Origin of the sequence: Flavobacterium coralii (genome assembly GCF_019891545.1) — a bacterium.
Taxonomy (GTDB): Bacteria; Bacteroidota; Bacteroidia; order Flavobacteriales; family Flavobacteriaceae; genus Flavobacterium; species Flavobacterium coralii.
In genome coordinates this window covers 57,672-115,342 of record NZ_JAHDIU010000009.1, presented here as the reverse complement: position 1 = coordinate 115,342, position 57,671 = coordinate 57,672, and the positions used below count along the sequence as shown (strand labels likewise).

Below are 57,671 nucleotides of genomic sequence, written 5' to 3'. Positions count from 1 at the left end.
TTGGTTTGCCCTGAGCAATAAGCAGCATACAAGTTGCCCATACCTTTGTATTGTAATTAAAAAAACAAACAGTATGGAAAATCAAAGTGCAAAAAAAGTATGGTTTGTAACTGGCGCAAGCAAAGGCTTTGGGCTTGAATTTATTAAGCAGGTACTGGCAAACGGAGACGCTATTGCAGCAACATCACGCAGTATTGACGGGCTTAAAAAAGCTGCCGGTACTGATAGTGAGAACTTTCTCCCGCTTGAAGTAGAACTGACTGATGAAACCAGCGTTGGTAATGCTATTGCCGAAACCATAGCGAAATTCGGCAGGATAGATTATGTGGTAAACAATGCCGGGTACGGACTTGCAGGCAGCCTTGAAGAACTAAGCGATGCTGAAGCAAGACATAATTTTGATGTAAATGTATTCGGCTCCCTTAATGTTATCAGGCAGGTAATGCCGCACCTGCGCAGGCAAGAATCAGGACATATTTTTAATATCTCATCTATTGCCGGCGTAACAGGCGGTTTTCCGGGTTTCGGAATTTACTGTGCCACCAAGTTTGCGGTAGTAGGCTTTACTGAAGCCCTTCAGGTAGAAGCTAAACCCTTCGGCATAAAGGTAAGCCTTGTATTACCGGGATACTTCAGGACCAACTTTTTGGAGTCTGATTCGCTTATCACTCCTGCAAAACAAATGGAAGAATATAAAGAAGTGCGCAATGTACTATCTATACACCAAAACCAGATTAAAGGCAACCAGCAGGGCGACCCGGTTAAAGGCGTTGCAGAGATACTAAAAGTTGCAGGTATTGAGAATGCACCTTTATATTTATTCCTTGGTAGTGACGCGCTGCAGATGGCACAAAACAAGATAAGTTTCCTTCACAATGAAACTGAAAACTGGAAACATGTAAGCACCGCTACAGATTTCTAAAAGATTTAGCTACTTATAAAAAGGTCCCGCAAATGTGGGACCTTTCATGTATTTTATTATTGGTAACTATATCTATATTACACCAACCCTTCAATATATTCATCAGTCGGCTTACAATCATTTCTAACCATATAAGTTACTATGTCTGCGTGCCTATTAATTAGATTTGTATGAGCACTTTCATCTTTATCTGCAATTACATACGCCTCTTGTGCAAGTTCTATTAGTTTTTCATTAAAGGTCATATCTCAAAATTTTATTATCAAATATAAGTTAAAAATCAACCCGATAGGAAATTAATCTTATCGGGTTTTTGCATATATTTTATCAGCATAGTACCTCCTGAATGTATTTATCGGGCGAACTGAAAACTTATAACATCTTAAATATAATAATATGAGAATTATGTTCTTAAAAACAGTAAATGCTATCAAATTATCATCAACATCTATTTTTATTATTTTTCTTCCATTACCTGCATATACTAAAAAGCCACTTCATTATGAGGTGTGGCTTTTTAGTTATTAATTTGTTTCAGTGTATTATTGTATTTTGTAACCTTATTATTTTTTCTTTCCTTGATAAAGTTTATTATTCTTATTCATTTGGTTAGAATGATTATTAAGGTTCTGTTGACGAGTTTTGTTAGTACCAGTCGTTCCTGTGTTACGGTTACTCATGTCTGATTTATGATCATTATCACTCATATCTTAATTATTTAGTTGTTATGATATAAAGATAAAAAAATTTAACTCATCGCATTATTGTTAGACCCTAAACTTTCTTTGCTCCCTCGCTAAAAGCGTATTCTTAAGCAGCATTGCAATTGTCATAGGCCCTACTCCACCGGGAACAGGCGTAATAAAAGATGCTTTTTTGCTTACATTATCAAAATCTACATCTCCTGTAATCCTGTAGCCCCTTTCGCTGGTTTCATCAGGTACACGGGTAATACCCACATCTATAACCACAGCATCATCCTTAATCATTTCAGCTTTAAGGTAATTAGGTACACCAAGTGCGGTAATAATAATATCGGCCTGTGTGGTAATCTGGTTAATGTTCTTGGTATGGCTGTGCGTTAACGTTACGGTACTGTTGCCCGGAAAGCCCTTGCGCCCCATCAGTATGCTCATAGGCCTGCCCACAATATGGCTGCGCCCTATTACTACTGTATGCTTACCGGCAGTCTGCACATTATAGCGCTCTAACAATTCTAATATACCAAATGGCGTAGCCGGGATAAACGTTGTCATATCCAGCGCCATTTTACCAAAATTCTCCGGGTGGAAGCCATCTACATCCTTACTCGGGTCTATAGCCATAATAACCTTTTGGGTGTCTATCTGGTCAGGTAAGGGTAGCTGTACTATAAAGCCATCTATATTATCATCCTGGTTTAGCTCCTCAATCTTTTTAAGCAGCTCCATTTCAGATGTAGTGCTTGGCATTTTAATAAGTGTAGATTCAAACCCTACACGCTCGCAGGCCTTTACTTTGCTGCCAACATAGGTAAGGCTTGCCCCGTCATTACCCACTATTACAGCGGCAAGGTGCGGTACCTTCTCGCCGTTTTGTTTCATTTTGTCAACCTGGGCAGCTATCTCGTTTTTGATATCCTCCGAGGTTTTTTTACCGTCTAATAATTGCATTTTGTGTTGTTGTGTATTTAGTTTTAGAATAGAATACTAATTAAAAAAGACGTGGTTACCCGCGCCTTTAGTGTATGTTTTTGCCGTTACGGCTTCATGCCTTTCATTCCGCCCATCATCCGCATCATGTTCCTGGCGCCCCCGCCCTGCATCATCTTCATCATTTTGCTCATTTGGTCAAACTGTTTCAGCAACTGGTTAACCTGCTGTATAGATGTGCCTGACCCTTTTGCTATACGGTTTTTGCGTTTCGCATCAAGCACGGCAGGCTTGCTGCGCTCTTCAGGGGTCATAGAATGTATTATCGCTTCTATATGCTTAAACGCATCATCTTCAATCTCTACATCTTTAAGGGCTTTGCCTGCACCGGGTATCATCCCGATAAGGTCTTTCATGTTACCCATCTTTTTTACCTGCTGTATCTGCGAAAGGAAATCGTCAAAGCCAAATTCGTTTTTGGCAATTTTCTTCTGTAGCTTGCGGGCCTCTTCTTCATCATACTGCTCCTGCGCCCTTTCAACAAGCGACACAACGTCTCCCATGCCCAATATACGGTCAGCCATACGGCTTGGGTGGAACACATCAATAGCTTCCATTTTTTCGCCTGTACCGATGAATTTTATCGGCTTATTAACTACCGATTTGATAGATATAGCGGCACCACCACGTGTATCTCCATCAAGCTTGGTAAGCACTACCCCGTCAAAGTTAAGCCTGTCGTTAAACGCTTTCGCAGTATTAACAGCATCCTGACCCGTCATAGAGTCCACTACAAACAGGGTTTCCTGCGGGTTTATGGCTTTATGAACGTTTGCAATTTCGTTCATCATTTCCTCATCCACAGCAAGGCGTCCGGCGGTATCTACAATTACCACATTAAAACCGTTTGCCTTTGCGTGGGCTATGGCATTTTGCGCTATCTGCACCGGGTTTTTATTCCCCTCTTCAGAGTACACCTCTACCCCTATCTGCCCCCCAACCACATGAAGCTGGTTGATTGCCGCCGGGCGGTAAACGTCGCACGCTACAAGTAATGGTTTTTTGTTCTTTTTAGTTTTAAGGAAGTTGGCAAGCTTACCTGAAAAAGTTGTTTTACCCGAACCCTGAAGTCCCGACATCAAGATGATGGAAGGATTACCCGAAAGGTTAACACCTGCCGTGTCGCCTCCCATTAGCTCTGTAAGTTCATCTTTTACCAGCTTTACCATTAGCTGCCCCGGTTGCAGGGTAGTAAGTACATCCTGACCGAGTGCTTTTTCTTTTACAGTATTTGTAAAATCTTTGGCAATTTTAAAGTTTACGTCGGCATCAAGCAATGCACGGCGCACTTCTTTAAGGGTATCGGCAACGTTTACTTCGGTAATCTTTCCGTGGCCTTTTAGTATATGTAAGGCTTTATCTAACTTATCGCTTAAATTTTCGAACATATCGAGGGTTTCTTTTATAGAAGTGCAAATTTACTAATTTGATTTTTAAGTTTACAGGCGTAGGGGCATAAAAAAACCGGCCTCGGGAAATAGGCCGGCTTTCTTTCGGAAAAAACCTGAATATTTAAAAAAAAACACAACTATTCTAATTTTCTGTACTGTGTCCCTGCCGAAAGCCAAACTAAAACTTTGCTTATGGAGAAACAGCTTACTCGGCAAGGGCTAAACAGTATCAGGAATATTTTACTAATTAAAAAGAAATTCCTGTCCCTTTACCTTATACCCTCCGGAAAAACCGGCCGCATTATGCCGGTTATCCTCGGGGCTCTATACATCAGCATTTCTTTTTCATAATATTGTAAATCCTGTAAAGCAGGTATTTTTAATACTTAATGTACTACTAAAACAATTTAATAAACCTTTACCCTACCGCTTAACAAAATTTTAACATATCAAATACTAATACAAAAAGGGAAGCAATAGCTGCTTCCCTCAAAATTTCTAAACTCAAAAATTAAATTAGTTCTTCTCAAAAGTAAGATAATCGGTCCCGCCATTACCACCACTAACGTCGATTAGTTTAATGGTGTTGTCATTAATTTCCAGTATATCCCAATCATCTGTCAGGTCTTCAAAAGAAGCCGTCGTAGAAAAAGCAATATTAAAATCAAGGTCGCTACTGCCGTTATCATCATCATCACTGCTATCACTGTCGGTAACGCTCCAGTTGCCCGTATAAGTATTGGTGCCGTTGGTTGCAGTTAAAACATTATTGTTTCCAAAGGTAAATGTGTAACCCTGAAAATGATTGGTTTCGTTATTACCGTCATCTTCATAAAATGTTACAGTCCATGTGCCGTTTTGTGCTGTGTCGGTCACTTCTGTTAAGCTTCCGTTGTTAACAGTACCGTTACTGTCGTCCGAACTGCATGAAACAAGTGATCCTAAAAAAATAAGTCCCGCCGCTAAAAAATTCGCTCTTCTCATAATGTTGTAATTGTAAATAGTTTTGTGTAAATGTAAAAGGCTATTAATATTCTGCTGTAAAAGTAGTAGGGTTTACAGATATAAGAATGTTAAACGAGTATAATGACACGATAGTTTAGAATTAACCTGATATCATTTAGAATTTATGATGTTAAAAAACAGCCTTACTACATCACACAGAAAAAAATCCCTAATTTAACAGCCATATTTATGCGCTATGAAAAATTTTTCTGTTAAAGGTATTTGCGAAGAAATTACGTTTTCGGCATTCTTTAAAGAACATGCCAAATCGCTGCGCAATTATCTTTACTACAAATTTGGTAACGAAGAGCAGGCGGAAGATGTAACACAGGAAGCTTTTATAAAGCTTTGGCAAAACTGTGCCGATGTTCCGCCCGAAAAAGCAAAATCTTTTTTATATACCGTTGCCAATAACGCCTCATTAAACCAGATTGCCCATCAAAAAGTAGTGCTGCAATATGCACAGAAAAACACACACGTACACACCGACGGGCATAATCCTGAATTTTTAATGGAAGAAGACCAGTTCCGCGTTAAGTTGCAAAATGCCATAGCAGGACTATCTGAAGCGCAACGTACTGCATTTCTTTTACACAGGATAGAGGGGAAGAAATACCAGGAAATTGCTGATATACTGGGAATAAGCGTTAAGGCAGTAGAAAAGCGAATTCACTGTGCGTTGGTAGAACTACGAAAACAAATTGACAATATAAGGTAGGGATTTTTACAGTTAAACTGTTATACTCTAAAACGGATGAAAATGAAAGAAGATGTAAAACTGGCGAAATGGCTTGAAGGGAGCATGGATGAGAATGAACTCAGAGAGTTCATGGCTTCGCCTGAGTTTGAAACTTACAGGAAAATTAAAGATTATTCTGCAGAGCTTGTGGCTCCGCAAACCGATATTGATGCACTATACACAAAAATACTGCAAAACAGGGAACCGAAGCCGGTAAGGAAACTTACGCCATGGTTTGCCCGCATAGCAGCCGTATTGTTTGTTGTGCTGGGTGTCGGTTACTTTTTCTATACAACACAAACAACTAACCACATTGCAGCAGCAGGAGAAAGGACAGAATTTTCTTTACCTGATAACAGTACTGTAGTGCTTAACGCTGCGTCTGAAGCGCAGTTTCGTACCTGGAACTGGGATAATAACCGTGAGGTTGAGCTGACAGGAGAAGCTTTTTTTAAAGTTGCAAAAGGCGAAAAGTTTGATGTGGTAACACCATTGGGCACTGTAACGGTTGTAGGTACACAGTTTAATGTTAAAGCCCGGGAAGGCCGCTTTTATGTAAGCTGTTTTGAAGGTAAAGTAAAAGTAAGCAGTAAAGGCCGGGAGATAATGCTAACTCCGGGACAAAGTGTTATATTTGAAGACGGTAAAAACATAGCCGAGCCTTCTGCTGACGGAACACAACCGGGATGGATAGTATATGATGTTGCATTTAAAAAGGAAAAGCTGGAGAACGTAATAGCCGAAATGGAGCGCCAGTATAACGTTGATATAACACTACCGGCAGGTACTTACAGCCTCTATAACGGTCACGTTAAGATGAATGATTTAAAAACCGCCCTGCAGCAAATAGAGTTATCCTACCAATTAAAATCTGTAAGGGAAGGTGATAAAATCATACTTACCCGTGAATGAAATTAAGCTTTAGGGAACTGCTTATACTACTGCCGATTTTTTTTTTCGCCTCCAGCACTTTTGGGCAGGGCGAAAAAAAGAGTATTCCCTTAAAGCGTATTCTTGATACCATAGCAGTACAGCACCACGTAAAATTCAGTTATGCCGAAAATGATGTTTTTGGGCATAGTATTTACCCGCCGCAGGCCGAAATACCACTACGGGCCAAACTTGTATATATCAGCAACCGCGCAGGGCTTAATTATAAAGAGCTGGGCGAATATATTGTTATCTATAAAGCTAAACAGCGGGAAATAAAGAACTTTTGTGCTTATGTTACCGACGAAACCGGGATGCCTATAGAAAATGCATCTGTACAGGTAAATGACGCAAAAAATATTGTTACCGGCGCTGATGGCTATTTTGAACTGAACACCACACTACCCGAAAAAATAATCATTGGGCATATAGGCTACGAGGCTGTAACAGTACCTATTGCCGATTTTACGGGAGATTGCCTTAATATTGTATTACGCTTTGATGTAATGCAACTTGATGAGGTTATCACCGAACGCTTTTTAACCACCGGTATCTCTAAAAAGAAAGACGGCAGCTTTACCATAGAGCCTAAAAAGTTTGGTATTTTACCTGGTGTTACAGAGCCTGATGTACTACTGGCCATGCAACAGCTACCCGGCATAATGAGCGTTGACGAAACGGTATCTAATATTAATGTGCGTGGCGGTACCCACGACCAGAACCTTTTTATGTGGAATGGCATACGCCTTTTCCAGACGGGGCATTTTTTCGGGCTTATCTCTGCCATCAATCCTAACATTGCTTATGATATTAAAATTGTTCGTAACGGTTCTTCTGCTTTTTATGGCGAGAGTGTATCGAGCGCAGTTGATATTTCATCACACTCAGCAGATGTAGAAGACGGGCAGACCACCATAGGCAGCAACATGATAAATGCCGACTTTTATACCAAAATTAAACTTAATGAAAAGTCGGGTATAGAATTATCTGCAAGGCGCTCGTTTACAGACCTGCTTGACTTTCCTACTTATGATAAATATTCGCAACGGATATTCCAGAACACGGTTGTTACCCAACTGCAAAACAGTACAGATATAAATTACAGGGGCGACAAAGAATTTTATTTTTATGATTTTACAGCGCAATACCACCGTAAAATTGCTGATAAGCACGAACTGTTTATACATTTAATAGGCATTAACAACAAGCTCGATTTTACGCAGGGAACTGTCACGGAAACAAATACAATAACTTCTATAAGTAATTTAGACCAGCAGACCTTTGGCGCTTCCGCAGACTTTAACAGCCAATGGTCAGAAACACACAGTACAAAATTCGGAATATATTCATCCTATTATAATGTAGATGGTACCAGCCAGTCTTTCGAAACAGGTACAGTTACCACGCAGGAAAACAAAATAAAAGACAGCGGCTTCCGGTTTTCGGACAGTAATCAGCTAACTTCATTATTTACCCTGCATACAGGATACCAGTTTAACCAGACAGAGATTGACAATATTGATATTTCTGATTCTCCCGCCATTGACCGAAGTGTGAACCAGGTATTGCGCACCCATGCTTTTATAGGTGAACTGGAGCATAACCCTGAAACAGAAAAAATATATGCACGTGCAGGGCTCCGCATTAATTATCTGGAACAGCTGAAAACTATTTACATTGAACCCAGGCTTCAGTTTAATTATATAATAGACCATGCGTGGCAGGCAGAGCTGCTTGCGGAGCGAAAAAGCCAGACTACCTCTCAGGTGGTAGAACTGCAAAACGATTTCTTGGGCATAGAAAAAAGGCGATGGGTGCTTGCCAATGACATTGATGTGCCGGTACAGCGCAGCAGCCAGGTATCTGTTGGCATCAGCTATAGAGATAAAGGCTGGCTGGTATCGATAGACAATTTTTATAAAAAGGTAAATGGTATAACCACCTATAGCCAGTCGTTCCAGAACCAGCTTGAGCAGATAGAGGCAAAAGGCAGCTACAGGGTTTTCGGCTCAGAATTTTTAATACAGCGCCAGTTTAAAAACTTCTACACCTGGCTAAGCTACAGCTGGAATGATAACCGCTACAGGTTTGATGGCGTGCAGCCCGAAAAATTCTCTAATAATTATGAAATAAGCCACGCTGTAAACACGGCGGCTATTTATGAATGGAACAATTTTAAAATAGCAATAGGTTCGCGGTGGTTTACAGGCCGCCCAACAACAGATCCGTTACTTAATGTGCCTGTATATGATAATGAGGGTAACCCATCCATATTTTATGAATATCCCAATACTGATAATCTGAGCGATTTTTTTCAGGTCAACTTCTCAGCGTCTTATTTATGGCACATCACACCAAAAGTACGTGCCCAGTTTGGGCTGTCTGTGCTGAATATTTTTAACCGTAGCAACATACTTAACCGCTATTACCGTATAAACGCCGCAGAAGATATTGAGCGTGTTAATACCTACGCCCTTGAGCGTACACCCAATGCCCTCATAAGGATCAGCTTTTAATAAATAACAAAGCCTGCTTTTTACAGCAGGCTTTACTTTTTTAGCCGGATTATAACTCAAACATTATTCTTTTACAATTTTACGGGTAGCTATCTTACCGTTGGCAAATGTAGCCTTAACCACATATATGCCTGATTCAAGCCCCGAAAGGTTTGCCTGCTTAGATGTACCTGTAAATACCTGTTGCCCTAAAGTATTTATTACTTCTAAGCTGCTAACTTCGGCATCTGCAACAACAGTAACAACGTCTGCAACAGGGTTAGGATAGATACTAAAGTCAGTATTATCAAAGCTTGCAGTTGATAGCGGCTGTGCAAAGCCCTGCAGGTAAACAGACATCGGGAAATAGCCTTGACCTCCTGCAAAAACTGCATCCGGAACATCTATTTTAAAGCTATGCTCACCTGCTGTAAGGTCTCCCAGTGATATGGTTCGGATTGGAATTTTATCTCCTGGGCACCAGTTGTTCCACGACCATGCGGCATTGGTATCAGGCCTCGGGTATGCAGGATTCGTAGAGCAGTCATAATAAATACAGCTTGGCTGGGTATTATAGTTAAAGAAAGGCACACACGATACTCCACCCGGCTTGTAAGTTAACACAAGCTGGTTATCGAAGTAAATAAAATGGTTACGCCTTACATATTCTTCACCACCTGAATTAGAACCGTGGTTTGATGTTATCAAGTAAAACTTTGCATTCGGTACATCCTGCTCCAGTGTAAAGTTGATGGTACGCACCGTTTCACCTAAAATATCAGTTCCGTCAAGTGTATAATTCTTAAGCTCATATTTATACGATAATGGCAAAAAGAAGTTATTCTCGGCAACAAGGTTCGGGTCAAATGTAGATGAGAACTCAAGTGTGCCCATATATACATCATTTCTTCCTTCACAGCCCGGTATTTCTTCTGCAGCCCCACCCTGGCCGGGACCACCCTGATAGCCATATACTTCAAGCTCTATCCAAATATCATATTGTGATGTTATATTCTCATCATGAAAAATATGGGTAAGGTTATCCACCTGATATACATAAGGAACCGAGTTAGGGTTTGTTACTGTCATATCCATAAACGGGGTAATAAAACGCCCTATCTCTATACGCTGTACTTCATTATATACATAAGTATCTGCTCCTTTTGGTGCCAAAACCATATTTACGTTACCTATCCTGTCGTAGTTATCGCAAAGCGGATTGAGGGTTACCGTCATGGTTAATTTATTTCCGAAAGATGCAAGTTGCTCTTCGGTAAGTTTTTTGCCATAAGAGGAGTTGCTGTTCCTTATAGCTCCCGGCGGAATCGGCTCGCTTACGGTAGCTTCATACATACCGTAGTAAACAGCCTGGTCAAAAACAGTAAGGTTGTATGGTTCCTGAGCCTGCACACCTACGGCAGCAAACATGGCAAGACCTAAAAACAAGTTGAGTAGTGTTTTCTTCATAAAGTTTAGTTTTAGGCAGGAAATTTAAGAAATTTTCCATAAAAAACTCAAGCATCCACTTGTATTAAGCGTTACTTTATCATGAAAACAACTTTTTTATATAAAAATGTTATGTTTAAAACTGAAAGTATATAAATGGCTGAGGACCTGCTGAGGCTGCGGCATAAACAAGCCAGTACACAAACCCCAGAATTACTGCCTTACCCGCAAGCGGTGTCCTGTAAAAAGCCTGCTTCATGGCATTGATAATGTTTTCGGGTAAAAAGTGCCACACATAACCAATAAACATCAAAATGAATACATTTTTATACCCCATTATGATGGTTTCCCACTGTGCAGGGTTAAAGGTTACTTTACCAATGTTCTGAATAACATCAAGCGCAATTGTAAAATCTTTGGCACGGAAAAATATCCAGCAAAACGCAACAAAGTGAAATGTTATGAGAACGGATATAAAGTGCCATAAACGGTTTCCGCTTTTTCCTTTCGGGGTTGGGAAGAATTCAGAAAATAATTTGTGTACTGCCAGGGCAATACCGTGCAAAGCACCCCAAACTATAAACCTTAGGCTTGCCCCATGCCATAACCCGCCCAATAGCATGGTGGTTAACAGGTTTACATTGGTAACCAGTGTTTTCTGCCTGTCTTTAGCCAATAGAAATGACAACATAAAAAGCCCGAATGCACTACCGGCTATTATTATAGGCCATATACTTGCATTTAAGTTAGCCACACCCCATGCTATAACGGCAATAAAAAAGACTGCCGGGAAAAAGAAGCCCCCAAAAGACCCTTTCCTGTTACCGCCAACGGAGATATAAAGGAAATCTTTTAACCAGGTTGATAATGAAATGTGCCACCTTCGCCAAAACTCGGTTATACTTGCAGATTTATAAGGTGTATGAAAGTTTGGCGGAAGCTCGAAGCCAAGCAGCAGTGCTATACCGATAGCCATATCACTATACCCAGAAAAGTCGCAGTATATCTGTATGGTGTAGCCATATGTAGCCGTCAGGTTTTCAAAAGCAGTGTAGCTGTTAGGCGAATCAAAAACCCTGTCAACAAAATTTACCGATATATAATCGGATATTACCGTTTTCTTGATAAGCCCCCCAATAATAAGGAAAAGCCCGTAGTTTACTTCTTCTTTAGTAATAGTAAGCTTTTCATATATTTTAGGGATAAAATCTTTCGCCCTTACTATTGGACCGGCAACGAGCTGGGGGAAAAACGATACAAAGAAAAGATAATCGGGAAAACTCTTAGCGGGTGTTATTTCCTTACGGTAAATTTCTATCGTGTAGCTTATGGATTGAAAGGTGTAAAATGAAATACCTACCGGGAGTATAACATCATAAAAGGCAAACTTTCCGCCAAAAAGGTCGTTATAGTTACCTATTAAAAAGTTGGTATATTTAAAATAAGCTAAAAAACTCAGGTTGACTATAACACTGAACCACAGGTATATTTTACGCTGCATTTCCCTTGTTTCCCGGTACAGGAAGTAGCTAAGGGTATAATCCAGAACAGATGTAAACAGCAACAGCAGGAAATACATACCGCTCGACTTATAGTAAAAGAAGAGCGAGAACGCAATTACATAAAATATGCGCAGATGAAATGTTTTGCGCAGCAGCAGGTAGATAGCATAAAAAACAACAAACAGACCCAAAAACAAACCTGTGTTAAACAGCAAAGGCCTGCCCGGGTCATACGTGAACCAGGTTACCACATCCTCCCATTTTACCTCCGGTAAAATATTATTCCACTGCATTTTAGTTGTTGGATTTAAAATTATCAAATGCTTTTAAAAAAGCTTCGGTAAAAAGTTCGCCCTGCTTTTGGTAACCCTGCACCGAATAATGCACCCTGTCTGAAGACATCATTCCCTTTGCTGCATTTTTATCTACACCATACAATCCTCCCATTTCTGAGAACATATCCCACGATGCATAATTTTTTTCCGTTTCCTGTGTTAGTATGCTTTTAGCATAAGCCGCCACAAAGGTATTAGGGTATCTTCGCTTAAATAATGATGGCGGGGGCGTCATAACCAGCAGGCAGGCTTCGGGATTAGCTGCACGCATATTCTCAATAAATAAATTGAGCTGTTCGGTGTAAGCCTGCGCCTCCATTTTATCAAAAGACTCATTTGTACCAAGCGCTACTACAATTAGGTCGGGTTGCAGCGCTTTTGTCTGCTCAAAAAACAAAGGGTATTTATTATAATCAGATGCTTTAGCGCCATTAACACCGATGCTGTGGTACAGGATACCCGGAGTATCTTTTTCAAGTACTAAACCATTCAGGGCATATTCTTTAAGCCCCTCTCCCGGCAGGAGGTAAATCTTAGAAACAGGCTCTTTACTGTAGTAATAATTGGAAATAGTATCAGTAGCCAGTGGCAAAGGAATAAATTCGCTGCGCTTTATCTCTCTTTTTTCCATCTGGCTGGTAGGTATCTTTAATGTTTTACCTGCCCTGATATTGTCAGAACGTAATCCGTTAAGCTTTTTTATTGCCGAAACGCTGGTACCATATTTATTAGCTATAATGGATAAAACCTCCCCGCTTTTAATTTTATGGGTAATCTTTTTAGGCTCGGAAGATTCCATCACAATGGTTTTAGAACTTGTGGCAATGTCTATACACGGTATATTGTGCGGAGTGATTAGCCTGATCGTATTAAAATAATAGCCGGTATCGCGCACTGTGGCTTCTACCACAAAGCTTTCTGTTGCCTTTAGTGCAATACCGCTTAGCCCAACCTCCATGCCCTGCTCTGCGGGGTAAATATTCCTGCGGCTGTCCCAGTTTATGTTACTGCTGTATTTTACATAAGGGCTGCCATTGGTTTTAGCCAGCCTGTGCGGGAACGAAAACCCCACACCACCGTTGCCAAAGCGTGCCTGTAGTTTTTTGCGAATGGTACCTGTAATGATATCGGCCTGGATGTGGCTGTCGCCAATGTGTACAATATTGATGTGCCCCGCCTTCTCTTCTTCCAGAAACCGGAGCTTCTCAAAAAACAGTTTGAGCGCCGAAGTATTGGTAATGATATTGTTATCTGCCATCTCTATACCCGAAGTATCAGTAACCACACTGTCTATAACCACCTCTGTAGTGTCAACCTGTGCAGCCATACTTGTTGCAGCAAGCATAAAAATAAGCAACAGGTATCTATTTAGCATGTACAGTATCTTTTTTAATCAGGGTTTTGTTCGTTTTCGGTTTTGGCTTCACACCTTTCAGTTTTTTGTACAGCTCATAACCTTCATTCAATTGCTGAAAAATAAGCCCTCCTATTTTTTCTGAGCCCCTGAAATTAAAATGTGTATAATCTTTATTGGCAAGTGCAGGTGCTTCTTCAACCCATTTAACCATAGCGCCTTCACCCCCCATAAGGCTGAACAGGTTTACATAAGCCGCGTCCGACTGTATGGCATAACGTTTTTGTGCCAGCGTTAGCGGCACAACCGCGCTGTCGGTTTTCATTTCTAAATCGTACTTGGTAGATTTATCTGCGGTAGAAACCACCAGTATGGCAACACCCGGAAAGCATTCTTTAAGATGCTCTACAACCCTTGCCATGCGTTTTTCATACCATTTGTAGTTATAAGAACCATAGTTAAGCACGTTGGTGCCATAGTGCAGTACAATAAGATCGTACCCCAACTTTTCGTTAAAAGCCTGCATTACCTTTTTATCAAAGGTTGTAATGGGTAAACCTGAATTGCCCCTGTTAGAAAAATTATCTACATGCACACCCCTGCCATCGTCAAAATTAAAACCGTAGAATGGTATGGAGTCGGCAGCGATAAACTCGGCCCTGAATGCTTTTAAATCATTCGGGGCTATGCTGATGGTATTTACTACATTGTTTGGCTCAAGCTGCTTTATAATAGTGTCGTTGCCCGTAATAACGGCTACCCTGCCCTGCTCATTCCCCGATTTACCATAAAACAGCACTGGCTTGTTTAGCTGCAACAGGTTGTGGTAACGGTTGGCTTTATACTTTACCCACACCGGATTTACCGTATCATGCTTTACAAAAAACACATGCCCATTTACGCCAAAAGGGCTTTTAGGATGCTTTATATTAAGATATGAAAGTGTTTTCCAGTTGGAACTGAATTCATGCTTAAGTGTGCTGCGCGATGGCGCCGACTCTGATGTAATATTTACAAAGCCAACCCCCTCACCGCCAAAACGGTCCTGTAACTGTGTACGGAAGTCCTTCACGATCATGTCGCCATCCGTCATGGAGTCACCAAAGTAAGCAATGCGGACTTTACCCTGCTGCTTTGTTTCGAGCTGCAACAGCTTTTCGTAGAAAGCTATCAGGTGCTGGTAGCCCTTATATTCTTCAAAAGTTTCGGGCGGAAACTGTATGCCTTTTTCTTTTTTAAATACAATCTTTTTATCCTGAAGGGTGTCCTCTACCGCTACAATTTCTGTAGTGTCTATATCCTGCACTGCCTCGAGCACCATGCTGTCTATAACAACATTTTTACCTGCCGGAGCCGACTCGGTAAAAATCCTGCGGGGTAAAAATTGCTTAAAAACCATTAATGCCGCTATGGATAGTACCACAATAGCAAATGATTGTATAAAATAAGGCTTGTTGGGTTTCACAAAACTTGCGGTTTATTACATTCTTTCCGGCACACCAATACCTAAAAGTCCAAATGCTGACTTAATGGTATCGCCCACTTTTTTGGAGAGCTGTATGCGGAATATCTTTTCGTTCATCACTTCACTTCCTAATACAGGTACGCTTTGGTAAAAAGAATTGTATTCTTTAACCAGGTCATACGTATAGTTGGCTATAAGCGCAGGGCTGTGGCTGTCGGCTGCGTTTTGTATAACATCCGGGTATTGTGCCAGCAGCTTCAGCAGCTCTTTCTCTTTTTCATGCAGGGTAATATCTTCAGGAGCAAGTACAACAGAAAAATCAAAATCTGCCTTCCTCACAAGCGATTGTATCCTTGCATAGGTATATTGTATAAAAGGCCCTGTGTTTCCTGCAAAATCTACCGACTCCTTAGGGTCGAACAGTATGCGTTTTTTAGGGTCAACTTTCAGTATGTAATACTTTAAAGCCCCAAGCCCGATTATCCTGTGCAGCCTTGCTTTTTCTTCGTCAGAATAGCCTTCCAGCTTGCCCAGCTCTTCAGATATTTCTTTAGCGGTAGCGGTCATTTCTGCCATAAGGTCGTCGGCATCTACCACAGTACCCTCACGGCTCTTCATCTTACCCGAAGGCAAATCTACCATTCCATAACTAAGATGGTACAGGCTGTCGGCCCACTCATACCCAAGTTTTTTCAGGATTAGGAAAAGCACTTTAAAGTGGTAATCCTGTTCATTACCCACAGTATATACCATACCCCCAACATCAGGAAAATCTTTAACCCTTTGTATGGCAGTACCAATATCCTGCGTCATATAAACTGCCGTACCGTCCGAGCGTAATACTATTTTACGGTCAAGGCCGTCTGCCGTAAGGTCTATCCATACAGAGCCGTCAGGATCTTTTTCAAATACGCCCTTCTCCAGCCCTTCCGCCACAACATCTTTACCTAAAAGGTACGTATTGCTTTCGTAGTAATTCTTATCAAAGTCAACACCTATGTTTGTATAGGTTTCGTTAAAGCCCTCATATACCCATCCGTTCATCTTTTCCCAAAGGGCTACAACCTCTGCATCGCCTGCCTCCCACTTGCGAAGCATTTCCTGGGCTTCAAGCAAAACAGGTGCTGCTTTCTTGGCTTCTTCCTCCGTTTTACTTTCGGCTTTAAGCGCTTCTATTTCTCTTTTATATGCTTTATCAAATTCCACATAATAATTACCCACCAGCTTGTCACCTTTAACCCCGGTACTTTCCGGTGTTTCGCCATGCCCGAATTTTTGGTACGCCAGCATGCTCTTACAGATGTGGATGCCCCTGTCGTTAATTATCTGGGTTTTGTAAACTTTTTTACCGGAAGCCTTTAGTATCTCGGCTACAGAATAGCCTAACAGCACATTACGCACGTGCCCCAAATGCAGCGGCTTGTTGGTGTTGGGTGAGGCATACTCCACCATTACAGCCTTACCGTCTTGCGCCGGTACTTCAAAACCAAAAGACTCGTCGTCTTTTATAGTATTGAACAGGTTAATGTAATAAGCATCGGATATAACAATATTAAGAAAACCCGAAACTACATTAAACCGCTCGGCTATACCCGAATGTTCGGTAAGATACTGCCCTATTTTATTGCCAAGTTCGGCAGGGTTGCCTTTTACCTGCTTTAAAAGCGGAAAAATGACCATGGTAATATCACCTTCAAACTCCCTTCGGGTTGCCTGTAACTCTACTTTTTCAATAGTGATACCAAACAACGCCTGCACGGCCTTTTCGATGTGCGAGGTTAAAATTTGTGATAATGCCATTTTACTTTGTTTTTTAAGCGTGCAAAGATAAACATAATTTACCAACACCCTGAAAGGCGAGTGTTTAAAAAATTTGTTAAGCCTGATGCAAAAAAATATTTTTATTTTTTTGTGTGATACCTGTAACAAATGGCTGTTGTTGTTGTCTTATGGGTATCAATCATCAATCAATTAACGAGCATGTATTTCAGACTACTGTTAATGTTCCTTTTCGGGAGCATTACTCTTTATGCCCAGAATGCGGGCAGTATTTCAGGAAAAATAAACGACAAAGCAACCGCACAGCCACTGCCCTATGTAAGTATTGTGGTTAAAGAAAATGGTACAACGGTAACAGGAGCCATAACTGCCGATAATGGTACATTCGAAATTAAGAACTTACCGCTTAAAGCCTACACGGTAGAAGTGCAGTTTATGGGTTACAAAACCCAGACACTTACTGCAAAGCTTACAGAAACTGACAGGAGCATTAGCCTTGGTACCATTGTTATAGAGGAAGAAGCCACAACACTTAACGAGGTAGAAATAGTAAAAGAGGTTTCTACCATTGAGCAAAAACTTGACCGTAAAGTGATAACTGTAGGGCGTGACCTTACCACCGCAGGCGGCACGGCATCAGAAATCATGAATAACATCCCGACGGTTAATGTTGACCAGGATGGCAATATCTCGTTGCGCGGTAACCAGAATGTTCGGATACTTGTAGATGGACGCCCAACCAATATAGACCCTGCTCAACTTTTAAAACAGATACCCAGCACCTCTATAAAAAAGATAGAGCTTATAACCAACCCCAGCGCCAAGTATAATCCAGAGGGTATGAGCGGTATCATCAATATTATACTGCACAAGAACACCAACAACGGGTTTAACGGTAACTTTAATGCAGGTATAACCTTTGGTGAAGAACCAAAATACAATAACTCGCTGGATATGAACTACCGTGTGGGCAAAGTTAACTTTTTTACTAACGTAGGCTCTAACTTCGGGAGATACTTTAATGATGGTAATGTTTTTAGAGGAGATGTTAACTCACGCCAGATTATTGACATCAGTAACGACAATGAAGGCTATCTGGGTAAATTCGGGATGGATTATTATATAGATGATAACAATACATTATCTGTTTATACCAACCAGAATTATGGCACCGGGCTTGGCATTGTAGGTGTAGATATTATGTATCCGATGAATTCCGATTTTAATGATATAAGCCAAATTACACGATACGACAGCGACAACCGTAACAATACCTACAACCTTGCTTACAAGCACAAATTTGCGAAGGAAGGACACACACTTGATTTTGAAGGTAATTATAACGATGCACGCGGTACTCAGGATGCTGTGTTCACTACTACAGAAGGAACTGAAACCAGCGAATATAACGACAACATAGTGGATGAAGGAGAAAACATAACCCTGAATCTGGACTATGTAAATCCGATAAACGAAAGATCGACACTCGAACTGGGTGCCGAGGCAAGGATAATAGGCAACGAAAACACCTACAACACTACTTACTCAGGCCCTAACCCAACACTGCAGGATTCACACTATACGTATGACATGAACATCTATTCGGCCTACGCAACCTTTGGGCAGAAGTTTGAGAAGATAAGCTACCAGCTTGGCGCACGCTTTGAAAGCTACAAAGCAGAAGCTAACTTTAACCGCGGAGAAATAACATTTACAGATGAGTATATTACGGTTTATCCTTCGGCATATTTAACCTATACGCTAAACCAGAACAATATGTTCCAGTTAAGTTACAGCCGCCGTGTGGACAGGCCGAGCCTTGAGCAGACAAAGCCCATAAGGGAATTTGCAACGCCTTTGCTTACGTCATACGGTAACCAGTTTCTCGAACCGCAGTTTACAAGTTCAGTCGAAATGAACTATACCAAAATGATCGGGCAGGGCTCTTCGGTAACGGCAGGTGTTTTTTACAGGTTCATAAACAACGAGATAAGCCGTGTGCTGTTTCCTGACGAAACAACAGAGAACACACAGGACCTTATTATGAGCTTTGATAATTTTGACCGCAATAAATCATACGGCTTTGATGTTTCCGCAAATTATAAGATTGCAAAATGGTGGGATATACAACCTGCGGTAGATTTTAGCAGTATATCACAAAAAGGCGCTGTGGCACAGCTTGTGCCCGGCACTACAGATGAATACCAGACTGTTATTAAAGAAGTAGATGTAGCGGCATTTAATGCAAGGCTTAACAGTAACTTCAGGGTAAATGACAGGTTAAGTTTCCTGCTGTTCGGGTTTTACCGCGGCGCAGTAGATGGTGTACAAAATGACAGTAAAGAAATGTACAAGATAGACTCAGGCGCGCGCTATACACTTCTGGACAACCAGATGTCTATAAGCGTCAGGTTTAATGATATGTTCAATACCATGCGATATGGTTTTGAGGGTACAGACCCTTTCCCTCAAACCGGCGAATTCCGCTGGGAGAGCCGCACCGTTTATTTTGGTATAAACTACCGTTTTGGCGGCGGCAAAAACAGGGCCATGCAACGCAGGCAGCGCGATGATAACACCAAGCAAAGCAGCGGCGGCATGTTTTAATCAAGAGTTTCCTTTCCATCAATCAAGGAACGTTTTTCATACATTTAGTTTAGTTAGTTGTGTACCCCTTCGGCATATGCTTAAGGGGTATTTTATTGGCATAAATTGGCTTTTATTGCTATATTTACAGTAAAGCATCATCAAACAAATAACATTCTTAATAATTTTTTAAAATAAAAATTTAAATTTAATATGCGTGCATACTAAATTTTTCTTATCTTTGAAAAACACAGCTACATGAAAGAGAAGACAATCGACTATATACTGAGGGCCACATGGCAGGCAGTAGCACGGATGTATAATGAGGAAGCCGGTAAATATGGCGCAACCATGTCTATAGGCTTTGCCCTTTTATCTATTGATAAAGAAAACGGCATATCATCTACCGCCCTGGGGCCACAGATGGGTATGGAGCCAACAAGCCTTACGCGCACCTTAAAATCGATGGAGGACAAAGGGCTTATAGTACGCAAGAAGAACCCTGTTGACGGCAGGGGCGTAATAATAAAGCTCACTAAGCTGGGGCTTGAAAAAAGGGAACTCTCTAAAAACACGGTTTTAAAATTTAATGAGGTAGTAAAACAACATGTATCTCAGGAAAAAATGGATCACTTTATAGAAGTGGCCGAACTTATAAACAACCTGATTTCTGAAAAGCAGGTGTTTAACAACGAAGAAACAACAGCTAATACCAAATAACAGGCTTTATAAGCCTAACCAAAAAACTATAAATGAAACATGAAACGCATAATTAAAAAGGTTGCCGTTTTAGGTTCGGGCATAATGGGTTCAGGCATTGCCTGCCATTTTGCCAACATCGGGGTCGAAGTACTTTTACTGGACATTGCCCCTAAAGAACTTACCGAAGCGGAGCAGAAAAAAGGCCTGTCGTTACAGGACAAAGCCGTAAAGAACCGCCTGGTAAACGAGCATTTGGCAAATGCGCTGAAATCGAAACCCTCTCCTATTTACCACCAAAAGTTTGCATCGCGAATTAAAACAGGCAATATGGATGATGATATGCCTAAAATTGCCGAAGCCGACTGGATTATAGAAGTTGTGGTAGAAAGGTTGGATATTAAACAGAAAGTGTTTGAGCAGGTAGAAAAACACCGCAGGCCGGGCACACTGATAACTTCCAACACCTCTGGCATTCCTATCCACTTTATGAGCGAAGGCCGCAGCGAGGACTTTAAAAAGCATTTTTGCGGCACACACTTCTTTAACCCGCCGCGCTACCTTAAACTTTTCGAAATAATCCCTGGTCCTGAAACTTCAGTAGAAGTGCTGGACTTCTTAAATAACTACGGCGAAAAATTCCTGGGTAAAACCTCGGTAGTAGCCAAAGACACCCCAGCATTTATTGGTAACCGTATTGGTATTTATGGCATCATGAGCCTTTTCCACCAGGTTAAGGAAATGGGGCTTACTATCGAAGAAGTTGATAAACTAACGGGGCCGGTTATTGGCAGGCCAAAGTCGGCAACCTTCCGCACGGTAGATGTTGTAGGGCTTGATACGCTGGTACACGTGGCCAACGGGTTGTATGAAAATGTGCCGGATGATGAGCAGCACGATTTGTTCAAGTTGCCGGAGTTCATCAGCAAAATGATGGAGAACAAATGGCTGGGCAGCAAAACCGGGCAGGGCTTCTATAAAAAAGTAGATAAAGATATCTTGGCGCTCGACCTTGATACGCTGGAATACCGCCCTCAGAAAAAAGCTTCTTTTGCCACTCTTGAGCAAACCAAAACCATAGACAGGCCGATTGACCGCTTTAAGGTTCTTGTGAAAGGCACTGACAAGGCAGGCGAGTTTTACCGTAAAAACTTTGCGGGGATGTTTGCTTATGTGTCGCACCGCATTCCTGAAATTACCGACGACCTTTATAAAATAGATGATGCCATGAAAGCCGGTTTCGGCTGGGAGAATGGCCCGTTTGAAATATGGGATGCCGTTGGTGTAGAAAAAGGTATCGAAATAATAAAAGCTGAAGGGCTTGAACCGGCTCAGTGGGTTAACGATATGTTGGCTTCGGGCAACAACAGTTTCTATACCGTGAAAGACGGTAATACGTACTACTACGACCTGCAGTCTAAATCGCAGAAAAAAGTACCGGGGCAGGATGCCTTTATTATCCTGAACAACATCCGCGAAAGCAAAAAGGTATGGAGCAACAGCGATGCTATAATACAGGATTTGGGCGATGGTATACTGAACCTTGAGTTCCGCTCTAAGATGAATACCATTGGCGGCGGTGTGCTTCAGGGCATCAACAAAGCCATAGACCTTGCCGAGAAAGAGTATGATGGGCTTGTAATAGGCAATCAGGCAGCCAACTTTAGTGTGGGTGCCAATATCGGGATGATATTCATGATGGCGGTAGAGCAGGAATATGATGAGCTGAATATGGCTATCAAAATGTTCCAGGACACAATGATGCGTGTGCGCTACTCGGCTATTCCGGTTGTAGTGGCACCACACGGCATGACACTGGGCGGTGGCTGCGAAATGAGCATGCACGCTGATAAAGTAGTAGCGGCGGCTGAAACTTATATAGGCCTTGTTGAATTTGGTGTGGGCGTAATACCGGGCGGCGGTGGCTCTAAAGAGATGGCACTGCGCGCTGCGGATAATTTCCATAAAAATGATGTGGAGCTTAACGTATTACAGGAATATTTCCTTGCCGTAGCAATGGCTAAGGTATCTACCTCGGCTTACGAAGCTTTTGACACCGGCATATTGCAAAAAGGGAAAGACGTTATTGTAGTGAATAAAGACAGGCAACTTGCAGAAGCTAAAAAGTATGCAAAACTACTGGCCGAGGCAGGTTACACACAGCCAATAAAACGCACCGATGTAAAAGTACTGGGCAAGCAGGCACTGGGTATGTTCCTTGTGGGGACCGATAGTATGGAAGCCGGTAATTACATCAGCGAACACGATAAGAAAATAGCCAACAAGCTGGCCTATGTAATGGCAGGCGGCGACCTGAGCGAATCGACTTTTGTGAGCGAACAGTACCTGCTTGACCTGGAACGTGAAGCGTTTTTATCACTTTGCGGCGAACGCAAAACGCTTGAACGTATTCAGCATATGTTGACCAAGGGGAAACCGTTGAGAAATTAAATAGCCCCCTAACCCCCAAAGGGGGAATTAATGATGTTCTTATACATACTCCTCTTGTGAGGTTAATCATAAAATCCTATTGACCCCTGATAGGAATTCCCCCTTTGGGGGACAGGGGGCAGATAATGAAAACAGCATACATAGTAAAAGCATACAGGACCGCAGTGGGCAAAGCGCCCAAAGGGGTTTTCCGGTTCAAGAGGCCGGATGAGCTGGCGGCAGAGACAATCCAGTATATGATGGATGAGCTGCCACAACTCGATAAAACAAGGATAGACGACGTTATTGTTGGCAATGCCATGCCCGAAGCCGAGCAGGGACTCAACTTTGCACGCCTTATTTCGCTTATGGGGCTTAAGGTGGAAGATGTTCCGGGTGTAACGGTAAACCGTTATTGTGCTTCGGGGCTTGAAACCATAGCTATAGCTACAGCCAAGATACAGAATGGTATGGCCGACTGTATTATAGCAGGTGGCGCCGAGAGTATGAGCTACATACCAATGGGGGGCTACAAACCGGTGCCAGACTACCAGGCTGCCAAAAACGGGCATGAAGATTATTACTGGGGTATGGGGCTTACAGCAGAAGCAGTTGCTAAAAAATATAATGTGAGCCGTGAAGACCAGGACATGTTTGGATATGAGTCGCACCAAAAAGCTCTTAAAGCCCAGGCCGAAGGTAAATTCGACAAACAGATAGTACCTATTACCGTTGAGGAAACTTATGTTGATGGTAACGGCAAAAAAGCCACCAGAAGCTACACGGTAACCAAAGATGAAGGCCCGAGGGCTGACACATCTGTCGAAGCACTCGGCAGGCTTAAACCTGTCTTTGCCGCCGATGGTTCGGTAACGGCAGGTACCTCATCGCAAATGAGTGACGGTGCAGCTTTTGTAATGGTTATGAGCGAAGAAATGGTTAAAGAGCTTAACCTTGAACCGATTGCAAGGCTGGTAAGCTATGCTGCGGCTGGTGTAGAACCACGTATTATGGGTATAGGCCCTGTTAAAGCCATACCTAAAGCTTTGAGACTTGCCGACAAAAAAATTGAAGACATTGAGCTGATAGAACTTAACGAAGCCTTTGCATCGCAGTCGCTTGCAGTAGTGCGCGAGTTGGGCATAAATACTGACATACTGAATGTTAACGGCGGTGCTATTGCTTTAGGCCATCCACTGGGCTGTACAGGGGCTAAGCTTTCGGTTCAGCTATTTGACGAAATGAAACGCCGCGGCAACAAATATGGTATGGTAACCATGTGTGTGGGTACCGGGCAGGGTGCTGCGGGGATATATGAAATATTCTAAATTATGAATTTTAAATTTTGAATTATGAAGGAAAATGTCATTGCGATAAAGACATTTGATTTTGCCTTGCAGGTCATTAACCTTTATAAACAATTGAAAAATGAAAATGAATTCATTATTTCAAAACAATTATTGCGTTGCGGCACAAGTATAGGGGCAAACGTCGAAGAGGGTATCGCCGCACAATCAAGACGAGATTTCATATCTAAAATGGCTATTGCATCTAAAGAAGCAAGAGAGACTAAATATTGGCTGAGGCTTTTGGATAAGTCTGACATTACAAATATCTCTGTAGCCCAACAGCTTTCAGATATAGATCATATCATAAATATTATAACTAAAATAATTAAGACTTCACAGGAAAGTGTGACAGCTAATCGCATTTAAAATTTATAATTCAACATTTAAAATAAAATATTATGAGCGATATAACCAGAGGCGGCCAGTTCCTTGTTAAGGAAACAAAAGCCGAAGATATTTTTACTCCCGAGGATTTCTCGGAAGAGCAGTTAATGATGCGCGACTCTGTTAAGGAGTTTGTAGACCGCGAACTGTGGCCTAACAAAGAACGTTTTGAAAAGAAAGATTACGCCTTTACTGAAGAAACTATGCGAAAGGCAGGAGAGCTTGGCTTTCTTGGTGTAGCCGTTCCGGAAGAGTATGGAGGGCTAGGCATGGGCTTTGTAAGCACTATGCTGGTATGCGATTACATCAGCGGGGCTACAGGTTCTTTCTCTACAGCTTTTGGTGCGCATACGGGTATTGGTACCATGCCAATAACCCTTTACGGTACTGAAGAGCAAAAACAAAAGTACGTACCAAAACTTGCTTCAGGCGAATGGTTTGGTGCCTATTGCCTTACAGAGCCGGGTGCCGGTAGTGATGCCAATTCAGGTAAAACAAAGGCAGTACTTTCTGAAGATGGTACACATTACAAAATTACCGGGCAAAAAATGTGGATATCAAACGCCGGGTTCTGCAACCTGTTCATTGTATTTGCCCGTATAGAAGATGATAAAAATATTACAGGCTTTATTGTAGAAAATGATCCTTCTAACGGTATTTCGCTTGGCGAAGAAGAACATAAGCTGGGCATAAGGGCCTCCTCTACCCGCCAGGTTTTCTTTAACGAGACCAAAGTGCCTGTAGAGAATATGTTAAGCGAGCGCGGTAATGGCTTTAAAATAGCAATGAACGCCCTTAACGTGGGCCGTATTAAACTGGCTGCTGCCTGCCTTGACGCACAACGCCGCACTATTACTAATTCGGTTAAATATGCTAACGAAAGGGTACAGTTTAAAACCCCTATTTCCAATTTTGGGGCTATACGTTCTAAACTTGCCGAGATGGCAGCAAGCTGCTATGCAGGTGAAAGTGCCAGCTACCGTGCAGCTAAAAATATAGAAGACCGAATTGCGGCACGTGTTGCAAACGGCGAGAGCCACCAAGATGCCGAACTTAAAGGTGTTGAGGAATTTGCCATTGAATGCTCTATACTTAAAGTAGCGGTATCTGAAGACATACAAAATTGTTCTGACGAAGGTATCCAGATTTTTGGCGGTATGGGCTTTAGCGAAGACACCCCTATGGAAAGTGCCTGGAGAGATGCCCGTATAGCCCGTATCTACGAAGGCACGAACGAGATAAACCGTATGCTATCGGTAGGGATGCTTATCAAAAAAGCCATGAAAGGCCATGTAGACCTGCTTGGCCCTGCCATGAAAGTAGCGGAAGAACTTATGGGAATACCATCATTTGATACTCCTGACTATTCTGAGCTTTTCGCAGAAGAGAAGGAAATGATAGTCAAGCTGAAGAAAGCCTTTTTAATGGTTGCCGGCAGCGCGGTGCAAAAGTATGGGCCTGACCTTGAAGAGCATCAACAACTACTTATGGCTGCCGCAGATATGCTTATCGAAATCTATATGGCGGAATCTGCAATACTACGTACTGAAAAGCTTGCCAAATCTAAAGGTGAGGATAATGCAAAAGAGCAGATAGCTATGGCAAAACTTTACCTGTATCATGCTGTTGACCTTGTGAATACCAAAGGTAAGGAAGGTATAGCTTCTTTTGCCGAAGGCGACGAGCAGCGCATGATGCTTATGGGATTAAAGCGCTTTACAAAATATACCAACCTGCCAAATGTGGTAGCGCTAAGAGAAACCATTGCTGCAAAAATAGTTGCAGAAAACAGTTATCCTTTCTAAATAAACTGATAATTCCAATATATAAAAAAGCCGCCTCAGTATATACTAAGGCGGCTACTTTTTTATGTTTACCGTTTATGTTAGAGCCTCCTGCCCCTGAAAAAGTTGAGTAATATCATTACTACTGCTACTAAAAGCAACAGGTGTATAAGGGCACTGCCCACATGATAAGCAAAACTACCTAAAGCCCAGGCTACAATAAGAATAACGGCAATTATATATAAAAGATTTCTCATAGCAATTTTATTATACCACTATTACATGTTGTTATTATCCATCTGCTCTTTAAGCTGCTTAGCCCTGTCAAGGTGTTGCCTTAAAGTTGGCAGCATGTTAGCAGCCCACATCCTAACTTCTTCGCTGTTAGCATTCTCAGATGCGTCTTCCATTTTGTCGATAGTCTTTTCGTGTCCATCAACCATCATGTCAATATACTTTTTGTCGAAGTCCATTCCTGTTTCGTCATTCAGGTCATCATAAGCTTCCTGTCCTTTTTCTGTGAGTGCCATTGGCAGCGATACATTCATTTTCTGTGCAAGCTCCTTAGTTTTATCTGAAGCTTTCTGGTGCTCGGTAACCATCATCTGGCCATATGCTTTTACATCTGCGTTAGTAGCTTTCTGCTGGGCAAGTTTTCCAAGCTCTATCTCTTTCATATCTACTTCGGCAGCCATAACAAGGTATTCTGAGTCATCTTCTTTGGCCTCATTATCATCAAATTTCTCTTCGTTCTGCTCTTCAGCTACTTCAGCAGGGTCATTTTTGTCATCTTTACAAGAAACTGTACCTAACGATAGCGACAGCACAGCAGCTCCCATAAAAACTTTACTAAAAAAAGGTGTCTTCTTCATAATTAAGGTTGTTTAGATTTATGTTTTGTTACTTATTCAAACGAAATTAAGCTATATATAAAGGCTGCCATGTTAGCATAATCACAATTATTGTTATGGAAATACTAATATTTAGACAGCTATATCTCGTTAAAATATAGTTTTAAATACCTAATTATAGCATTAATAAACCGAATGTTGTTTATTTGCAGGAATTAATGTTGATTCGCTTAAATGGAGCTAAAAGGCAGAAAGTATTATTATGTATTAGCTACTATCGGTTTACTCTGGGTAGCCTTTTTATATATTGCCTTAGATGTTAATGCCCAAACCTATATTTTCCCTGACTCTGATAATTATCGTGAGGCAGCCGGCTTTTTATACCATGACTTAAAATCGCACCCGTACCGCCCGTTAATAATGTCGGCAATAACAGGTATTCCGTACCTGTTCGGGTTTGGAGACAGTGCCATATATAAGTTTAGCTTCTTCATAAATGTAATTTCATGGTTGGGTACATCCTTACTTTTGTTTAGCCTTATAAAGAAAATATTGCCCGGGCGAAAGGCTTTTTATTTTGTATTAGCCTTCTTTACACTCGTAGGATGTATATCGGTAATTTTTCATTTACTTACCGAAGCATTGTTCACATTCTGTATGCTACTTACTTTTTATCTTGTTAATAAATGGTATAGTACCAAAACATTCCGTTATCTTGCTTTCGCAATTGCTGTTTTACTGGCATCGGTACTGATTAAACCCGGGGCAAAGTATTTAAGTATCATAGCAATTCTATTTTTTATAAAGCCACTCTTTAAAAATGCTTTAAAACCTGCGGCACTTTTAATCTATTTATGCGGTTTGCTTATATACATTCAGTGTGCTATGGTAAAAAGAGACTATGGCGACTTTACCATAAGTTATATAGATAATGTTACACTGTACAGTTACATTGGTACAAGGGCATTCCTTTACAAGGAGGGAAAAACTTTTACGAAATATGAGAATCCAAGAATGCCACACTTGCTCACTCTTACACACCATGAAGTAAAAAAAGTTGCGCAGGCTGATTTAAAAGATCAATTAAAGAATAATAAAGTCAATCTGATTAAAGCTTATTTTGTCAATCTGTGGAACAATATAACTACCAATAGCTCCTCATTAAATGTAATGAGCAATGTGCATAATAAAGGCTATTACCAGTTTTTAAGGCGGGGGATGCTTTTAGCCAGCAGAATTCAGAATTTATTGTTTTCAGTTTCCGGTTTTATACTGGCAATGCTATATCTTTTTAAGTACAAAAACTCACCTTTTTATAGTGTAGTAAGTTTTTACGTACTGTACACACTACTCATTTCAGGTGTTTCCTGTTTTGAGGGAGACCGTTTTACAATCATTTTCTTTCCTGCCGTACTGCTGTTAATGGCGAAGTTTTACAGTGAAAGAACCAAAACCTATCAAAAGTTTTCTGAGCATGTTTAAGCTTTCTGTAATCATTCCGGTTTATAATGAAGCCAATACCATTCACCTGCTACTGGATAAGGTAAAAAAAGTATCGCTTATTCATGATATTGCCAAAGAGATTATTATAGTAGATGACTGTTCTTCTGACAGTACTTATACTGTTATCCAACAATATATAAATGATAATACAGAGCATAATATAATACTTGAGCAACACTCTGTTAATAAAGGCAAAGGTGCGGCACTTCACACGGGTATAAAAAGGGCTAAAGGCGATTATATTATTATACAGGATGCCGACCTTGAATATGACCCCGAAGAATATAACATACTTTTAAAGCCCGTAACAGATGGTTATGCTGATGTGGTTTATGGCTCACGGTTTATTGGCGGCAACCCGCACCGCATTTTGTTCTTCTGGCACACTCTAGGCAATAAGTTCCTTACCTTTTTGTCGAATATATTCACCAACCTTAACCTTACGGATATGGAAACCTGCTACAAGCTTTTTAATGCCGGCATGCTTAAGTCGCTGCATTTAAAAGAAAAGCGTTTTGGTTTTGAACCGGAGGTTACTGCTAAAATTTCCCGGATTAAGAAGATCCGAATTTATGAGGTTGGCATATCTTACTATGGGCGTACCTATGATGAAGGTAAAAAAATCAATTATAAAGATGGCTTCAGGGCTATATGGTGTATTCTTAAATACGGAATGCTCAAGCTGTAAGCTGCTGCATGTAATAAATTGATAACTGTAGTTTGCCTGGCCTGTTGGCAAAAAGTTTATAATTTTGCAGTAAATAAAACAAGCCATGATTAACCCCTCGGCCAGCGGATGGATAGATAAATATTTTGCCCGGCTTAAGGTGCAGTTCCCAAAAGATACTGCGCCTCACGATTTCTATAAAACCGTAAGGGATAGTGGCTTTATTTATGGATATGTAGCCGTTACAGATTTTCTTGAAGAAAAAGAAACTAAAGGCTGGACAGCCGAAGAAGCAATAAAGGCGGCATTATTAAACAGCCTGTACGGCATGTACTGCATTACAGAGGGTACAGATGCAAAAGCTTTTACAGATAAAGCCATTGCATTTTATGAGCACATGGCACCCGAAGGATACTCATTCTTAAAAAAAGTATTGCCTGCATCTCCTAAATCGCATCAACTGGAAGACGTACTTGATGAGCGCATCAAAACGAATGACAATATCATCAGCCGTAATTTTTCGCACATACTTACCAACGCGCTGCTGTTCATGGATGTATTGGCATTCCGCCAATATCTTATCAACGGGCATATACCAGAAAATTACCTGAAAAAACTGGAGGAAACTGTAGTGGGCCTTGCTTTGGCAGCACTGAATGTAAAGTCTAAAAAAACAACGTATGACGATTTGCTGATAAAGCTGTTTGAAGCCTCTGTTCGTTATACCAAAGTCACAAAAGTGGCTGCAAATGACGTAGAGGCGTTGCAGCTATCTTATTTTGAATCGGAGCCGGAAAGGCTTTACCTATTAGATATAGCAGGCATGGCAATATGGAGTGACGGCGCGGCGGAACAGGCTGAAATCGAATTTTTATATACGCTGGCAGCACGCCTTAACCTTAATGAGCAGGCAGCCGCAGAAAGCATTGCAGGTTTTGATGTATTTATAAAATTGTACCGCAGCCATATCCCCTATTTTAAGTATTCTAACCCTGTAAAGCATTTTTACGACCATGCTTCGCAAAACGTTATGCTGCTGATTAACCGCAACAGGAAACGGCTTATTAAAGAGCTAAGCAACAACGGAGAGCTTATGCTGCTGCTAACCCACTCTGCACACCGCAGCCTTAATGCAGGAGAAAAAAAGAAAGTAAAAAAGCAATTACTGGAAATCTGTAAAACCGTGCCTTCATTAACCATATTCCTGCTGCCGGGGGGCAGCCTGCTGCTTCCACTGCTTATTAAATTCATACCGCAGTTACTACCCTCTGTCTTTAACGAAAACCTTGACGAAGAGGCATAAAAAAGGCTGTAAAAACAATAGTTCCTACAGCCTAATATATATTTTAATCCTGTAAACTAAAACTTCAGCCTGTCAACCTTATCAAGGTCATGGTTATCGCAAAGGTTAACCTGAAGGTCTTTAACAATACCTGTGTCAAGCCCATACACCCAGCCGTGCAGGCAAAGTTCCTGCCCGTTACGCCATGCTCCCTGCACTATAGATGTCTTGGCAAGGTCATATACCTGCTCTTTTACATTTATCTCTACAAAAGTATTAAACCTGTCATGCTCGTTTACTATAGAATCTAAATATATCCTGTGGTGCCTGTAAACATCTTTAATATGCCTTATCCAGTTATCAATAATACCGATTGACTGGTTACCCATGGCAGCCTTAACACCGCCACAGCCATAATGCCCGCACACAATAACATGGTTTACCTTAAGCACGTTCACGGCATAATCAAGCACGCTCAGCATGTTCATGTCAGAGTGTACAACCATGTTGGCAATATTGCGGTGCACGAAAACCTCACCCGGCTGTGCCCCTATTATCTCGTTTGCAGGTACTCGGCTGTCTGAACAGCCAATCCATAACAAAGGTGGCGACTGCCCCTGGGCCAGTTTTTGGAAATAATCGGGGTCTTCAGAAAGTTTGTTTTCCGACCATATTTTGTTGTTATCAATAATCTTCTTGTAAAAGTCTGTGCTCATTATCGTGTTGTATTAGTATATGTCCTGTTTTTTATCTCTTGCTTTACCGCTGTTGTTATGTGCAACAAAAACATTATTATTATCTGTATTCTGTAACTCATAAGCCGTTTTAAAGCCTATAAGCGTTACTTCAATATTTTCTTCTTTTGCCTTTACCGTGGCAAACTCCTCTATAAGGTCGAGTACATCATACGCAATGTAAACCGTTTCAGATGCATCAATTACTACCTTCGAGTTTTCTGGTATTTCATTAAGGGTTGCCTTTATAGCTGCCTTGTTAAGGAAAGATACCTCCTGTGCCAGGTCTATATGGATAACATCTCCTTCTTTATACTGTTCTTTCCTGAAGTTATATGCCCTTTTAAGGTTACCCTTAAGTACAAATATAACGCTGATTATCATTCCGAGGGCTACACCGCGCAATAAATCTGTAGCCACAACGGCTATAAGTGTTGCGATAAATGGCACGAACTGGTATATGCCTTTTTTCCAGAAATGGATAAGCTTTGCAGGCCGCGCCAGCTTATAGCCAATTACAAGCAGTACTGCGGCAAGGGTAGCAAATGGTATTTTGTTTAGCAGCGTGGGTATAGTCAGCACACATAACAGCAACAGCGTACCGTGAATGATTGTGGACATTTTAGTACGGGCACCTGCACTTGCATTAGCAGAAGACCTTACCACGACAGATGTTATAGGTAACCCGCCAATAAGCCCACTAAGCATGTTGCCTATACCCTGTGCTTTAAGTTCACGGTTGGTATCGGTGTAGCGTTTCAACTCATCCATCCGGTCTGATGCCTCTATGCAAAGTAATGTTTCTACAGAGGCTACTACCATTATGGTAACTGCTGTAACCCACACCTGCGGATTAACGATAGCAGAAAAATCAGGAGTTAATAATACGCTTTTTATATCCTGAAAAGATTCTGGTACCGGCAATGTAACGAGGTGTGAACGCTCCAGCGCCAAAGGGTTGCCAGTTCTAATAAAGTATTCATTGATGAGTATTCCCGCCAGTACAGCAACTAATGCACCCGGCAGCACTTTTAGCTTTTTAAGCGCCTTAACATTTTCCCACATTATGAGGATAATAAGTGAAACTGCTGCAATGATGACTGCACCAACTTCGAAACGGCTTATAATTTGAGGAATATCAGAAAATGGGTTGCCGCCGTCAAGCCTGAAAAGTGACTCTGAACCTTCAAATCCGCCTGCATCATAGCCAACAGCGTGTTCCAACTGGTTAAGTATGATAATTACGCCGATACCGGCAAGCATACCCTCTATAACATTTGAGGGAAAATAATTAGATAAGCTGCCCGCTTTTAAAAAGCCTAAAATTACCTGCAGCACACCCGATAGCAGCACCGCAAGCAAAAATGCCTGAAACGAGCCAAGTGTGGCCACAGCAGTAAGTACTATGGATATGAGCCCGGCAGCAGGCCCTGAAACACTTATATTTGAATTACTTAATGAGCCTATTACAAGGCCGCCAATTACACCTGCAAGGATACCCGAAAGCGGTGGCGCACCCGAAGCAAGCGCTATACCCAGGCACAAAGGCAGGGCAACTAAAAAAACCACAAGCCCTGATGGAAAATCGGACTTTAGGTTTGCAAAAACATTTTCTTTTTTTGACATAACCGGAAATTAAAATACTGTACATAAGCCGCTAAAGCAGCATTTGATTCAATCTTAACTTATGCCGGTTCGGGAGGGGGTATAAAAATATCTCCGCAAACACCTGTGTGCCTGCGGAGACTATATAAATTTATTTTTAATGTTTTATTTACTTTAGGCAATAAAGCAACAACATTAGTATGTGATAATGTGTTTACAGCCTGGAGCACACTTTCATTTTCTTCCTCGCTTATATTATAAGCGTAAGAAACATCCGAATCTTCCTCAAGAATGCTAATAACCGTAGGCATTGTAAGGAAGAACAGGAACAATAATAGTGTTACTTTAACTGCTATCTTCATGCATACGAAGATAGCAATTTTTATAAGAGCAGGTAAACAGATGTTAAAGAGTTTTTGCTTAAATTTCCTCTTCGCACCATGCCTTCATCATCCACATGGTTTTTTCCTGTTCTTTTATAAAATCGCTCATCATAGAGTTGGTACCCTCGTCATTAATTTTATCCGATTCCTCAAGTATTACCCTTTCAATTTTAAGCAGGTCAGAAAGTGATGCTATAACGAGCTGAACGGCATCTACATCCTTACTGATATCTTTACCCACTTCAAGCCTGTTATTAGCTATATAATCTTCAAAAGTGTGCAGCGGTGTCCCACCAAGCGTAAGTACCCTTTCTGCAACCATATCAATTTTTAACTGTGCATCATTATATAACTCTTCAAATTTTATGTGCAGGTCAAAAAACCTTTTACCGCGTATGTTCCAGTGAATGCCGCGAAGGTTTTGGTAATATACCTGGAAGTTAGATAGCAGTATATTTAATTCGGCTGCTATTACGCCGGCTTCTTTAACAGGAAGGCCAAGAATATTTGTTGCCTCCGATTGTTTTTTTGTCTTCATATAACTAAGATTTTTTGGTGTGTTTGTAAGTTTTTATACCATAAATTTAAACAAATTTACCCATTAATAATATAGACTATATCAATAGTTTTTATAATTTTATCATAAAAATTTATATCATGACCATAACACAACTCCAATATGTACTTGCGGTAGCAGAACATAAAAACTTTACGCTTGCAGCAGAAAAATGTTTTGTTACACAGCCAACGCTGAGTATGCAGATACAAAAGCTGGAGGAAGAACTGGATATACAGATTTTTGACCGGGGCAAAAAGCCGATACAGCTTACTACTGTAGGCGAACAGATAGTTAGCCAGGCAAAGAATATTGTAAATGAATCGGGACGTATTAAAGATATTGTTGACCAGCAGAAAGGTTATATAGGGGGTGATTTTAAAGTAGGTATAATACCTACTATAATGCCAACCCTGCTGCCTATGTTCATGAATAATTTTATAAAGAAGTACCCAAAGGTTAACCTTATAATTGAAGAACGTACCACCGAAGAAATCATCAGGATGATTAAGAACGGGCAACTGGATGCAGCAATTGCAGCAACCCCGTTGCATGAAGAAACTATTAAAGAAATTGTGCTTTATTATGAGCCTTTTGTAGCTTATGTACCGGAGAACATACCGGCATACAATAAAAAAGAGTTTGAAGTGGAAGACCTTGACCTGAACCTGCACAATGTACTGCTGTTGCAGGATGGGCATTGTTTCCGCCATAATATATTAAACCTTTGTAAAGCAAAAGGGCTTGGCAATGATAATCATTTCCAGATTGAAAGCGGCAGTTTTGAAACCCTTGTTAAGCTTGCTGACGAAGGGTTGGGGATGACACTGCTGCCCTACCTGCATACGCTTGATATGGGAGATAAGGCAAATAAAAAACTACGCCACTTTAAAGAGCCGAGGCCATCGCGGGAGGTGAGCCTTATCTATTCTAAAAAAGAACTAAAGCTGCACATTATAGAGGCACTACGAAGTACTATTGCCGGAGTGGTAAGGGGTGCGATAACCTTCCAGAATGTAGAAATTACAAGCCCGCTGCAAAAAAAGTAATGCAGCCTACTTTATAAAGCACAAAGAGGAGCCAGTGGCTCCTCTTTTGTTTATTGTTCTACGTTAGTAAGGCACGCTTGCAGTTCAGGCTTTCCGTTAGTAAAAGTTTTCAGCCATTCCAGCAATTGATCGATCTCATAAGGCAAAAGGCTTTTTAACGCTTTTTCTACTTCTTTACAAAACAGCTTCGGGTCAAAACTCACGTTTACCAAAACCTGTTTTGTGTAACTAAACATACTTCTGGGCATAATTCTTTTACAAATTATTAATTAATGTTAGTAGGTGATAAGAACGTATGTAAATGTAATAAATATTTTGATACAAATATCAGTAATATGATAATTTTTACTGTGTTAAATTTTTAATATAATAATTTTTTAACTCAAAGTTAAGGTTTTGTTGCTATAAGCATTTCTCTTTTGCCGGGTGGTCCGGGCAGTTTCCCGGTTACAAAACCGGCTTCCTGCATAGCTTTTTTTATAACCGTACGGCAGGCATAAGTTACCAGTATACCTCCCGGTTTCAATGCGTTATACATCTTGCTGAATATTGCTGTACTCCACAACTCAGGCTGTGCATGATAGCCAAAAGCATCAAAATAAACTATGTCATACAGTGCTTCATCATGTATATCTTCAAAACGCATCTGCCACTTTAAAAGTGTAAAGGTTTTGTTAATTTTAACTTCTTCACCCCAGGCTGCGCTATGCATAGTGTTAAAAACTGCTGTGTGCTCTTCAGCTTTTAATTGTGCAACATAGTTAAGTTTTGCCGCTTCATCGGCAGCAACAGGATATGCCTCTATGCCTGTATAATAAATTTCCTGATTATTAGTAACCGACTCAAGATAGGTTATAAAAGCGTTTAGCCCGGTGCCAAAGCCCATTTCTAATACAGAAACAGGCCGGCCACTTAAATGTGCCAGCCCGTTTTTTATGAATACGTGATACGCTTCCTGTATGGCCCCGAACTTAGAATGATAGGTTTCTTTTAGTTCCGGAAGGTAAATGGTCACAGAACCATCAGAAGTAGTTATGATTTCTCTCTCCACTATTTTATATACAATTTTTTTATGCGCGGTATAGGCCCTCCGCATTTCTGCTCATGGCATTGCACACAGGCTGAAACAGCATCGTTAAAATGTTTCTTTGCGTTATCCGGGTCTTTATAAATAAGCTCCTGTGCTTTAATGAAATTGGCTGCCTGCTCTTTGAAGAACGCATCATTCTCGCTTTCATCTGTCATGGCAGAAGCATGTATATTAAGGAAATGCTTCGGAAAATTGCCAAGGGTATCGCCGCTTACAATACGTTGTTTCAGCATCATGTTCTCTGCATACATCTGCTCCATTAGTGCTGCCATTTCCGACATTTCATACATTTTAAGCTCTTCCTTGCCCTGCGCTGTAGTGTCGGCTGCTACAGCGGTGGTTTCACCTTCCTTCTCTGCCGCTGCTTCTTTTTTACATGCTGTAATAAGCAACAGGCAAAGCAACACTGCTGATATACTTTTCATTATTGGGTTATCAGTACGCCGTTAGCTTCAAAACCATAGGTAAGCTTAGGCTGGGTTATTTTATCAATTTCAGCCTGGCTTTTGCCTTCGTCCTTTGCATAATGCTTAAGTTCTGCTACTGATATTTCACTCACAAACGCCTTACCGTTAACTACTGCTTCCCTGCTGCCTGCATTAAGCGGCACAAAAAAGCCGTAATCTTTAAACCGTACAAAAGATTCTTTGCCTGTCGGCATATCAAGCGTCATCCAGCAGCCTTTCTTCTGACAAACATTTTTAATGGTCGATTTAAATTTTACATTAATAGTATCGCCCGGCTTTAATGAACTGTATTTTTTAAGCATCTGCTCTTTGGTAAGGGCATTGTCAGCTATCATCTTGTCTCCGAAAGCAGCATATTTAACAGATGGTTTTGCAGCAGTATTTTCTTTAGTTACCGTTTCAGCGCTACCGGCAGCTTCAGCTTCGGCATCTGCGCCTGTTTCAGCTCCTTCAAGCGTATCAACATCTACCGTTACAGTGTCTGTCGGAGTTTCTATTATTGTGCCTTCACTCTCTACAGTGGTTTCTTTATCGTCTTTGCAGGCTGTAAAAACCGCAAGGGCAGCAGCCAGTACTATTACTTTCTTCATTTTTTAAAAGAATTAAAATTTTATCTCACAAATTTATAAATTTCTGCAAATACACGACCTGAAAATCAGGTTCTGTAACATTAAAAACAAATATAAACAAAACACCTTTAACTAAATTTACCTGCTATCCCCTACCCAACATGGTTTTTTTCTTAAATTTGCGCATAACACAACTTAATTATTTACCACCAAATTTAACTTGATGAGCAATTCAGCTACAAACGATATCATTATTAACAAGGCCGAAACGACTAAAATAGGCAATGTTGATTTCGAAAACCTCACCTTTGGCAATACGTTTACAGACCATATGCTGATATGCGATTATAAACAGGGGGTGTGGGAAAAACCGGTTATAAAACCTTACGAACCATTTTTGATAGACCCGTCTGCTAAAGTGTTCCATTACGGGCAGGCAATTTTTGAAGGCATGAAAGCCTACAAAGATGCACAGGGCGATGTATGGCTTTTCAGGCCCGATGAAAACTACAGGCGTTTTAATAAATCGGCTGCAAGGCTGGCCATGCCCGAAGTGCCTGAAGAAGTTTTTATGGAAGGCATGAAAAAACTGATAGACATAGACCGCGAGTGGGTAAAGCACGGTGAGGGTAGTTCATTATACATCCGCCCGTTTATGATAGCAACTGGGCCCGGCGTAATTGCAGCACCTGCACAGTTTTACCGTTTCATGATCATACTTTCACCTGCTAAGGCCTACTACTCAGGCGAGGTTAAGGTTATCATTGCAGAACATTACAGCCGCGCTGCAAACGGCGGCATTGGCGCTGCAAAGGCAGCAGGTAACTATTCAGCACAGTTTTACCCTACCAAACTTGCTAATGAAATGGGCTTTCAGCAGATTATCTGGACAGATGACGCCACGCATACCAAGTTGGAAGAAGCCGGCACCATGAACGTATTTTTCAGGATAAACGATACTTTATATACTGCTCCAACAAGCGAAAGAATACTTGATGGGGTAACGCGAAAAAGCCTTATTGATATTGCCAAGCGTGAAAACATAGATGTAGAAGTACGATCTGTACTTGTTGACGAACTTGTAGCTGCCGCCGAAGATGGCTCTTTAAAAGAGATATTTGGTGCGGGCACAGCTGCAGTAGTTAACCCTATAGTAGGCTTTAGCTATAAAGATAAGTATTATGAATTACCAAAGCAGGAAAACCCTGTTGCGCTACGCTTAAAGAAAATGCTTACCGATTTGCAATACAAACGTGCTGAAGACACCTTTGGGTGGACAATGAAGATAAACTAAACAAAAAACAGAGGGGCTGTCTCAAAAGTGCTTTTACCAGCACTTTGTCATTCCGACGATAGGAGGAATCTTAACTAAAATCAAATCATTCAAGATTCTTCACTTCGCTATCGCTTCGTTCAGAATGACACTTTTGAGACAGCTCCTTTTGTTTTAATCTTCCTGTAATATTGATGCAAAATCGGGTTTAAAGTAGCCGGGGCCTTTCATGACCTTACCATCCTCGCGGTATATTGGTTTGCCGTCGGCGCCAAGCTTGCTCATATTACTGCGCTGTATCTCATTAAAAACATCTTCTATTTTGTGCTGCAAGCCATGTTCAAGTATAGTGCCGCACAATATATACAGCATGTCGCCCAGTGCATCGGCAATCTCGGTAACATCATTATTTTGCACAGCCTCAAGATATTCTTCGTTTTCTTCTTTCATCAGGTTATACCTAAGCATGTTTACGCTATCGCCCAGGCTTCCTCTTGGCTTATCGCTTACTCCCAGTCCGAATGCAGTATGAAATTCTTTTACGGCTTCTAATTGTTTCTTCATAATCTGTATTACTATTTAATGCATTAAAAATACTTTTTATAAGTACTATGTTGTAATTTTGCGTAAAAAGATTTCAACATGTTTACAGAGGGCCAGTTAATATTTGCCGTATTTTTTGTAGTAGCATTTGTAGCGGCAATGATATATGTTTACCGCAAAGATTTAAAATTGCACAAAAAACACTATAAAGGCAGCTACAAAGTACTTATTGGCTTTATGGCATTTATAGCAATTTTGTTTTTTATAAAATTCTACCTTAAAGGATAAGCGGTAATAAAATGCTGACAAAATATGAAATGTAAATCCCCTTTGATGGGGATTTTTTTTTACCTTAACCATCAGAAATTTGCCTATTAACCAAAAAAACCTATTCTATGATTAACATTGTCTATTATGGAGCCGGCACCTACACTGATGGTACAGGTTCTGCAAGGTACAGCGTTGTATTGCCCAGGCTCGACAACGGAAGCTATGAATTTCCAGGCATTTACAACTTTTCAAAAAACGGCGTTGACAGGGTTCTGATACACATGCAGATTAAGGATGTTGCTCCGGATACAGACCTGTCTGAAGATCTAAGCAACCTGATACTGCATGATATCAGCTTTAACCTGAAAAGCCTCCATAATGATTCACCAAGCGGCAATATAAGCCTTACTGGTGATGTGGAGATTATACTTTGCCATGATGACGAATTTAACCTGCAAAGGGAGATAGAGAGACATTATGATACCGAAATGCTGACTGATAAGGTACGTGATAAAACGGTGCCGAAAAGAGTGGGTTACGGAACATTAAAGGTAAAATTCTAAAAGAGTTTACAGAGCAATGCTGTCCAAATAAAAGAGGCAGCATTGCTTACTCAACATAATCAATATTTAATCAGAACATAGTATGGCAGGACGTTTTTATATCTATCTGTTTTTACTGCTTTTATCCTGTCAGTACAGTAGTGCTCAGTACAGCAGGCAACTGCTGCTTGCAGAAGAGTATTTTGATAAAAATATGCACTACACGACATTAGACATGCTCGAGAAAATGGATGTGAATAAGCTTTCTAAAGCAGATAAGGCTTTTCGAAGTTACCTTTTAGCATGTGGATATACGTATGTGGGCCATGAGGATAAAGCATTTGAGTATTATCTAAAATCAAAAGCACAATACAAAGAAGCTGACAGCATGGATAAGGCCATGGACATTAATATTGATATTGCCTATTTAATAAGCGCACAGGACTATAATAAGAATAATTACTTAAAATACATCGAAGAATACCAACAATATGTAACTAAACAGAAAGATACTATTAAGATTGCAAAAGGTTACTGCAATATGGCGGTATGGATGCTTGATAATAATGAAAATGAGCGTAGCCGTGACTATTATTTAAAAGCATTAAAATTTGCAGAAGAAAGAAACAATATCGATTTACTGGCACGCATATACCACAATGTGGCTGTTGTGTATAATGAAAGGCTTCAAAAGCCTGATTCCGCACTATACTACCTCAAAAAAGATCGTGAAATAGTAAATAGTTCAGGCACTGTTGATGATTTATGTTCCAATTACATAAATGTCGCCTCATCATATCATCATAAACAGGATTATGATAAAGCTATAGAATACCTGCATCTCGCCGAGTCGCTGCCTATTCAAAAATATACATTAAGAACAAAGCAATATATTTATGAATTCTTAGCCGGAAACTATCAAATGAAAGGCGACATAAAAAATGCTTACAAGTATTTAGTATTAAACAAACAATTTGCCGATAGTTTAAAATCTGAAGAGCAAAACATTGCCATAAACGATATACAAACCAAATATAAAACAAAAGAAAAAGAGCTTGAAAACCAGTTACTTCGGAGTGATAACGCAACGAACAGAATACTAATTTACACCTTTACCGGCTTGTTGGCCGCAAGCCTTGTTATAGGATTCCTGGTTTTTAAAAATGCAAAGCGTAAAGAAAAGATATTAAAGCAGGAAAAACTTATTGAGCAGCAAAAGCTTGAAAAAGCCCTGAAAGAATATGAGCTTCAAAGTATAGACCTGATGCTTGAGGGGCAGGAAAAAGAGCGCCAACGCATAGCAAATGACCTGCATGACAACCTGGGCAGTATGCTTGCCGCCCTGAAGCTGAATTTTGAAAATCTTAAAATACGCAAAAATGAGCTTAGGGAAGAAGAGAACAGGCTATACCAGAAGACAGACGAGCTTATAGAAGAAGCCTACCAGAAAGTCAGGCGTATGGCACACGCAAAAAATGCAGGGGTATTTGCCAGTGAGGGTATTATACCGGCGCTGAAAAAACTAGCCGAAAAAATATCAGTTCCGGGCAAACTTTCTATAGAAGTAAATGCTTTCGGGTTTGACGAACGCCTTGAGAATAAAATGGAAATAGCTATTTTCAGGATGGTGCAGGAACTTTCAACTAATATAATAAAGCACTCAGGTGCTACAGAGGCATCTGTGCAACTGACAAACCATGACGATAATATCAATATAATTATTGAAGATAATGGTGTGGGTATGGATACCAATATTATAGGGAAAGCTGATGGAATGGGGCTTGACAGCATAAAGAAAAAAACAGAACAACTGGGTGGTACTTTTACCATAGATTCTAAGAAAGGAAAAGGGACAACCATAATAATAGACCTGCCGATATGATACGTTTAGTAATAGCCGAAGACCATCAGTCGCTGATAGATGGCATTAAAGTATTTTTGGAATATGAAGATGATATTACCGTTGTGGGCGAAGCCAACGATGGTGAACGGCTGCTGGAGCTTGTAAGCCTTAAAAAACCAGATGTGGTTCTTACAGACATCCGTATGCCGAAAATGGACGGCATAACAGCAACACGCAGCATAAAAAAAGACTTTCCGAACTGTAAAATTATAGCCTTCAGCATGTTTGAGCAGGATGAGGCTATATCGCAAATGCAGGAAGCAGGGGCATCCGGTTATATCATGAAAAATGCTTCACTCAAAACTGTACTTGCAGCAATAAGGGGCGTTATGTCGGGAGAAATATTCTTTGACGATTCAATAAAATTACACCCCGAAAAACCCAAAGGGCAGGACATACCGTTAAGCAAGCGCGAAATGGAAATTGTAAAACTTGTGGGGGAAGGCAAAACCTCTCAGGAAATTGCCGATATGCTCTTTATTGAAAAAAGCACTGTAGATACCCATCGCAAAAACATACTTAAAAAACTCAACCTTCAGGGTAAAAGTGAGCTTTTACGCTATAGCATGGAACGTAAATATGATTTTAATGGGTAGTACTACCTGTAAAATTACCCATTATTAGGTATTTTCCTGTGTCTGCATTTACCCCATCTTTGCTACATCATAAAAACACGGACAAGCTACTCAAGACAACCTTAACACTTAGTTTCTTCTTTCAATTTAGCACAATTTCCTTTAGTTTTTGAGTAGTTGGTTTAGCATGAAAATACCCTTAACAGGGTATTTTTTTATGTACATTTACAACATAAATTTTAATGGCACACCTTTTGTAAGATTGCTTGTTAAAAATGTTAACAAAATCATTAATCAATAAAACAAATAGTTTATGAAAACCGGAACTTTACTTTCAGCTTTGGCGCTTGCCGCAGGTTTAACAATATCAGGCTGTTCATCTCCACAGGTGCAGCGCGTAAATGAAAACACGGTTACAGACCTTAGCGGACGCTGGAACGAAACAGATTCAAGGCTTACTGCTGAAGAAATTACCGCGGAGCTGATGGAGCATGCATGGTACAGCACTTATGCCTCTGAAAATGCAGGTAAAAAGCCTGTTATTATTGTTGGCATGATTGTAAACAAATCGCACGAGCATATTGCTACCGAAACGTTTTCTAAAGACATTGAGAAGGCTATAATTAATTCAGGCAGGATGAAACTGGTACAGGCCGGTAACATGCGTGAAGAAGTGAGGGCTGAAAGGGCCGACCAGCAAAACTTTGCATCACAGTCAACCATGAAAAAATTCGGTTTAGAAAATGGTGCCGACTTTATGCTTCAGGGCACTATAAACTCTATTGTTGACCAGGCCGGAAAAGAAAAAACAGTTTACTACCAGATAGATCTTGAGCTTACCAATATTCAGACAAACGATAAAGTGTGGATAGGCGACAAAAAAATCAAAAAGTATATCGGTAAAAAGCTGTAATAGTATAACAGCACCTGTTTTTATATGAAATTAAGTATAAGCAAAGGCAAATATGCCGTTGGCCTGTTGCTGTTATTGATAGCTTTTTCTTCCTGCAGTACTTATAACTCCAAAACATCTGATATAGAAGCAAACCTCTTTAACGGGGCATATGATAAGGCTATATCAGGTATAGAGAAAAACAGCTTTCTTAATAAAAAACGCAACCGCCTGCTCTACCTTCTCGAAAAAGGAAAGGTAGAGCACATGCGCGGTAATTATGCAGAAAGTAACAAGCTCTTGGAAGAAGCCTATATAATGATAGAAGACCGCATTAAAACAAAAGCGGGACAGGCTGTTGCAGCCAAGTTTACCAACCCAATGGCAGAGCCGTATAAAGGTGAGGACTTTGAAAAGGTTACGCTTTTTTACTACAAGGCACTTAACTATTTTGCAATGGGCATGCCTAATGAAGCGCTTGTAGAGGCTAAGAGGATAAACTTAAAGCTGTATGAGCTTAATGAGAATTATAAAGAAAATAAAAACAGGTATAGCGAAGATGCTTTTTCGCAGATACTACAGGGTATTTTGTATGAATCTACAGGTGATATAAACAATGCCTTTATTGCCTATCGCAATGCAGCAGAGATTTACGGACGTAATAACGGCGAATATTTTGGTGTTACAACGCCTGTACAATTGCAAAAAGACCTCCTGCGCACAGCAAAGCTTATGGGCTTTACCCAGGAGTATAATGACTACCGCAATAAGTTTAAACTGCCTGCAGATGATAGCGCAGCTAAAACAAGCCCGGCGGACTACCAGGCTGTAAACAAAGGTGAAGCTGTAATTTTCTGGGAAAACGGCATTGGCCCTGCAAAAGACCAGATTGTAATAACGGCATCAGGGGCGGCAGGCATATTCTACGGCTCGTATATGGATGGCGACCATCTGGAAGAGATAATAATACCCATTCCTGTAGGGTCTGATATCGGCACTATAAATGCCATTGCCATACCACGATACAGGGAAAGAGGGAGTTATTATACCGGTGCAGAGATAGATGTAAATGGCAAACCCCAGCCTTTTTACCTGGCACAGGATTTCTACCCTATCGCTAAGCAGTGCCTAAAAGACCGCATGCTGCGCGAAACCATAGACCTCGTGCTTCGTTTTGCGGCAAAGAAAGCGGCCGGAGCCGGGCTTGCTGCTATCGGCAGCCAGCTTATGGGTGATACGGGTGGTGACCTTGTGCAGATTGGTGCCGACATAGCCGGTGCTGCAACCGAAAAAGCCGACACACGCAACTGGCAGACTTTACCTGCAACCATTTCATATACACGGGTACCGCTGCATGAGGGCGAAAACAAGTTTGTTATCCGTAAGCAGGGGCCTGAAGGTATAGATACCGATACCCTTGTTATACCTTTTAAGCGTGGGCTGCAAATAGTAAACTATTATGATGTGGGCCGTACACAGGTTATTCCCAATCAAACTGAAAATACTGCATCGGCAGCACAAACTAAAGGTGCAGGTGGTATTCCGCTCATAAAAAAAGAAATACTGGAAAAATATGATACCTGGCATGATGCAGGCAATGGTGTCTCCTATAAAGTTAACTTCAGGGTGAACCGCACTTTAGGGCAGGAGCTATATGAAAAAAAGATAACCCTGAAGCAAACAGGCACAGCTACTAAAACTATTACTTATACAGTTACCGAGACGCCTTTTGATAATAGCTACACAGAAGTAAAACAAGCCGATTATAAAAATGCTACTGAGGATGGCAAGCCATCTAAAGAATACATTAAAATAACCCAGCAACTAAAGCCTGGCGAGGAGGCTTCTTATCTTGTTCACCAGACTACACCTGATTTTTATGTAACTATATTTAAAGCAGAATAACCATGAAAAAGATATTTGCACTTACCGCTGCCCTACTGTTATGCCTTGCTGCAAATGCACAAACCGAAGGTGGCTGGGACAACTGGGAGAAGACAAGTTGCTACAGCAAGATATCATTCCGCATGAAGTATGTTGGCAAACATGGCAGCCAGCACCACTGGCAGGTTCAGCTGCGTAATGATTATGCGGGGTTGGTTTCGTTCAATTATAATATTACAGATAAAATACAGGAACACACTATAACAACGCACCGCAAAACGTTATACGGCAGCAAATTAAGTGATGTAATAGATGTGTATACCAAAGAGGAAGATATTTACCTGATTGTTGATAAACTGAGCCTCTCTCCCTACCCTGAGGATTTTGTAGATTGTGATGACAGTAAAGGCTAAAGAAAACGCCTGTTAACAGCGTTAGTTTCTTACAGGAAATATTTATATTTTTACAGGAAAATATAAATTTTCGTTTTTATGAAAATTGTTAAGTATATTTTCCTGCTCCTGCTGCTTGCTGCTGTAGCCCTTATTGTATTTGTGGCAACACAGGCAGGCAGTTATGATATAAAGGAGGAAAAAGTAATAAACATACCACGCGCATCGCTTTTTAATTATATAAACGATTATTCTAACTGGAATAATATAAATATACTAACCGATACAGACACCACTACGGTTTATACATTTTCTGATACCACATCCGGCCCCGGAGCTTATGCCTACTGGAAAACAGGTGAAAATGAAGGTGAGATAAAGACTTTAAAAATTAAAGATCTTGACTCTATAGTACAGAGTTCGGCAACAGGAACCAATACAAGTAAAATTTATTGGACATTTAAAGATACCCTTAACAGCACAAAAGTAAGCGTAAGACTAAAGGGTAATTTGTCTTTTACAGAGAAAGCCTATGCATTGCTAAACGGCGGCACAGAAGAACAGATTGAGTCGGCACTGCAAAACGGGCTGCAAAAGCTTAAAACCTTCCTTACGAATGAGATTAACAATTATTCTGTTGCCATTAAAGGAAAGGCTGTAAAAAAAGATGCTTATTATATTGGCTACCCTACCACAAGCAGTATAAACGGTATTAACCAACGCGTGGCAACGGTAATACCAAGGCTGCTGAGCTTTGTAAAAGCCAATAACATGGGTAAAAACGGTGTGCCGTTTGTTGTATATGATAAATATGACAGGCTTAATAACAGCGCTGCCTATACTATTTGCATACCGCTTAAAGAAGAGATATTTACAGCGCCGGGCAGTGAATTTGTTGGTGGCGAGCTAAAATCGTTTACAGCGCTTAAAACAACACTTAACGGAGATTACTCCCACCTTAAGGAAGCATGGAATAAAGCCTACAGCCACATTGCAGAAAAGCAAATGGAACTTAATACTACAGGTCAATATGTAGAAGTATATTCTGTAAACATGCAGCAAACAAGGCAGCCATCTAAATGGATAACCGATATTTATTTCCCCATAGGTAAACCTGTTGATACGCTTGCAATACCACCAATAGTGACTGAACCTTTGGTATCACCACCTCCACGACCCGCTACAATTCCTGTAAGAATTACAGGTAAATCAAATCAAGATACCTCAACTATTAATAATAGATTAGAGTCAAATCCTACTACTATAGATGATTAGGTAGCATTGACAACATATTTCCTATTATATATATAACAATGAACCCGCTTGAATTTCGCGGGTTCATTGTTACTTAAATAGTTTACTAATAAACGATAGTCCAAGAGAAAAAGTAAGTTCCCATTTTTTTATTGTGCTTCCATCAGTTTTTCTTTCGAATGCACCTGCAAATTTAAATCGCATACTTTTACATAGTTATCCAATTCATGGTGAAATATGTAAATAGTTAACACTCACTTTAACTATAATCCTTTCATAAGGCATTCAAATTTAGAATATTATCTGTTTTATTAGCATTAAAAGTTATTAACAAACCAACTGATATATTAACATTTTATTTTTTAATAAGGTATTTTACTACCGTTTCGGCAGCGTGTAGCCCAAATAATGCAGGCATCCAGCTATTGGTGCCATAAAACGACTTTTTAAAGTTGCTTCCGTCGGTCATTTTTAGGCTGGTTTCATCAGCACGTTCCGAAGAGAAAACTACTTTAACTCCACCCGAAATACCTTCTTTGCGCAATCTTTTGCGTATGGTTTTGGCAAGTGGGCAATATTCAGTTTTACCAATATCAGAAACCTTAACTTTAGCCGCTTCAAATTTACCGCCCGCGCCCATGTTGCTGATAATCTTTACCTTCTGCCTTTTTGCAGACATGATTAAATTCAGCTTAGGGGTTATGCTATCTATGCAGTCCATTACATAGTCATAATCTTTCGTAACCAGCTCATAGGCACGCTCAGGTGATAAAAATTCTTTTATCCTGATAAGTTCCAGCTTAGGGTTTATATCCATGAGCCTGTCGCCCACAATATCAACTTTTGGCTTACCTATTGTAGAATGTAATGCGGGCAATTGCCTGTTAATGTTGGTAATATCTACTACATCGCCATCAACTATTGTCATTTTACCTACACCTGCCCTTGCAACAAACTCGGCTGCAAAAGAGCCAACCCCGCCCATACCTACAACCAGTACATGCGAATTCTTTAACTTGTCAAGTCCTTCTTTCTTAAATAAAAGCTCGGCGCGCTCCGTCCATTCAGCCATTACTAAAAACCTTTTTAAAATTATTCTGTGTTATCTCAATTATCGTTTGTACACTTACACCTTTAGCCACCGCTGCCTTATTATATACATCGGCTATACCCTCTTCAATCGTATCTGTTTCAAGAAAAAAACAATCATCAGGCACATACTTCAAAACCTCTGAAAGTCCCTCATTTCGTAACAGGTATTTCCCGAAAGACAGGTAAAAACCTTTATCAAGCAATTGTTTGGCAACCTCCCTGTTTTTAGAAAACCCATGCACAATAATTGGTACACCGGGTTTAATGGCATCTGTAATTGCTATCAGTTCGGCATAAGCTGCAACAAGGTGCAAAATTACGGGTTTATTATATTTTTTTGCTAAAAGCAGTTGTTTTTCAAAAACAGACTGCTGCAATTGCAATGGAATATCAATACGCTTATCAAGCCCGCACTCGCCTAATGCGAGGCAGTTGGGCATTGCCAGCCGCTGTTCTATAATAGCTAAATGTTGTTGTATCTTATCTTCCTGAATGTACCACGGATGAATACCCGTTGAAAAGTAAGGCACGTCTGCCTCTTCATACGGGTAACGGTTCACTACTTCTAAAACATTTTTATCGGCAGTATAATTATGGGTATGCAGGTTATAATACATCAGTTTGCAAATAAGTTGCAAGATACCCATTTATCACAAAAGAGTAAAACGTTGCTAATCTGCTTTTGAGTGCCTGAAATCGGTCAGTATAAAAACAATAAGTATTATGGCCGCAAAAATGAGATAAAAGTTCCTTGAAAAAACACCATCTGTACTGCCCAGATAAAAAGAAGCAAAAACAAGCGCAAAAGCTACTACAAGCTCTATGTATCCATGCACACGGAAAGGCAGCCATTTTATTAACCCAAATTCAAAGTTGGTAATAATGGTGAGCAGAAAATGGACGCAGGCAAGCACATAGGTAAACATAGCCGTCATTTCGGGCAGGTTAAACAGCTCCGGTGCCGCAAGCAGAAAAATAACAGTAATGTAGTCGAGCACTGCGTGAAGTTTTGGGTTAATAATTTTCATAATGTGGTGATTTGTTAACCAACAAGTTATGAAAAAAATATACCTTCAAAATTACATAATTGCAGTATTATATTACAAGATTAGGATATTACCCCGCTGCCAATAAGTTCATCGTTAATATGCCATGCGGCAAACTGGCCTTCTGTAATGGCACTTTGCGGCTGCTCAAAAGATATATACATACCATTATCAAACTTATGCAGTGTAGCTTTTTGAAGCGGCTGCCTGTAGCGTATGCGTACCATTACATCCATGGTTTCGCCATCTTTAAGTGCAAGGTCTTCCCGTACCCAGTGTATTTCGCTTTCCTGGATAAACAACGCTTTGCGAAACAAGCCCGGATGGCTGTGCCCCTGCCCTGTATATATAGCATTGCTCTCTACATCTGTAGCGATGATAAACAGCGGTTCTTTTGTACCGCCTACGTTTAAGCCTTTACGCTGCCCAATAGTATAATAATGTGCCCCCTGGTGGCGCCCCACTACTTTACCCATATCGGGAGTATAAGCTATATTTTTAGCCTCGAAAGCTAATTGTTCTTTTACAGAGGTAAATGCAGGTTTTTCGGTTTTATATGCATCCGAATCAGCATTCACTTCATAGATAGTACCCTCTTTTGGCTGAAGCTGTTGCTGAAGAAATTCAGGCAGGCGTACTTTACCGATAAAACAAAGCCCCTGCGAGTCTTTTTTCTCGGCGGTAACCAGTTCCATTTTAGCGGCGATTTCGCGCACCTGGGGCTTGGTAAGCTCCCCTATAGGGAAAAGCGCTTTACCCAGTTGTTCCTGCGATAGCTGGCACAAAAAGTAGGACTGGTCTTTATTAGCATCTACACCCGCAAGCAGGCGGTGCACTTCTTTTCCGTCTTGTATTATAGTGTCTTTACGGCAATAATGCCCTGTTGCCACATAGTCTGCACCCAGGCTAAGGGCAATTTTCATGAAAACGTCGAACTTTATTTCGCGATTGCAAAGCACGTCAGGGTTTGGTGTCCTGCCTTTTTCGTACTCGTTGAACATATAATCAACAATACGTTCTTTATATTGTTCGCTAAGATCTACTGTCTGGAAAGGTATGCCCAGCTTTTCAGCAACAAGAAGTGCATCATTACTGTCTTCAAGCCACGGGCATTCATCTGATATGGTTACCGAATCATCATGCCAGTTTTTCATGAACAGCCCTATAACCTCATAACCCTGCTCCATAAGCAGGTATGCTGCCACACTGCTGTCAACTCCTCCCGATAAACCAACTACTACACGTTTCATCTTCTAAAAAATCTGCTGTAAAACAGTGCAAAGGTACGGCAAATTTTACATTTTACTCTCTTTGGCGTACCAGCTCAACTTTTTTATTGGTAACATCTTCTTCTTTTACAAGCTTTCCACGCTCATAAAATTTCCATACACCTGTTTTAATATTATTGGAGTACTGCCCTTTGCTTTCCAATTCACCAGAACCATTATAAAAAGATGCCGGCCCGTGCATCTCTCCATCTTTATAAACCGATTCTTCCAGCAAAATGCCTTTTTCGGTATATTTTTTATAGTAGCCGTTTCGCAAGCCGTTCTTGTACTGGGCTTCTTCCGCAAGGGAACCTGAAGGGAAAAATACCTTCCTTACCCCTGTTAGCTTGCCTTTACTGTACAACTCTACCGACATGATAGTATTTTTACCCGGATAGTAAAACTTCCATTCCCCCTCTCGCAAACGGTTAACCTCTTTGCCTTCGCTTAGCTTCTTGCCCTTTTCATCGAAAAATACAGTATAGGATTCTCCGTTGCCCGCACTAAAATCGCGCGTTGCCGCTACAGGAGCCGACTTTACATTTTCATAGAATTTAAAAACACCGGTTTCCCTGCCATGCTCAAAAGTACCCTCATAACGCAGGTTGCCAGAGTCGTCATAAGTACCTTTCCACAAGCCGTGGCGCTTGCCCTGCGCATCAAATTTATTGACAGCCTGCTGCTGTGCCGAGCATAATCCGGTTAACAAAATAAAGAGTATTGCTAAATATGACTTCATAGAAAAGTTTTTTATATAACCTTGATAGTATAGTATTTAGTATGCAAAGCCCGTGCCTTATTAAAAAAGCACCTCTTAAAGAGGTGCCTTGTTTTTATTTTTTGTTTTGCCTTGCTTTTTGCTGCTCCTGCGCCTGCTCCATCATTTCCTGCATGCGTTTCTGGAATTTGCTCTGCTTTTTAGGCTTAGCTTTATTTTCCTGGATTATGGCGTGTACTTTTTCTTCCTTAACAATGTAGTTTTTAATCACTAACATGATACCTATTGTAATAAGGTTAGAGATAAAATAGTACAAACTCAATCCTGATGCATAGTTATTAAAGAAGATAAGCATCATTACAGGTGAAATATATATCATTATCTTCATGATCTTGCTCATATCCGGCATGCCTTCCTGTGGTGGCTGCGCCATGCTCTGGTCGCCTGTTGTCATTTTCATGTAAAAGAATATAGCTACAGATGCCAGTATAGGGAAAAGGCTCACGTGGTTACCGTAAAACGGAATGTAGAACGGCAGGTGTGCAATAGAGTCATAAGACGAAAGGTCGTCTGCCCAAAGGAAACTCTTCTGCCTTAAATCAAAGTAAGACGGGAAGAACTGGAAGAGTGCATAGAATACCGGAATCTGCATTAGTGCCGGTAAGCAGCCCGCCATAGGGCTAACACCCGCTTTGCTGTACAGCTTCATGGTTTCCTGCTGCTTCTTCATCGGGTCTTTCTTATACTTCTCGTTCAGCTCTGCTATTTCCGGGCGTATAACCTTCATTTTAGCCTGAGACAGATATGACTTATACGTAATTGGCGACATTAAAAGCCTTACCAGTATGGTAAATATTATAATAGCAATACCATAAGGTATAAAGCTGCTCAGTAAACCATAGGCAGGAATAAAGATAAACCTGTTTATCCACCCGAAGATACCCCAGCCAAGTGGCATGATCTCATCAAGGTTCCTGTCATAGTTATTTAATATCTTGTAATCGCACGGGCCGTAGTACCAGTTCATGTTGTAGCTAAGCTCTCCTCCTTTAAACTCAAGCGGCATGTTAGCTTTAAAGTTTTTGGTGAAAAGAGTATCTACTTTTTCATCCTTTACAAGGTTTTCAGAAACCATTTCAGCCGTTTTAAACGGGGTATCCGTTAAAAGTACCGATGTAAAGAAGTGCTGCTTAAAGGCAATATAGGTAACCTCATCGGCCTTTTCAGCTTCATTGCTTCCCTGCCCAAGGTAATCATCCTTGCCTTCTTCATACTCATAAATAAGCTCCGTGTAACGGTTCTCGTAAGTAACACTCTTTTCGTTACGGAAAGATTTAAGCTGCCACTCCAGCCCCATTGGTTTTACCGTATTTACAATATTGGAAAGCCCCTGTGTGCGTATGCTGAAATCAAGCATATAATCTTTAGGCTTCAATACATAACGGTATTCTAAAAACTGCTGCGGCCCGGCTTTAAGGCGCATGGCAAGTACCGTATTTTCACCTTCCTTGCTTAGCTGCGGCTCAAAATAAAGATCGCGGGTATTAAGTATGCGGTTATCTTTAGTCTGGAACTGCAGGTTAAAGTCAACGTTGTTGTTATTGATAAGCTCTACCCTTTGGTTTGAGCCTTTATGAAACTGCTCAAAGTTTTTAAGGGTAGCCGCTGTAATATAACCGCCTTTATTTGAAACCTTCAGGTCAAGAAGTTCATTCTCTATTTCTGTAACACCACCTTTTGCAGACGGCAAAGACACGCTGTAAGCGAAAGCACCAAGGGCACTTTTCATTTCGGCTGTTGTTACTGAGTCTGCTACTGCCGAATCTTTTACTGCCGTAGCGGTATTATTTTCAGGAACGGTTTTGTCCGTAATTTTATCTATCTGCTCTTTTTTCTCTTCTTCCCTTGCCTTTGCATCCTGTTCTGCCGTTTGGTTGTAAATCATCCATATCAGCAAAAGCATAATTAACCCAAAGCCTATAAGGGTTTTAATGTCTAACTTTTTTTCTTCCATCTATTTAATAAAAATGTTTTCTTCTTTTTGCTGGTGCAACTGTTATCGTTTGGCTGCAACGGCTGCCTTAACAAAATGCACAAATAGCGGGTGCGGGTTGGCTACCGTACTCTTATATTCCGGGTGGTATTGTACCCCGATGAAGAACGGATGGCTTTCCAACTCTATAACTTCTACAAGGCCCGTATCAGGGTTAACACCCGATGCCTTAAGCCCTGCACTTTCTAAAGCTTCACGATACTTACCGTTAAACTCATAACGGTGGCGGTGCCTTTCCTCTATCTGGGCAGCACCATATATTTTCCGGGCAAGAGAACCTTCCTCAAGTGTGCATTTCCATGAACCCAGACGCATGGTACCGCCTTTCTGGGTTATGGTTTTCTGCTCCTCCATTATATTAATTACGGGATTAGCCGTACTGGCGTTCATCTCGGTAGAATTGGCATCTTTAAGCCCTAATATATTACGCGAATATTCTATAACCGCCATTTGCATACCTAAGCATATCCCCATGAACGGGAGATTGTTTTCCCTTGCGTAACGCACGGTTTCAATTTTACCTTCTATGCCGCGCTCTCCAAACCCGGGTGCTACCAAAAGCCCGTCGAGCCCTTTTAGCTTATCGGCTACATTATCTTTATCTATATATTCCGAGTGTATGCTTACAACATTTATTTTCGTTTCATTTGCAGAGCCTGCATGTATAAAAGCTTCTAATATAGACTTATAAGAATCCTGCAATTCTACGTACTTACCCACAAGGCCAATATTTACGGTATGTTTCGGATTTTTAAGCCTGTACAAAAAGTCATTCCACTGCTTAAGGTCGGGTGAGTTTTTCTCCGAAAGGTCAAGTTTTTTAAGGGCTACCCTGTCTAAACCTTCCTCAAGCATTAAATTAGGTACATCATATATGGTAGAAGCATCTATAGACTGTATAACGGCCTCTGACTTAACATTACAAAACAAAGCAAGCTTCTGCCTGAGTTCAGTAGAAAGCTCATGCTCGGTACGGCAAACCAGTATATCTGCTTTTATACCACTCTCCATAAGTGTTTTTACCGAGTGCTGTGTAGGTTTTGTTTTAAGCTCTCCTGCCGCCGCAAGATATGGCACAAGTGTAAGGTGGATAACGATTCCGTTATTTTCGCCCAGCTCATAAATTAACTGCCTTACCGATTCTATATAAGGTAGTGACTCTATATCACCAACCGTACCGCCAATTTCGGTAATTACAATATCGTAATCGCCCGAACGGCCAAGCTGCTGCATGCGCTCTTTAATCTCGTTGGTAATGTGTGGTACTACCTGTACCGTTTTACCCAAAAACTCTCCCCTTCTCTCTTTTTCTATTACCGAAAGGTACACACGGCCCGTAGTAACGTTATTGGCCTGAGAGGTAGGTACATTTAAAAAACGCTCATAATGCCCCAGGTCAAGGTCTGTTTCGGCACCGTCATCGGTTACATAACATTCGCCATGCTCATACGGGTTAAGCGTACCCGGATCTACATTAATGTAGGGGTCAAACTTTTGTATGGTTGTCCTGTAACCTCTTGCCTGCAATAGTTTTGCCAGCGAAGCAGCTATAATTCCCTTACCCAGGGAAGAAGTCACACCTCCTGTAACAAAAATATACTTTGTCTGATTCATTGTAAATGCGTGTTGTTGTGTTGTTGTTGTAGCCGTAAAAAAACGAGGCAAAAATAATCAATTTAATTTGATAATCGGCTAAATTGATATTTGAAATACAACACGCTTAAAGACTGCCCCGCTTTACAGTAAGCAGGAGGCAGATATTGAAGTTAAGGCTTAGGGAAGCCAGCTTTTATATTGCGCACAATATTTTCCAGCCCGTTCAGCTTCAGTTCATATACAAGCTGTAACTGACGGCCCAGCAACCCTTTGGGAAAACCTTTATTATAGTACCAAACTACATAATATTCGGGCAGGTCTATAAGATAGCACCCTTCATATTTACCAAAGGGCATTTTAGCATGCGCCAGTTTTATAAGGAATTCCCTTTGCTCCTGTTCAGTAATGTTATCCAATACTGCTCCAGTTAAAAGTAACTTTTTTCTCTATATCAGGATTAAGGCTCAATAGCACCGGGCACGACATAGCTGTCCTTTCCAATATGGTGCGAGCTTTTTCATCAGCATCGCTTTGCATGGTTATCTCTACCTTAATTTCTGAGATCTTCCTGGGGCTTGCCTGCATGATCTTGGTAACCTCTGCCACCGAGCCTTCCATTTTAAGACCCATATCACGGGCTTTAATACCCATAACAGTAAACATACAGCTTGCCAGTGCATTGGCAACCGTATCTGTTGGCGAAAAAGCTTCACCCTTGCCGTTATTATCCAACGGCGCATCCGATATAATTTCGCTGCCGGATTGTATGTGTACAGATGATGTACGTAAATCTCCCAGGTAGGTTACTTTTGATGTCATGTCGCTTAAGGTTTTTCGGTTGGTTTGCTTTGTTGAGCTGTAACATCTACAGGTACCGCAGGCGCTTCAGTAACAGTGTACTCATCGCCATACTGCATTATATAAACGGCAGTGTTGCTGTAGCCGCCATTTTCTTTACGGTAAGAGAACTTATTTTCAACCTGCTCAGATGCTGTAGTATCCATTACTTCTGCAAAAGGCTTTTGCTGGAAAAGGCGCAGGATAACATCAAATGTTACATCAAAACCACGGGTTGCAAACTGGTTGGGTGCATAGCCATTCTTTTCCCTGAACATTTTTATAAACATCCTTTCACCTTCGGTATCGCTATCATTCGTTACCGACGGATACATCATTTTAAGCGCTGTAAGCCTTGCAAGCGATACCTCATTATTGTCAAAAACATCATTAATTTCGGGCACTGCAAGCTGAATCTGGTATTCTGACTTTGCATCGGCAAGTATGCGTATGGTATTTATTACCATTGCCGATCGCTCTGTTTCGAGAATTACATAATTTTTGCCACTCTTCACAAGGTTTGCTTTAATGGCAGCTTCATTTATTGCGCCTTCACCTGTTGCAACAATTTTTATTGACGGATAATTGGCTTTTATATATTCTTTAGAGCTGACTTTCTTAGGATCTATAACCGCTATTACATTAGCATTTTGCGCTTTTAAATAATCAAATAAAGCCTTTTTAGCAGTATCAGGCGACGGTACCGACTGGAACAGGTTAGGGTACTTTTTACCTGATTCTTTAGAAAGTGGCGACACAACCGGTACATCAGTAAGAAGTGAAGCGGCGTTTTCAGCATTACCTGTAAAGAAAGGGCCTATAACAGCATCAGCACCCATGAGCCTGTTTTTTAAAGAAGCTATTTCAGATGACCTGCTTGTTTCTTTAGAATCGTAAATATTCACTTTTAGCGGCAAACCAAGCGCTTCGGCAGAATCTATAGCCACCAATGCACCGGCGTAAAAATCGAGTGTCATGTTCAGGAATTTATCATTGCGCAGCAACTGTGCCCTTACGGTATCCTGCTCTACCCTTGCCAGGTTAAAAGGTATTAAAAGCGCTAAATTCTTTTCCTCGTCCTTTTTCAGCGTAAGTGTTAAATCAGCCTTAGTCTTTTTTAGAGGGGCTGCCACACCCGCTCCCGCTTTTGGTATGCGGAGCTGCATGCCTTCTTTTAAACCTTCTTTCAATTCAGGGTTAAGCGCTATAAGCTGCTCTTCTGTAAGCCCTGTTTTTTTGGTAATGTTGTACATGGTTTCCTTTGCAGGTACTTCATATAGCATATAAATGCTATCTGCAACAGGCGCAGCCGAGACAGGTTTATTATTTACCACTTTACGGTTTACCAGCTTAAGCTCATAACCAAGCGGAAGTATATCTTTTACATCGGGGTTAAGCTCCTCAAGCAGCTGAAGCGTAATATCATAATCGCGCGCTATAGAGTATTTTGTTTCACCCGCAGCAACTTTGTGGTATATATAGGCATCAACATCTTTTTTGGCATCGGCTTTTTCGGCTTTCTTAACCTGTTCTTTTACAGGGCTGCCTTTTATGGGAATTATAAGTTTCTGCCCAATCTGCAAATCATCAATGGCAAGACCCGGGTTGGCCTTTTCCAGTTGCTCTACCGTTACATTATATTTTTTGGAAATGCTGTATAATGTCTCGCCTTCCTGAAGCTCATGAACAGTGTTTACCAACTCTGTCGGCTTTTCTTTTACAGGTGCTGCCGGTGCAGGGGTACCGGTAGGTATAAGCAGCACCATGTTTTCTTTAAGCCCGTTTTTAGAGTCGGGGTTAAGCCTGTATATGTCATAAGGTGTTACTTTATATTTCTTGGCAACATCAGTAACGGTTTCGCCTTTACCTACCTTATGCTTTTTATAATCCTGTGCATAGGCGGCAGCCGAAAAAAAAAGTATTGCAAAAAATAAAGCCAGCCTTGATTTCATGATGTATGTTTAAATAATTAAGCCGCTACAAAGGTAACTTTTGTAACGACTTAACTGCAAATTTTATTTTTATCTTAAGATAATATTATTAAGGCTGTGTGTAGGCAGGTATGCTTATTTCCTGACCCGCCTGAAGGCCTTTTTTCAGTTTTTTGGCATTCTGTTTCTTTATTGCTTCGGCAGTGGTATGATATTCTGCAGCAAGCTTATCCAGCGTGTCATCAGCTTTTAGTATGTGCGTTACTGTTCTTGGCGTGGTATCTTCAACGCGTTCAGGCTGCTTAACGGCAGCCTCTGTTTTTACGGGTGCTTCCTCTACAACAGCAGCAGTGGTTTCAGTTACAGATGCTTCGGGAGCAGCAGTACCCGGCATAATACTTAGCCTCTGCCCTGCCTGAAGGCCGTTCTTCAGCTTCCTTTTGTTATATTCGGTTATGGCTTCAACAGTAGTGTTGTATTGCCTTGCCAAGCTAAAAAGTGTTTCTCCGCTCTTTACACTGTGCATAACAACGCCGTCAAGCGTTTCGGGGGTTGGGCCT

54 protein-coding genes (1 of these 54 only partly in view) are annotated in these 57,671 nt (G+C 40.9%); 23 read left to right on the top strand and 31 right to left on the bottom strand.

Going from position 1 to position 57,671, the window contains the following annotated elements:
- Nucleotides 1–73: 73 nt before the first annotated feature.
- On the top strand, nt 74–922 hold the full coding sequence (locus KJK34_RS12810; protein WP_223054282.1) for an SDR family NAD(P)-dependent oxidoreductase: 849 nt from the start codon (nt 74–76) through the stop codon (nt 920–922).
- Nucleotides 923–999: 77 nt separating this feature from the next.
- Here KJK34_RS12810 and KJK34_RS12805 read toward each other — a convergent pair whose 3' ends face one another.
- The 4 genes from KJK34_RS12805 to KJK34_RS12790 form a co-directional block, all read right to left on the bottom strand.
- Complete coding sequence (locus tag KJK34_RS12805; RefSeq protein WP_223054281.1) at nt 1,000–1,167, bottom strand: hypothetical protein; 168 nt, start codon at nt 1,165–1,167, stop codon at nt 1,000–1,002.
- A 522-nt stretch (nt 1,168–1,689) separates the two neighbouring features.
- Nucleotides 1,690–2,574: a bifunctional 5,10-methylenetetrahydrofolate dehydrogenase/5,10-methenyltetrahydrofolate cyclohydrolase gene (locus KJK34_RS12800; RefSeq protein ID WP_223054280.1), complete on the bottom strand. Its 885-nt coding sequence runs from the start codon at nt 2,572–2,574 to the stop codon at nt 1,690–1,692.
- A gap of 86 nt (nt 2,575–2,660) precedes the next feature.
- Nucleotides 2,661–4,001, bottom strand: coding sequence for a signal recognition particle protein (gene ffh, locus KJK34_RS12795; protein ID WP_223054279.1), 1,341 nt, complete (start codon nt 3,999–4,001; stop codon nt 2,661–2,663).
- 519 nt (nt 4,002–4,520) lie between these two features.
- Complete coding sequence (locus tag KJK34_RS12790; protein WP_223054278.1) at nt 4,521–4,988, bottom strand: hypothetical protein; 468 nt, start codon at nt 4,986–4,988, stop codon at nt 4,521–4,523.
- Nucleotides 4,989–5,205: 217 nt separating this feature from the next.
- Here KJK34_RS12790 and KJK34_RS12785 point away from each other — a divergent pair, with 217 nt between their 5' ends.
- From KJK34_RS12785 to KJK34_RS12775, 3 genes are read left to right on the top strand one after another with little or no spacing between them, the layout of a single operon-like run.
- Entirely contained in the window at nt 5,206–5,727 is a 522-nt protein-coding gene (locus KJK34_RS12785; protein ID WP_223054277.1) for an RNA polymerase sigma factor, read from the top strand.
- Nucleotides 5,728–5,769: 42 nt separating this feature from the next.
- Nucleotides 5,770–6,660, top strand: a complete 891-nt coding sequence (locus KJK34_RS12780) for a FecR family protein (protein ID WP_223054276.1) — start codon at nt 5,770–5,772, stop codon at nt 6,658–6,660.
- Complete coding sequence (locus KJK34_RS12775; protein WP_223054275.1) at nt 6,657–9,194, top strand: TonB-dependent receptor; 2,538 nt, start codon at nt 6,657–6,659, stop codon at nt 9,192–9,194. The genes KJK34_RS12780 and KJK34_RS12775 overlap by 4 nt, the downstream gene beginning before the upstream one ends.
- Before the next feature lie 63 nt (nt 9,195–9,257).
- Here the strand turns inward: KJK34_RS12775 and KJK34_RS12770 are convergent, their stop codons facing one another.
- The 5 genes from KJK34_RS12770 to argS form a co-directional block, all read right to left on the bottom strand.
- On the bottom strand, nt 9,258–10,640 hold the full coding sequence (locus KJK34_RS12770) for a peptide-N-glycosidase F-related protein (protein WP_223054274.1): 1,383 nt from the start codon (nt 10,638–10,640) through the stop codon (nt 9,258–9,260).
- 115 nt (nt 10,641–10,755) lie between these two features.
- Nucleotides 10,756–12,414 carry an MBOAT family O-acyltransferase gene (locus tag KJK34_RS12765; RefSeq protein WP_223054273.1) on the bottom strand — a complete coding sequence of 553 codons (1,659 nt, stop codon included), beginning with the start codon at nt 12,412–12,414 and terminating at the stop codon, nt 10,756–10,758.
- Nucleotide 12,415: 1 nt separating this feature from the next.
- Complete coding sequence (locus KJK34_RS12760; protein WP_223054272.1) at nt 12,416–13,831, bottom strand: LysM peptidoglycan-binding domain-containing protein; 1,416 nt, start codon at nt 13,829–13,831, stop codon at nt 12,416–12,418.
- A complete protein-coding gene (locus KJK34_RS12755; protein WP_223054271.1) occupies nt 13,821–15,275 on the bottom strand; it encodes an SGNH/GDSL hydrolase family protein in 1,455 nt (484 codons plus the stop codon). Before KJK34_RS12755 ends, KJK34_RS12760 begins: the two co-directional genes overlap by 11 nt.
- A 15-nt stretch (nt 15,276–15,290) precedes the next feature.
- Nucleotides 15,291–17,075 (bottom strand): arginine--tRNA ligase, encoded by a 1,785-nt coding sequence (gene argS, locus KJK34_RS12750; RefSeq protein WP_223054270.1) that lies wholly within the window; start codon nt 17,073–17,075, stop codon nt 15,291–15,293.
- Between the two features lie 180 nt (nt 17,076–17,255).
- Between argS and KJK34_RS12745 the strand changes: the two genes are divergently transcribed.
- The 6 genes from KJK34_RS12745 (at nt 17,256) to KJK34_RS12720 (ending at nt 26,307) form a co-directional block, all read left to right on the top strand.
- Nucleotides 17,256–19,661 (top strand): TonB-dependent receptor, encoded by a 2,406-nt coding sequence (locus tag KJK34_RS12745; RefSeq protein ID WP_223054269.1) that lies wholly within the window; start codon nt 17,256–17,258, stop codon nt 19,659–19,661.
- Nucleotides 19,662–19,898: 237 nt separating this feature from the next.
- On the top strand, nt 19,899–20,360 hold the full coding sequence (locus tag KJK34_RS12740) for a MarR family winged helix-turn-helix transcriptional regulator (RefSeq protein ID WP_223054268.1): 462 nt from the start codon (nt 19,899–19,901) through the stop codon (nt 20,358–20,360).
- Between the two features lie 39 nt (nt 20,361–20,399).
- Nucleotides 20,400–22,790 carry a 3-hydroxyacyl-CoA dehydrogenase/enoyl-CoA hydratase family protein gene (locus KJK34_RS12735; protein WP_223054267.1) on the top strand — a complete coding sequence of 797 codons (2,391 nt, stop codon included), beginning with the start codon at nt 20,400–20,402 and terminating at the stop codon, nt 22,788–22,790.
- 125 nt (nt 22,791–22,915) lie between these two features.
- Complete coding sequence (locus KJK34_RS12730; protein ID WP_223054266.1) at nt 22,916–24,097, top strand: acetyl-CoA C-acyltransferase; 1,182 nt, start codon at nt 22,916–22,918, stop codon at nt 24,095–24,097.
- A gap of 24 nt (nt 24,098–24,121) precedes the next feature.
- Nucleotides 24,122–24,484, top strand: a complete 363-nt coding sequence (locus KJK34_RS12725) for a four helix bundle protein (protein WP_223054265.1) — start codon at nt 24,122–24,124, stop codon at nt 24,482–24,484.
- Nucleotides 24,485–24,516: 32 nt separating this feature from the next.
- Complete coding sequence (locus tag KJK34_RS12720; protein WP_223054264.1) at nt 24,517–26,307, top strand: acyl-CoA dehydrogenase FadE; 1,791 nt, start codon at nt 24,517–24,519, stop codon at nt 26,305–26,307.
- 80 nt (nt 26,308–26,387) lie between these two features.
- Here the strand turns inward: KJK34_RS12720 and KJK34_RS12715 are convergent, their stop codons facing one another.
- Nucleotides 26,388–26,543, bottom strand: a complete 156-nt coding sequence (locus KJK34_RS12715; protein ID WP_223054263.1) for a lmo0937 family membrane protein — start codon at nt 26,541–26,543, stop codon at nt 26,388–26,390.
- Between the two features lie 21 nt (nt 26,544–26,564).
- Entirely contained in the window at nt 26,565–27,158 is a 594-nt protein-coding gene (locus KJK34_RS12710) for a DUF4142 domain-containing protein (RefSeq protein WP_223054262.1), read from the bottom strand.
- A 213-nt stretch (nt 27,159–27,371) separates the two neighbouring features.
- Here KJK34_RS12710 and KJK34_RS12705 point away from each other — a divergent pair, with 213 nt between their 5' ends.
- From KJK34_RS12705 to KJK34_RS12695, 3 genes are all read left to right on the top strand, one after another.
- Nucleotides 27,372–28,619: a glycosyltransferase family protein gene (locus KJK34_RS12705; protein ID WP_223054261.1), complete on the top strand. Its 1,248-nt coding sequence runs from the start codon at nt 27,372–27,374 to the stop codon at nt 28,617–28,619.
- The gene (locus tag KJK34_RS12700; protein ID WP_223054260.1) at nt 28,612–29,328 is read left to right on the top strand and encodes a glycosyltransferase family 2 protein; all 717 of its coding nucleotides are present in this window, start codon (nt 28,612–28,614) and stop codon (nt 29,326–29,328) included. The genes KJK34_RS12705 and KJK34_RS12700 overlap by 8 nt, the downstream gene beginning before the upstream one ends.
- Nucleotides 29,329–29,413: 85 nt before the next feature.
- On the top strand, nt 29,414–30,610 hold the full coding sequence (locus KJK34_RS12695; RefSeq protein WP_223054259.1) for an LETM1-related biofilm-associated protein: 1,197 nt from the start codon (nt 29,414–29,416) through the stop codon (nt 30,608–30,610).
- Between the two features lie 56 nt (nt 30,611–30,666).
- Here KJK34_RS12695 and can read toward each other — a convergent pair whose 3' ends face one another.
- Genes can through KJK34_RS12675 form a run of 4 tightly spaced genes read right to left on the bottom strand, consistent with a single transcriptional unit; the run spans nt 30,667 to nt 33,849 of the window.
- Nucleotides 30,667–31,305 carry a carbonate dehydratase gene (can, locus tag KJK34_RS12690; RefSeq protein WP_223054258.1) on the bottom strand — a complete coding sequence of 213 codons (639 nt, stop codon included), beginning with the start codon at nt 31,303–31,305 and terminating at the stop codon, nt 30,667–30,669.
- A 12-nt stretch (nt 31,306–31,317) separates the two neighbouring features.
- Nucleotides 31,318–32,949 carry a SulP family inorganic anion transporter gene (locus tag KJK34_RS12685; RefSeq protein WP_223054257.1) on the bottom strand — a complete coding sequence of 544 codons (1,632 nt, stop codon included), beginning with the start codon at nt 32,947–32,949 and terminating at the stop codon, nt 31,318–31,320.
- A gap of 59 nt (nt 32,950–33,008) precedes the next feature.
- The gene (locus KJK34_RS12680; RefSeq protein WP_223054256.1) at nt 33,009–33,290 is read right to left on the bottom strand and encodes a hypothetical protein; all 282 of its coding nucleotides are present in this window, start codon (nt 33,288–33,290) and stop codon (nt 33,009–33,011) included.
- Between the two features lie 58 nt (nt 33,291–33,348).
- On the bottom strand, nt 33,349–33,849 hold the full coding sequence (locus tag KJK34_RS12675) for a Dps family protein (protein WP_223054255.1): 501 nt from the start codon (nt 33,847–33,849) through the stop codon (nt 33,349–33,351).
- A 119-nt stretch (nt 33,850–33,968) separates the two neighbouring features.
- Between KJK34_RS12675 and KJK34_RS12670 the strand changes: the two genes are divergently transcribed.
- Nucleotides 33,969–34,916 carry a LysR substrate-binding domain-containing protein gene (locus KJK34_RS12670; protein ID WP_223054254.1) on the top strand — a complete coding sequence of 316 codons (948 nt, stop codon included), beginning with the start codon at nt 33,969–33,971 and terminating at the stop codon, nt 34,914–34,916.
- Between the two features lie 50 nt (nt 34,917–34,966).
- Here KJK34_RS12670 and KJK34_RS12665 read toward each other — a convergent pair whose 3' ends face one another.
- The 4 genes from KJK34_RS12665 to KJK34_RS15245 all read right to left on the bottom strand — a co-directional run bounded on the left by KJK34_RS12665 (nt 34,967) and on the right by KJK34_RS15245 (nt 37,063).
- On the bottom strand, nt 34,967–35,152 hold the full coding sequence (locus KJK34_RS12665; protein WP_438839210.1) for a hypothetical protein: 186 nt from the start codon (nt 35,150–35,152) through the stop codon (nt 34,967–34,969).
- A 152-nt stretch (nt 35,153–35,304) separates the two neighbouring features.
- Nucleotides 35,305–35,967, bottom strand: coding sequence for a tRNA (5-methylaminomethyl-2-thiouridine)(34)-methyltransferase MnmC2 (mnmC2, locus tag KJK34_RS12660; protein ID WP_223054252.1), 663 nt, complete (start codon nt 35,965–35,967; stop codon nt 35,305–35,307).
- A complete protein-coding gene (locus KJK34_RS12655; protein ID WP_223054251.1) occupies nt 35,967–36,431 on the bottom strand; it encodes a hypothetical protein in 465 nt (154 codons plus the stop codon). Before KJK34_RS12655 ends, mnmC2 begins: the two co-directional genes overlap by 1 nt.
- Nucleotides 36,431–37,063 (bottom strand): DUF4920 domain-containing protein, encoded by a 633-nt coding sequence (locus KJK34_RS15245; protein WP_236937652.1) that lies wholly within the window; start codon nt 37,061–37,063, stop codon nt 36,431–36,433. The genes KJK34_RS12655 and KJK34_RS15245 overlap by 1 nt, the downstream gene beginning before the upstream one ends.
- 202 nt (nt 37,064–37,265) lie before the next feature.
- Here KJK34_RS15245 and KJK34_RS12645 point away from each other — a divergent pair, with 202 nt between their 5' ends.
- A complete protein-coding gene (locus tag KJK34_RS12645; protein WP_223054250.1) occupies nt 37,266–38,336 on the top strand; it encodes a branched-chain amino acid aminotransferase in 1,071 nt (356 codons plus the stop codon).
- Nucleotides 38,337–38,489: 153 nt separating this feature from the next.
- Here KJK34_RS12645 and KJK34_RS12640 read toward each other — a convergent pair whose 3' ends face one another.
- Entirely contained in the window at nt 38,490–38,879 is a 390-nt protein-coding gene (locus tag KJK34_RS12640) for a pyrophosphohydrolase domain-containing protein (protein WP_223054249.1), read from the bottom strand.
- 78 nt (nt 38,880–38,957) lie between these two features.
- Here KJK34_RS12640 and KJK34_RS12635 point away from each other — a divergent pair, with 78 nt between their 5' ends.
- The 8 genes from KJK34_RS12635 (at nt 38,958) to KJK34_RS12600 (ending at nt 46,591) form a co-directional block, all read left to right on the top strand.
- Nucleotides 38,958–39,146 (top strand): hypothetical protein, encoded by a 189-nt coding sequence (locus tag KJK34_RS12635; protein ID WP_223054248.1) that lies wholly within the window; start codon nt 38,958–38,960, stop codon nt 39,144–39,146.
- Between the two features lie 107 nt (nt 39,147–39,253).
- Nucleotides 39,254–39,691: a hypothetical protein gene (locus tag KJK34_RS12630; protein ID WP_223054247.1), complete on the top strand. Its 438-nt coding sequence runs from the start codon at nt 39,254–39,256 to the stop codon at nt 39,689–39,691.
- 82 nt (nt 39,692–39,773) lie between these two features.
- A complete protein-coding gene (locus KJK34_RS12625) occupies nt 39,774–41,552 on the top strand; it encodes a tetratricopeptide repeat-containing sensor histidine kinase (protein ID WP_223054246.1) in 1,779 nt (592 codons plus the stop codon).
- Entirely contained in the window at nt 41,549–42,169 is a 621-nt protein-coding gene (locus tag KJK34_RS12620; protein WP_223054245.1) for a response regulator transcription factor, read from the top strand. The genes KJK34_RS12625 and KJK34_RS12620 overlap by 4 nt, the downstream gene beginning before the upstream one ends.
- A gap of 292 nt (nt 42,170–42,461) precedes the next feature.
- Nucleotides 42,462–43,061, top strand: coding sequence for a penicillin-binding protein activator LpoB (gene lpoB, locus KJK34_RS12615; RefSeq protein ID WP_223054244.1), 600 nt, complete (start codon nt 42,462–42,464; stop codon nt 43,059–43,061).
- Nucleotides 43,062–43,085: 24 nt separating this feature from the next.
- Complete coding sequence (locus tag KJK34_RS15480; RefSeq protein WP_223054243.1) at nt 43,086–44,945, top strand: COG3014 family protein; 1,860 nt, start codon at nt 43,086–43,088, stop codon at nt 44,943–44,945.
- A 2-nt stretch (nt 44,946–44,947) separates the two neighbouring features.
- On the top strand, nt 44,948–45,337 hold the full coding sequence (locus tag KJK34_RS12605; protein ID WP_223054242.1) for a hypothetical protein: 390 nt from the start codon (nt 44,948–44,950) through the stop codon (nt 45,335–45,337).
- A gap of 78 nt (nt 45,338–45,415) precedes the next feature.
- Nucleotides 45,416–46,591, top strand: a complete 1,176-nt coding sequence (locus KJK34_RS12600) for a GyrI-like domain-containing protein (protein WP_223054241.1) — start codon at nt 45,416–45,418, stop codon at nt 46,589–46,591.
- A gap of 334 nt (nt 46,592–46,925) precedes the next feature.
- On the opposite strand, the gene KJK34_RS12595 is transcribed toward KJK34_RS12600, so the two are convergent.
- The 11 genes from KJK34_RS12595 to KJK34_RS12545 form a co-directional block, all read right to left on the bottom strand.
- Nucleotides 46,926–47,642, bottom strand: a complete 717-nt coding sequence (locus KJK34_RS12595; protein WP_223054240.1) for a tRNA threonylcarbamoyladenosine dehydratase — start codon at nt 47,640–47,642, stop codon at nt 46,926–46,928.
- Complete coding sequence (locus KJK34_RS12590; protein WP_223054239.1) at nt 47,635–48,279, bottom strand: TatD family hydrolase; 645 nt, start codon at nt 48,277–48,279, stop codon at nt 47,635–47,637. The genes KJK34_RS12595 and KJK34_RS12590 overlap by 8 nt, the downstream gene beginning before the upstream one ends.
- Nucleotides 48,280–48,333: 54 nt before the next feature.
- Nucleotides 48,334–48,690 (bottom strand): hypothetical protein, encoded by a 357-nt coding sequence (locus KJK34_RS12585; protein WP_223054238.1) that lies wholly within the window; start codon nt 48,688–48,690, stop codon nt 48,334–48,336.
- Nucleotides 48,691–48,770: 80 nt separating this feature from the next.
- Nucleotides 48,771–49,958, bottom strand: a complete 1,188-nt coding sequence (mnmA, locus tag KJK34_RS12580; RefSeq protein WP_223054237.1) for a tRNA 2-thiouridine(34) synthase MnmA — start codon at nt 49,956–49,958, stop codon at nt 48,771–48,773.
- Nucleotides 49,959–50,010: 52 nt separating this feature from the next.
- Nucleotides 50,011–50,715 carry a toxin-antitoxin system YwqK family antitoxin gene (locus tag KJK34_RS12575; protein ID WP_223054236.1) on the bottom strand — a complete coding sequence of 235 codons (705 nt, stop codon included), beginning with the start codon at nt 50,713–50,715 and terminating at the stop codon, nt 50,011–50,013.
- 94 nt (nt 50,716–50,809) lie between these two features.
- Nucleotides 50,810–52,708: a membrane protein insertase YidC gene (gene yidC, locus KJK34_RS12570; RefSeq protein WP_223054235.1), complete on the bottom strand. Its 1,899-nt coding sequence runs from the start codon at nt 52,706–52,708 to the stop codon at nt 50,810–50,812.
- 42 nt (nt 52,709–52,750) lie between these two features.
- Nucleotides 52,751–54,361 carry a CTP synthase gene (gene pyrG, locus KJK34_RS12565; protein ID WP_223054234.1) on the bottom strand — a complete coding sequence of 537 codons (1,611 nt, stop codon included), beginning with the start codon at nt 54,359–54,361 and terminating at the stop codon, nt 52,751–52,753.
- A 152-nt stretch (nt 54,362–54,513) separates the two neighbouring features.
- The gene (locus KJK34_RS12560; RefSeq protein ID WP_262902046.1) at nt 54,514–54,759 is read right to left on the bottom strand and encodes a DUF3820 family protein; all 246 of its coding nucleotides are present in this window, start codon (nt 54,757–54,759) and stop codon (nt 54,514–54,516) included.
- A complete protein-coding gene (locus KJK34_RS12555; RefSeq protein WP_223054233.1) occupies nt 54,752–55,162 on the bottom strand; it encodes an OsmC family protein in 411 nt (136 codons plus the stop codon). Before KJK34_RS12555 ends, KJK34_RS12560 begins: the two co-directional genes overlap by 8 nt.
- Nucleotides 55,163–55,167: 5 nt before the next feature.
- A complete protein-coding gene (locus tag KJK34_RS12550) occupies nt 55,168–57,132 on the bottom strand; it encodes a PBP1 and LysM peptidoglycan-binding domain-containing protein (RefSeq protein ID WP_223054232.1) in 1,965 nt (654 codons plus the stop codon).
- Nucleotides 57,133–57,220: 88 nt separating this feature from the next.
- On the bottom strand, nt 57,221–57,671 hold the final stretch of the coding sequence (locus KJK34_RS12545) for a LysM peptidoglycan-binding domain-containing protein (protein ID WP_223054231.1). It continues 569 nt past the right edge of the window; 451 of the gene's 1,020 nt are visible here — the last part of the coding sequence; its start codon lies off the right edge, out of view — the gene reads right to left on this strand; its stop codon occupies nt 57,221–57,223.

Coding starts and splice junctions, on each gene's coding strand:
- KJK34_RS12810 (WP_223054282.1), top strand. CDS start 74: ATGGAAAATCAAAGTGCAAAAAAAGTATGGTTTGTAACTGGCGCAAGC.
- KJK34_RS12805 (WP_223054281.1), bottom strand. CDS start 1,167: ATGACCTTTAATGAAAAACTAATAGAACTTGCACAAGAGGCGTATGTA.
- KJK34_RS12800 (WP_223054280.1), bottom strand. CDS start 2,574: ATGCAATTATTAGACGGTAAAAAAACCTCGGAGGATATCAAAAACGAG.
- ffh (WP_223054279.1), bottom strand. CDS start 4,001: ATGTTCGAAAATTTAAGCGATAAGTTAGATAAAGCCTTACATATACTA.
- KJK34_RS12790 (WP_223054278.1), bottom strand. CDS start 4,988: ATGAGAAGAGCGAATTTTTTAGCGGCGGGACTTATTTTTTTAGGATCA.
- KJK34_RS12785 (WP_223054277.1), top strand. CDS start 5,206: ATGAAAAATTTTTCTGTTAAAGGTATTTGCGAAGAAATTACGTTTTCG.
- KJK34_RS12780 (WP_223054276.1), top strand. CDS start 5,770: ATGAAAGAAGATGTAAAACTGGCGAAATGGCTTGAAGGGAGCATGGAT.
- KJK34_RS12775 (WP_223054275.1), top strand. CDS start 6,657: ATGAAATTAAGCTTTAGGGAACTGCTTATACTACTGCCGATTTTTTTT.
- KJK34_RS12770 (WP_223054274.1), bottom strand. CDS start 10,640: ATGAAGAAAACACTACTCAACTTGTTTTTAGGTCTTGCCATGTTTGCT.
- KJK34_RS12765 (WP_223054273.1), bottom strand. CDS start 12,414: ATGCAGTGGAATAATATTTTACCGGAGGTAAAATGGGAGGATGTGGTA.
- KJK34_RS12760 (WP_223054272.1), bottom strand. CDS start 13,831: ATGCTAAATAGATACCTGTTGCTTATTTTTATGCTTGCTGCAACAAGT.
- argS (WP_223054270.1), bottom strand. CDS start 17,075: ATGGCATTATCACAAATTTTAACCTCGCACATCGAAAAGGCCGTGCAG.
- KJK34_RS12745 (WP_223054269.1), top strand. CDS start 17,256: ATGTATTTCAGACTACTGTTAATGTTCCTTTTCGGGAGCATTACTCTT.
- KJK34_RS12740 (WP_223054268.1), top strand. CDS start 19,899: ATGAAAGAGAAGACAATCGACTATATACTGAGGGCCACATGGCAGGCA.
- KJK34_RS12735 (WP_223054267.1), top strand. CDS start 20,400: ATGAAACGCATAATTAAAAAGGTTGCCGTTTTAGGTTCGGGCATAATG.
- KJK34_RS12730 (WP_223054266.1), top strand. CDS start 22,916: ATGAAAACAGCATACATAGTAAAAGCATACAGGACCGCAGTGGGCAAA.
- KJK34_RS12725 (WP_223054265.1), top strand. CDS start 24,122: ATGAAGGAAAATGTCATTGCGATAAAGACATTTGATTTTGCCTTGCAG.
- KJK34_RS12720 (WP_223054264.1), top strand. CDS start 24,517: ATGAGCGATATAACCAGAGGCGGCCAGTTCCTTGTTAAGGAAACAAAA.
- KJK34_RS12715 (WP_223054263.1), bottom strand. CDS start 26,543: ATGAGAAATCTTTTATATATAATTGCCGTTATTCTTATTGTAGCCTGG.
- KJK34_RS12710 (WP_223054262.1), bottom strand. CDS start 27,158: ATGAAGAAGACACCTTTTTTTAGTAAAGTTTTTATGGGAGCTGCTGTG.
- KJK34_RS12705 (WP_223054261.1), top strand. CDS start 27,372: ATGGAGCTAAAAGGCAGAAAGTATTATTATGTATTAGCTACTATCGGT.
- KJK34_RS12700 (WP_223054260.1), top strand. CDS start 28,612: ATGTTTAAGCTTTCTGTAATCATTCCGGTTTATAATGAAGCCAATACC.
- KJK34_RS12695 (WP_223054259.1), top strand. CDS start 29,414: ATGATTAACCCCTCGGCCAGCGGATGGATAGATAAATATTTTGCCCGG.
- can (WP_223054258.1), bottom strand. CDS start 31,305: ATGAGCACAGACTTTTACAAGAAGATTATTGATAACAACAAAATATGG.
- KJK34_RS12685 (WP_223054257.1), bottom strand. CDS start 32,949: ATGTCAAAAAAAGAAAATGTTTTTGCAAACCTAAAGTCCGATTTTCCA.
- KJK34_RS12680 (WP_223054256.1), bottom strand. CDS start 33,290: ATGAAGATAGCAGTTAAAGTAACACTATTATTGTTCCTGTTCTTCCTT.
- KJK34_RS12675 (WP_223054255.1), bottom strand. CDS start 33,849: ATGAAGACAAAAAAACAATCGGAGGCAACAAATATTCTTGGCCTTCCT.
- KJK34_RS12670 (WP_223054254.1), top strand. CDS start 33,969: ATGACCATAACACAACTCCAATATGTACTTGCGGTAGCAGAACATAAA.
- KJK34_RS12665 (WP_438839210.1), bottom strand. CDS start 35,152: ATGTTTAGTTACACAAAACAGGTTTTGGTAAACGTGAGTTTTGACCCG.
- KJK34_RS12655 (WP_223054251.1), bottom strand. CDS start 36,431: ATGAAAAGTATATCAGCAGTGTTGCTTTGCCTGTTGCTTATTACAGCA.
- KJK34_RS15245 (WP_236937652.1), bottom strand. CDS start 37,063: ATGAAGAAAGTAATAGTACTGGCTGCTGCCCTTGCGGTTTTTACAGCC.
- KJK34_RS12645 (WP_223054250.1), top strand. CDS start 37,266: ATGAGCAATTCAGCTACAAACGATATCATTATTAACAAGGCCGAAACG.
- KJK34_RS12640 (WP_223054249.1), bottom strand. CDS start 38,879: ATGAAGAAACAATTAGAAGCCGTAAAAGAATTTCATACTGCATTCGGA.
- KJK34_RS12635 (WP_223054248.1), top strand. CDS start 38,958: ATGTTTACAGAGGGCCAGTTAATATTTGCCGTATTTTTTGTAGTAGCA.
- KJK34_RS12630 (WP_223054247.1), top strand. CDS start 39,254: ATGATTAACATTGTCTATTATGGAGCCGGCACCTACACTGATGGTACA.
- KJK34_RS12625 (WP_223054246.1), top strand. CDS start 39,774: ATGGCAGGACGTTTTTATATCTATCTGTTTTTACTGCTTTTATCCTGT.
- KJK34_RS12620 (WP_223054245.1), top strand. CDS start 41,549: ATGATACGTTTAGTAATAGCCGAAGACCATCAGTCGCTGATAGATGGC.
- lpoB (WP_223054244.1), top strand. CDS start 42,462: ATGAAAACCGGAACTTTACTTTCAGCTTTGGCGCTTGCCGCAGGTTTA.
- KJK34_RS15480 (WP_223054243.1), top strand. CDS start 43,086: ATGAAATTAAGTATAAGCAAAGGCAAATATGCCGTTGGCCTGTTGCTG.
- KJK34_RS12605 (WP_223054242.1), top strand. CDS start 44,948: ATGAAAAAGATATTTGCACTTACCGCTGCCCTACTGTTATGCCTTGCT.
- KJK34_RS12600 (WP_223054241.1), top strand. CDS start 45,416: ATGAAAATTGTTAAGTATATTTTCCTGCTCCTGCTGCTTGCTGCTGTA.
- KJK34_RS12595 (WP_223054240.1), bottom strand. CDS start 47,642: ATGGCTGAATGGACGGAGCGCGCCGAGCTTTTATTTAAGAAAGAAGGA.
- KJK34_RS12590 (WP_223054239.1), bottom strand. CDS start 48,279: ATGTATTATAACCTGCATACCCATAATTATACTGCCGATAAAAATGTT.
- KJK34_RS12585 (WP_223054238.1), bottom strand. CDS start 48,690: ATGAAAATTATTAACCCAAAACTTCACGCAGTGCTCGACTACATTACT.
- mnmA (WP_223054237.1), bottom strand. CDS start 49,958: ATGAAACGTGTAGTAGTTGGTTTATCGGGAGGAGTTGACAGCAGTGTG.
- KJK34_RS12575 (WP_223054236.1), bottom strand. CDS start 50,715: ATGAAGTCATATTTAGCAATACTCTTTATTTTGTTAACCGGATTATGC.
- yidC (WP_223054235.1), bottom strand. CDS start 52,708: ATGGAAGAAAAAAAGTTAGACATTAAAACCCTTATAGGCTTTGGGTTA.
- pyrG (WP_223054234.1), bottom strand. CDS start 54,361: ATGAATCAGACAAAGTATATTTTTGTTACAGGAGGTGTGACTTCTTCC.
- KJK34_RS12555 (WP_223054233.1), bottom strand. CDS start 55,162: ATGACATCAAAAGTAACCTACCTGGGAGATTTACGTACATCATCTGTA.
- KJK34_RS12550 (WP_223054232.1), bottom strand. CDS start 57,132: ATGAAATCAAGGCTGGCTTTATTTTTTGCAATACTTTTTTTTTCGGCT.